The sequence below is a fragment of the Agarivorans sp. QJM3NY_29 genome (genome assembly GCF_050870835.2).
Taxonomy (GTDB): Bacteria; Pseudomonadota; Gammaproteobacteria; order Enterobacterales; family Celerinatantimonadaceae; genus Agarivorans.
Map to the genome: position 1 here is coordinate 3,930,696 of NZ_CP194036.2, position 57,671 is coordinate 3,988,366.

Sequence of the window (57,671 nt, forward strand, 5' to 3'; positions counted from 1 at the left end):
CCCCACGACCACTGGACCGGGGTTTTCGATGAGCTTTTGCACATCTTGATAGCATTCGATCGAGTGCCCTAAGGTACAAACCGACTGAGTAAAACCGCCCACAGGCCCTGCACCTTCAATCAGCTCAAAAGCTAATTTGGGCCCAGTTGCGATCACCAGATAGTCATATTGCAAGTCATCAGCCCCTTCTATCTCCAGCCGATTATGTGCAGCATCTAGTAAAGTCGCTCGCCCCACCACCAAGTCAATCTGTTTATTAGTCAAAGGTTTAAGTAAATCAATACAGATCTGTTCTGGCTTTCGCCATCCCACCGCCACCCATGGATTAGAAGGAACAAAATGAAATGCGGGGTACTCATTTACCACCGTGATCTGATGTGATTTACCCAATCTATTTCTAAGATCGTAAGCCCCCGCTAAACCACCCAATCCGGCACCCAATACCACAATATGCGACATCTAACGAACTCCTGCTATAACAAGCTGAGAATTTAAATTAGTAAAGACTAATTTAGAAAACCCTACAATACGACTATTGTCTATAGCGATACAGAAATGTGACCCACGCCGTTTTACATTATTTCGCAGCTCTCTAGCTGTAATGCAGAGCCAGAAAGCTTGATAGATAATACTAAGCCTTCAATAAACAAGGATAATATAGCGAAGTTAATGATGAGACGAATACCGAGTTCGCCACTTATTTCTCGGGACAATTACACTTGCAACAAACTTCTGGCAACAAAATCCCTGTAACAGACTTAAAAAAGTCATAAATCTTACCTAAGCTGCTTGCAGTCTGCCGCAGAAGGCGGTAACTATTGACTGATAAAAATAATAGTGAATTTTAACGAACATAAGGAAAACTATGCATATTCGTCCCATTCGTGAAGAAGATGCCAGCGCAGTGGCCAAATTGGCTGAACAACTTGGCTACCACCCAACGGCACAAACTGTATTACCGAACATTCATGCCATTTTGGAAAACCCTGCCCATCAATCTTTTGTTTACCTCAATGAACAAGAGCAAGTGATTGGCTGGGTACATGTTTATGTAGCCTTACGTTTAGGCTCACTTCCTTTTGCCGAAATTAGTGGCATGGCTGTCGACTTGAACTACCAAAAACAAGGCATTGGCCGCCACTTAGTGAAACAATGCCGCCATTGGGCAAACAGTCGCGGGGTAGGTGAAATTCGGGTCCGTTGCGATACCACTCGTGAACAGGCCAACCAATTTTATCAACATATCGGCTTTAAACATCGCAAATCACAACACGTGTTTGTGCGCGATCTATAGCTGTCTATCCCATCGGCTTATGATAAAATCTGGCGGATTTCTTCTTTAACTACAGAGACACTTATGACAACGGCAATTATTGGTGCAATGGAACAAGAAGTGGTAGCACTTCGCGAACTAATCAACAACTGTGAGACCTACAGCTTTGCAGGTTGTGAGTTCTATAGTGGAGAGATTAATCAGCATCCCGTTGTGGTCACTCGCTCTGGTATTGGTAAAGTTGCCGCAGCGATCGCCACCACCGTATTATTGCAGCGCTACCAGCCCAGCCAAGTGATTAATACTGGTTCTGCTGGCGGCTTCGATCCCAAGCTAAAAGTGGGTGATGTAGTCATTTCTGAGGAGCTGCGTTACCACGATGTTGACCTCACCGCATTTAACTACGAAATGGGTCAACTACCAGCCAACCCCGCCGCCTATAAGGCCGATAGCAAGTTAATTGAGCTTGCCGAGCAGGCCGCTCAACAACTATCGGGGCATCAAATCGTCCGAGGTTTAATTTGTACTGGTGATATTTTCATGGCCGACCCAGAGCGAGTAGCAAAAGCCCGCGCTGACTTCCCCAATATGATGGCGGTGGAAATGGAAGGAGCGGCAATCGCTCAGGTTTGCCATTTAGCCAAAGTGCCCTTTGTTGTGATCCGTGCTTTATCGGATATTGCTGGTAAAGAATCACCCGCGTCTTTTGATGAATTTTTAGAAACCGCAGCCAAGCACTCTACCGCCCTTGTGCTAGCGATGTTGCAACAGCTGCAACGCTAATGGATGAAAGCTCTTGGCTTTGGTTCAGCCTTAGCATCCCTTTACTCGGCATTGCCTTAGAGCGACTGATCAGCGGCCAGCTGTTCAAGCAACCCTTGTTGGTTGTTGGTCGCTTAGCCGAGCTGTTAGCGCAAAAAGTCAATCGGAGCAGTAATGGAACCAGACAACAGCGTCTAGCTGGCAGCATGGCCTTGTTTACCCTAGTGCTACCTTTAGCCATAGGCTTAGTTCTGTTTAATCAACTGAATCCCTTAACAATGCTGGTTGACCCCTTGTTATTACTGTGTTTATTGCAATGGCAACAACCAATGCACAGCTATCACAAAATCACTTTGCTGATCAATAGGCAGCAGCATCAGCAAGCCCGCAGCTTACTTCGCCCTTGGGTACTGCGCGATTGTGAAGAGCTTTCGGCAGTGGGGGTAGCCAAAGCCAGCGCCGAGATGCTGCTTCTCCGCTTAGCTAGCAATTGGTTTGGGGTGATTTTTTGGTTTATGGTCGGCGGTATCGTTCCAGCCTTAAGCTATCGCTTAGTCTGCGAGTTACATCAAACTTGGAACCCCAAGCTAGTGCAATATCGACAATTTGGTCGCACTGCGAGCATTCTTTATCAAACCTTTAGCTGGCTCCCCTTCCGCATACTCAGTTTAATTTTTTGCTGCTATGGTCATTACGGACGCAACTTCACAGCAGGTAAGCAAGGATTTCGCTGGCCCTACAGCAGCAGCGGTCAATTGCTCGGCGTCGCCGCGTCTAGTCTACAAAGTGAGCTTGGAGGGCCTCGCCTTTATCAACAAAAAAAAGTTGAACAAGCTAGATTTGGCCCTAGTAAACATTATCCCAAAGCCGCTGAATTAGACCGACTAGCCTTAAAACTGAATATGAGTGCTTTGTTATTTTTATTGTTACTCAGCCCAATCTATGTGGCGCGTATTGTCTACTTATAGAGGAATTTGGCTGCTCATTGCAGGACTTTGCTTCAGTTTTAACAGCGTCGCGGTAAGCAAACCACAACGTATTATATCCTTAGCCCCTCACTTGACCGAACTGGTGTATTCCTTAGGTGCTGGCAATCGTCTGATTGCCACCGTAGATTACGCCGACTACCCTAAGGCGGCGAAATCTCTACCGCGAATAGGTAACTACCAATACATTAGTTTAGAGAGCATTTTGGCCTTGCAGCCCGATTTAGTGTTGGTATGGCAACAGGGGAATCAAAAAGGTCTCGCTCAGAAATTAGCGGCACTCAATATTGCTGTCTACGTATCGGCTCCCAAAACACTGCTGCAACTACCACAAGAAATATTACAATTGGGGCGAGCCCTTGGAGAGCCGCAGCAAGGTCTGCGACTCAGTCAACAAAGCCAACAAATTCTGAAGCAACTTCAACAACGCTACCAAACTCGGCCCAAGGTCAGTGTCTTTTATCAACTATGGCACAATCCACTACGCAGTATTTCAGCCAAGAGTTGGATTAACGATGGGATCCGCCTATGCGGCGGTGAGAATATTATGGCCGAAGCGCCAGCACCTTATCCCTTATTATCTGAAGAGTTGGTATTGGCCGCCAATCCACAGGCAATCATTGTGGCTCAGTGGGCATTCAATCACTTCTGGAATAAATGGCCGCAACTACAAGCAGTACAGCAGCAAACCATCTATCATTTAGATCCCGATAAAGCACATCGGCTAACACTACGCACTCTCGAAAGCTTAACTGAGCTATGTGATGTTCTAGAAAAAACTCGAAAAAAAAACCACTCAGATAACTGAGTGGGACGAGAGCATATACGAGTGAAGAAAAATCTTCAGATGAACTAATGAAAGTCTTGTGCCAGCTTTACCTGAACAATAAGTATAAACAAAACTTCAACACAGATAGCCTACAATAAGCATCCTGTTAGCGATTTATTTCACCAATAACTCAACTTTCCCTCAGTATACCAATCATTATCCTGAGCGCTTAACGACCACAACATTATGTTTATAAATCGAAGCGAAAACGCTTGCACCACCTTTTGTCAACTTGCGCCAAATTGGGTCTTAGCTTCAATTTATTATGGATAAATCGCCAGCAAACGCACTGAATCTGGCATTCTGACTGGCATCTAGCTACAATCGGCCTAATCTCTTGTTTGTATGTTGGAAGTAGATTGGCAAGCTTATTACCAAAACGTCATAGACGGCTCTTATTGATTGCGCTGATTGTAGTGCTGGCCGCACTGCTCTTTCCCAGCGACCCTCCCGTCTCAGCAGAACAATCACGCCAACCCATCGATTTATCTGCTCCGGTAGCTCAAATCAGTTTGCCTTCAAATGAGACCTCAGAGCCAGCCAGCAGTGATTTAAACAACTCACAAGATCTTCACGTGAAAGCCAATAGCAGTCAATCGACCACTAACCAAGCGCACTTACAACAAGCGAGCTCAGCGGCTCCACAGGCAAGCCCTTCGTTGCAGTCAAAACCAATCAGCGCCTTAACTCTCAATGCGACTGAAAACGCCTCAAAGGAAAGTCTAAAAGCAAGCGAAGTGCAACAACGGCTCAGCCAATTCGATACCAAACAGCCACTACAACGTGGTGTTCGTTACCGTTTAGACTTAGCAATCGAGAGCAGCCAACTCAAGCCCGAAGAAGAACATTTTTATACCCTAAAACGACAAACTGTAAAATCTGGCGATAGTATGGCGTTGTTATTCTCTCGTGTTGGACTCAGCGCAAAGAGCCTCTATCAAATCGATCAGTTAGGCGGCGAAGCACATCAACTGCGAACCCTGCATCCTGGCGATAAACTAGATTTTTACTTAGATGAAAATGACCAGTTAATAGAATTACGTTATCCACGCTCAAAATACCAAACCTTAATTATTGAGCGTGATGAACAGCAACAATTTCAGGCCAGAGTGGAAACAAAAGCGCTAGAAATTAGAACCAATTTTGCGCGAGGCAACATTACATCAAGTTTTTGGAATGCCGGGATTAGCGCACAACTCAGTCAGGGACAAATCATGGCTTTAGCGGCCATTTTTGGTTGGGACATCGATTTTGCTCTCGACATTCGCAGCAACGACAGCTTTATGGTGTTGTTTGAAGAATACTATGTTGACGGACAGTATGCTGGCAATGGCAATATTATTGCCGCTGAATTTATTAATCAGGGCGAAGTATTTAGAGCGGTTCGCAACGACGATGATGATAACTACTATTCACCAGAAGGGCGCCCCATGCGCAAGGCCTTCTTACGCGCGCCGGTCAATTTTAAATATATCAGCTCCAATTTCAATCCTCGCCGCTTACATCCGGTGACAGGAAAGGTTCGTCCACACAATGGGATCGATTATGCGGCGAAACCGGGTACGCCAGTTCAGGCTGCAGGCGATGGCCGGGTGATAAAATCAGGATACAATCAATACAATGGCAATTATGTGTTTATTCAACATAGCAGTGCCTATGTCACCAAATATTTGCACTTGAAAAAACGTTATGTAAAAACTGGACAACGAATTAAACAAGGGAAAATAATTGGTACGGTAGGCGCTACCGGTCGTGTTACCGGGCCACATTTACATTATGAGTTTTTGGTTCACGGTGTACATAAAAACCCTCGAACGGTGAAACTACCGACGTCTACGCCACTTAAGGGTGATAAGAAAAAACGCTTCTTGCCTACGGCTAAGTCACGGATTGCCCAACTCGATAATACCAAACGTGTATTATTGGCCATGAATTAAGCGATTCACATGAGCGAAATTTATCTTGGTTTAATGTCTGGCACCAGCATGGATGGGGTCGATGCGGTGTTGGTTGACTTCGCAAAACAGCCACCATGTTTATTAGCCCACTACCAGCAGGCCATTCCTAACACTTTATTGACCCAACTGCACCGCTTATGTAGTCCGGCAACGAATGAATTAACAGCAATGGCACAAGCCAGTGTGGTAATGGGGAAACTGTTTGCAAACGCCGCAAACCAAGTGGTAGCACAAGCTCGACTTGAGCCCACCCAAATAAAAGCAATTGGAAGCCATGGGCAAACCATTCGTCACTTTCCTGAACTCGGATTTAGCTTGCAAATCGGAAGCCCCAGTCACATTGCGGTCGCAACGGGTATTGATGTGATTGCCGACTTTCGCAATAAAGATATGGCTTTAGGGGGCCAAGGCGCTCCTCTGGTACCAGCGTTCCATCAAGCCATTTTTAGTGACCCCAGCGAGGCGCGATTTATTTTAAACATCGGTGGTATTGCGAATATCACTAGCCTGATCGCTAACCAAACGCTACTCGGTTACGACACGGGGCCCGGCAATACCTTACTTGACCAGCATTTTCAACGCCACCACCCAAAAGGCTTAGCCTATGACGACCATGGTCATTGGGGGCGTAGTGGCCAGCCAAATCCCGGATTATTGACCTGTTTGCTCAGTGATAACTATTTCTGCCTACCCGCCCCCAAAAGTACAGGGCGAGAGTACTTTCATTTAGCTTGGCTAGATACCCATCTCCAACAAGCCCGATTCGCTAAAATCAAACCTGCAGACGTGCAATGCACCTTGTACCACCTTACCGCTCAAAGCATTGCTCAGTCACTGAACAAGCATGATAAGGGTTGTGTTTATGTCTGTGGCGGCGGCGATAACAACCCATTTTTACTGGAATTACTAGCCAAGGCCCTTCCCAACTTACGACTCAGTCGAACCTCAGAACTGGGGATCCCAGAACAAGCGCTAGAAGCGATGGCATTTGCCTGGCTAGCTCGCTGCTTCATCGAACAACAAGCAGGCAATGCGAGTTCGGTCACCGGAGCAAGCAGAGCAGCAATTTTGGGGGCACTATATCCTGCAAAGTAAGAGACCAATCTTGCGAATTAAGAGCCGAAGTAAAGCGTCAAACGACAGCCTCGAGTAAAAAGTGCCAAACCAGATACTATAAACTTGCCTGAGGGCAACAACTGAATGGCGCGTCATCCCGCCAGTAAAACGACTAGCGAGTTTCGGAGAGTTGCGTCACCGTATTCGAAACATTCTCTGCTCCCTTATAAATTTCATCCATTACCGTTGAAACTTCAGAGATTTTATCCATACCTTCGGCTGAAATAGCCGCAACTTCCTCCATGGCTTTGGTGACACTACTGGTCAATTTCTGGTTTTCTGATACCACTTCGGCAATCTCAGAAGTAGATTGACTGGTTCTGGAAGCTAATGAGCGCACCTCATCCGCAACCACTGCAAATCCGCGCCCCTGTTCACCAGCTCTGGCCGCTTCAATCGCCGCATTCAGGGCCAGTAAGTTGGTTTGCTCGGCGATACTTTTAATCGTTGAAACAATCGCCTCAATACTCTGGGACTTAATATTCAATTCTTGTACTCGCCCAGAAGTTTGCTTGACTTGATCAGCAATACCGCCAGAAAGCCGAACCGAGTCTTGTAAAAGCTCAGAGCCTTGTTTGGCGATTTGTGCGGTTTCGATAGAAGTACTCAATGCAATTTCAGAGGCTTCTGCCACGGCTAAGTTTCTCGCGACTTGCGCAGAAATGTCGGTCGCAAATTTAATGACCCGAGTCACCTTGCCTTCACGGTTAATAATCGGATTATAAGTTGCCTCCAGCCAAACATCCTCGCCATAGCTGGTCTTTCGTAAAAACCGCCCAGACTTAAATTCTCCCTTGGCAAGATCGGCCCAAAAATTTGGGTTTTCCTGGTAAAAAAGCTCATCGCAGAACATCTTATGTTTCTGTCCTTTAATTTGCTCCTGACTGTATTTGACCGTGGCTAAAAAATTATCATTAGCACGCAATATATTTCCCTGAGGATCAAACTCAATGATCGCTAAAGACCGTTCCAAAGCCTGCATAATGTTGTTTTTACTCTCTAACTCTAAATACTCTCGCGTCACATCATTGGCGATTTTCATAACTTTGAAAATCGAGCCATTCTTTTTAACTGGAAAATAGCTTGCCTGAAGCCAAACGGTGTGACCATTTTTAGCCACTCGCTCAAAAGTCCCTTGATGCGCAACTCCCTTGCTCAGCTCGGGCCAAAAACTGCGATACTCATGACTAGCGACATATGCTGACTTACAAAACATCGAATGGTGTTGACCAACTATCTCATCAAGTTGATAGCCCATCGTCTTTAAGAATAAAGGATTGGCATCGAGTATCTTTCCATCTGTCGAAAATTCGATGGTGGCAACACTGGCTTTAATCGAAGACACTATCCCCTCTAGTTCGCTCATCATTTCAATATTTTTGGCTAATTCTGCTTTCAATTTGGTTGCGAACATAGGTTCCCCTTTACGATGGCAATAAGCTTTCTCAACATACTATTGCGGTATGAAATCAATGTGGTACCACTAGAATATAGAACGGTGTTCACCATAGAGCGAATTAAATATCTTGAACATAACACACATTTTTAAATACTGTTATATCGCACCACCTAATCACGTATATTCCGCTGTACTCGATCATAAGAGCCTGTTTCTTTTGATTTTATTGAGTCAACTATAAACTAATGGCATACTGACAAAATGTACAAAAATCTTAAACTCATGTAATTAGCTGTTTTAAAGGATTAAAGTCACAGCAAATGAAGATTGTTCAACATAAAATATCCCTTCAATTATTACTCTGCTTGCTGTTGATTTTCTGTGCGATGAGTGAGGCCGACGATCATATTCCCACCGCACCAAAACCAAACTGGGTGAGCGAGACCGCTCTCCCTGATCCCGAGCTTATTCAAAATAATCAAATTCAAAATGGTGTCTATTACTTATTAGCGGATACTCAGCTCAAGGTTGAAGAGCAACAATCACAGTTCTACTATCACTATGCTGATTACATCGTGAATCAAACAGGGGTCGAAAATAACTCCCAAATCAATATCGACTTTGACCCTAGCTACCAACAATTGCGCTTGCATTCGGTCCAAGTGATTAGAGACCTGCAGCCCATCAATAAACGCAACTCGGCACTTATCAAGCTGCTCCAACGTGAAGAAGAATTGGAAAAACTGGTCTATCAGGGGGAAATGACACTTAATATCATTCTCGATGATATTCGCGTCGGCGATATTATCGAATACAGTTACAGTATCCAGGGCATGAATCCAGCCTACCAAAATATTTTTGCCTATCAACGCTTACTCAATTGGTCGGTTCCTTTGGCTAAATTTTCGTTACGGATCCTATGGAACAAAGCCACACCACTTTACTACCAGTTACAAAATACTGAGCAAGAGGTCATCCAAAATCAAACAGTTCATGGGACAGAATACCTGATCCAAAAAAATTGGATTAAAGCGCTAAAAATTGAGGACAATACACCGATTGGCTTCGATCCCAGAGCAAAGGTCTATTTTAGTGAGCTTCAGTCTTGGGCGGAAGTCGCTCGTTGGAGTGAACCATTCTACCGAGATGCGATGATCGCCGACCAACACATCAAAAACTTAGTCAGCGATATTCAAACACAGCATCACGATCGAGAAGCACAAATTTCAGCCGCATTACGTTTCGTTCAAGATGAAATTCGCTACTTTGCCATCGAGCTCAACCAAAACTCACACATTCCCACCCCTGCTTTCGAAACGCTGCGTAATCGCTACGGCGACTGTAAAGACAAAACCGTATTATTACTCACACTCTTCAAAGAATTAGGATTTAAGGCTTATCCGGCGCTAGTAAATACCGAAGACAAATTGGATAGCATCTTGCCAAACGTTCAGGCCTTTGATCATGTGATTACCTATCTTGAATATAAAGGACGGCGTTATTGGCTCGATCCCACCCGTAATTTTCAACATGGTCACATCGATAATATTTACCAAGCCGATTTTGGCGAGGCCTTGGTGCTATTAAAAGACCACCAGCAATTAACGCAGATGCAAGTCTCTGAGGCCAAGCATGGCATTTTGGTTCACGACCACTTTATCCTTGCCGATGAAGGCCCAAGCCAGTTCTTATCAACAACCCAAGATATCGGTAAAGATGCCGAAAGACAGCGCCAGCGTTTAGCCGAAAATAGTCTCGAGCAAATCCAGCAAGATTATTTAAAGTTTTTTCAGGGGTATTACCCAAAAACATCAGTATCACAAGCCATTCGATATACGGATGACACCGAACTGAATATATTGCGCAGCGACGAGCAATACCAAATTGAAAACTTTTGGCAAAACGACTCCGAACAACAGCGCACTCAAGCCGATTTTTATGCGAATTTAGTGAGTTCCTCGCTTCAGGTTCCCGATGATTTAAGCCGGATTGACCCGCTTTATCTCAGTTATCCGCATCGCGTAGAACAAACCATTGATATCGATTTAACAGACGGCGACTGGAATTTTGATAATGAGAGCTTTGTTGAAGACAATCCATTTTTTCACTTCAGTCATCAGGTTAAATTCGATAAAGCGAAACAACAGCTAAGTTTAATCTATCAATATCAAAGTAAACTGGATCATATATCACCAGAAGATTACTCAGCTTATCGTAAGGCTATCCAAAAAACCCAAGACCACCTCAGCTATAGCATCATTCAAAGTCATTCATCAGCAGCTGATGGTAATCCGACGCTCGCTTGGCTGATGCAGTATCTAACAGCTACCACCGTACTTATGGTATATGGTGCGCTCTATTTACTGGTGATGTTATTATGGCTCATGGATCGTAAGCACACTGCCGACCAGACTGAAGCGCTGTTCTTTCCAGTCTCGATAGTAAAGCTAGCCCTGATGTGGGTACTGAGCTTTGGCTTATACGCCGTATATTGGTTTTATCAGAACTTTCAATATATAAAACAGCAAGAACAAAACGCTTCAATGCCTTGGGCCAGAGCCTGTTTCAGTATTTTTTGGTATTATCCACTATGGCGTAAACTCAAAACTGATAATGAGCAACGTTTTACTCAAAGCCACTTACCCAACAAATGGCTTGCAATATTGCTTGCTTTGATTTATTCAGCAAGTGGATTCATCATTAATACAGACTATTGGCAACTCCTTTCATTATTACTTAGTGTTGCCCTCGTGATTCCTTTAGCAAACTATATTTTATTTATTAATGGCCCAGATTCAGCAGCCATGTTGAGAAACTCAAAGTGGCGTTTCCGCCACTATTTATTGACGATATTAACGGCCCCATTATTTATGTTTCAAGTAAGTTCATCATTTGGAGTCATTCCAAGTGATACCGTTGTGAAAGGTACATGGCTGCTAGACCACGATATAAAAACCATGCAGCGTCAGGGCATTATTAAACCCGGAGATCAAATAGATTACTTTTATAGTGATGCTTTATTCTTTGTGGGAAATGATGGAAATGGCTTCACCCAGCGCCATGTGTTCTCCTATTGGAAGGACGATGAGCAACGAATAAACAAACAGCTAGCATCCTATAGCGAGATCCGACAGATTAAAGTTGATTGGGCAAAAACCGTCAACAAAAACTCGACCGTGACGGTCATTCGAAAAGACGGTAGCGAGTTTATACTTTACGTTTCCAATGTTGACCATAAGGATCAACAGTTTGTTACAGCACTAAAAAAACACTGGCAAGCCAGTCCTTAAATCAATGCTTCGCATAAGGATAGATACCCTTGAGTGCGACTTGAAGTATCCGCCATAAGGCTATCAACGCCAATCAAGCTATTCGAGCCCACCACGACTCAGCAAGACATGAGCCTTTCTCGATGATGGGCCTAGTGCTCGGCCCTTGGCTTTGCCGTCTCAAGCGACCAAGCCAAGTTTTGAACACAAGCGAACTTGATTTACTAATGAAAGAAAGACAACTCTTTTTTCTGCGATTCAGCCAGCTGCGCTAACTCTTCCGATGCTTGTAAAGTCTGACTCACCGCTGCAACATTTTGATTCACGGAGTCAAAAGCTTGTGTCGTAATCTTCGAAATGTCTTCCGTCACCATGAATTGCTGCTGTGAAGATTCGGCCACCAAGCTATTGATGTCCAAAATAGATGTGACCGCTGTCGAAATATCTTCAAAAGATGCTTTGATCTGGTCGGCCAAAGTTACTGAGCCTTCAATCAACTCTACATTCCCAATCATATGCTGATTTGCTTTATCCGATTGAGATTGCAGTTTTTCGATAATCTCTTGAATTTTGACTGTCGATGATTGAGTTTTCGATGCCAAGTTTCTCACTTCATCGGCAACCACCGCAAAACCACGTCCTTGTTCACCAGCGCGAGCAGCTTCAATCGCGGCATTGAGCGCCAGAAGGTTAGTTTGCTCCGAAATACTGGTAATCACTTCAGTGACCGAGCCAATTTCAATAGCAAACTGCCTGAGTTCTTCCACAATAGTGGCAGCCTCTGTTACCGAGTGATGAATTTGATCCGTAAGACGAATATTTTCTTCTAAAACCAACTGCCCACTGGACACATTCGCTTGAGCTTTTTCGGCATCTTGTTCCGCTAAACCCGCCTTACTGCTCACTTCTTGAGAGGTTGATGACAACTCATTAATCGCAGTTGAGATTTGTTCGACTTGTATCAACTCTTGATTGGCATTGTTCTGAGTCTCATTCATAACCACATTCAACTCTTGAGATGCCGAAGAAACACTTTCAGAAATGCTTCGAGAGTTATTAACCAACTCATTCAGTTGTCTGGATAAATTCACCAATGAAAGATAGATCCCTGTCTCTTGACCCGTCACCTTTAGATTTTGACTTAAATGTCCCTTCGACATACTTTCCATTAAAGCTGCAATGTCATCGGGAGCGCCGCCAACCGGCTTAATCACCAGCTTATTCAAGGCCACTAATAAAACTAAAATAGCAATAATCAGACAAAACAAACCGATAACAATAGATGTCCATAACTGCTCATCTGCACTCTCATGAATTTGATCATTACGAATGTAAGTAATAAAGTTCATATTCGCCTGTTCAAGTTTTCCCCAAAAAGCAGTGAAGGCGACCATTTCGCCATTCACTTCGCTTTCGTAAGATAACTTCGGTGACTCTGGGCTAAACTGTTTATATAGAGGGCGCTTGGTAAAGATATTTTTGCCGACAAAATCTGGATAGGCGGATAGCAAAATAGTGCCATCGGCGGTGTATAAAACCATATCTTTACGGTTCGCAATATCTTCAAGTATTGAAGCCAAATATACATTCGCCACCACGGCTGCTGAATCGCTGAGCTTATAAGCAATCGCGACAACCGTATTACCACTTTCTTTCGACTCAAAAGGAGGCGAGACAAAAAAGCTTTCTCCTTGTTTGAACAAGGCCGTGTAAAATGCACGGTTCAAATCCTTCACATTAAAACTAAGCTTTTTACCAGTTTCAAAATACACTTCACCATCTCTGTTAAATACCGCAACACCATCGCCTATCTTGCCCATCGAACGACGTAATGCCTTCAGCTCAGTGACCAATTTTTCAGATAGGCCTGCGTCGGAAAAATCCTTAGGAGCAACTTGAATCGAAGATAACATCTGCTTATAAGCTTTGAGTTTTTCATTCAATTTAGTCTCAACAGTGATCGTTCTTTCACGAAGTAATTCTTCATGTAAATAAATACTTTCTGTTCTGAAAGAATTAAAACTTAGACTCGATAGCAGCACTACGATGATGAGGATAATGGCACTGAGCGTGCCAACAATTTGAAGTTTAAATTTGTTCATATAAGCTCTCTATGTATCACTTCACAAATCAGAAAACAGTCAATATCTCGACCTAACTTGGCCGGGATGAATATATGACTTAGATGGGAGATAGAAATAAAAGATTAATTATTGTAGCACTTCTGCTTACCCTCTCGTTTATCGTTTATATATATATTAGATGATTTTTAAGGGCTTAGAAGCAAAACCTTTAATAAATTTCTCTCAATGAAGGCAGAGGGAAGTCATTTACTTTTCCGGTGTGATTTTTTTGTGAATAAGCAAAATACCTAGAATAAGACAAATGCCATATATTAGACCGCTAGAATATATATTCTAGATTAAAACACTATTCCATATGGCAGCTGCAGAGGATTTAAACTTTGCATAGAGTTGACTACAGTGTTCAATTCCAGAAAGAACAATATTTTACAATACAAAATCGCATTCAATAGACCAGTGCCGTTATTTGAGTCCGATATATTCTCGACTCATTTAAAAATAGCATTTAGTAAATACCGCTCCACCAATTGATAAAAACTAATTGAAGGGAGCTGTCTCGAATAACTGACACCTATCGATGTGAAACCGCTACTAGCCATTTAGAGCTATTTTTATGCGCACCTGAATGCCAGCATATACAAATAATTTTAGCGCATCGCAACGAATACCAAGCCTAATGCAGCGATGGTTCGATTCGAATAAGTCCCCACAGGCGCATCATCGATGCGAATAAACCACCCTCAGATTTACTCGAAGGGTTACTGAGAGTTCTCTGTTCACGCAGCGACAAGAAAACGCTTGGGAATAAGTATTGGTATCTGGCTTCTGCTAAGAATATAAGCCTAGCGGAAAACACTCTTCGACAAGGTATAGCTGTCGATCTGGTTTAAGCATCAGAGCGAGATAAATCTTAGCGCTTGATTGGAGCTTGACGGCCATCTAAGCATTGGCCAGTTGCTTTTTTATATCACCGACATAATGCGTGAGGAATCAAAAGCATTAATCGCTAGCTTTGCTGCTTCATCTAAAATAGCCTGCAACACTCACCTCTTGTTGACCATTGCTCCCCCAGTTGAACTGAACTAAGTGGTCGATTGCCAGACCAGCCTTGAGAGTTGTTTACAATGATTATCCCGATCACAAACAACCCGATACTGCATTCTCGGAGGGAACAGGGTCGTGCGCGGCAAATAGCAGTGCTTACTTATGCCTTCAAGCGGATGAACGATGGCATAAGGTAGATGTCACAGTGTACACTGATGACTTAAGCTAGTTAACTGACTCATCTAAGCCCCATACGTTATTTTTAAACATGTAATTAAATTTTTATAGGCACAACCTGCGGATGTATTTAAATCTAATTGGCTGGTATTTTTAAAGCTTTGCTTAGCGATAATAATATAAAAACAATTCTATATACAAAAGTAGATTTCCGCAACACAAATCAGGCAAAAACCCATTAAAAATAGACACTTATATAATGCCGTTTTCTAAAGTAGAACTGCATGTATTAGTTGTGGTTCATATATATAACCAAACAACTAATACAATATTATCCTTGTACAAGCCAATTTAAACTCACAAATCATCAGGAACAATAATTATTCTATGATTCCTTCCTGTCATAAAGCTAACAAATACAAATCATCAATTAAATAAACGATTCAGTGACCAAGAGAGCACCGTCAAGTCAATAACGAGTCCCTCTCCCACAAACTGTACTTCCCCCTTGAACTATCAAAAGAATAATCGAATTTGCAAAAAGCGAATACCTAGTTTGCATTTCGAGAAATGTATTCTATTTCAATAAGAACTAAGCGATAAGTAATTGAAAAATAAAAATATAATAAAACTGGCATGAAACTGGATTACTCGGTAATCAACAGCACCTAAAACCACCAACGCTAGCGCGATCCAGTCAAGGTATCAAATTTTCACAAAATACTCATGCAATTCACACTCTGTTCAAGCATTCTAACAACAGTATTCACTTCATTAGCCAGCCAGGCAGGCGTTATCTACAGTATCGAAAAACCAGGCATTCAAAGCTCTCAAGTGAGCGGATTAACCCTCACCGAAGATTTTGACCTACTATCGAACAACAGCCTAGCCAAGGGTTACCAAGCCGATTTTGGCTATTACTCGGTAAATAAAGGCACCGCGAAGATCCACAAATTTGGGGTTTATGGGGGGGCATTTGGCGAAGGGAAATACCTATTTATTCCGAATAACAGCGCTGTAAAATTAAGTTTTGACCAAGCCGTCGGGTATTTTGGTTTTTGGTGGAGCGCAGGTGATAGTGGTAATCAATTGCGTATTACCACCAAGTCTGAAAACTTAATGTTTGCCACTCACCAAATTTTAGATGCAGCCGTATTGGAACCCGAGCACTACGGCAGCCCAACGAGAGTGAGCGGAAATAAACGCGAGCCTTATGGCTATGTCAATTTATTTGCAGAAACAGAGGCTGATAAAATAGTCTCAATCGAGTTCTTTGGCCGAAACTTCGAAACCGATAATCACACAACCAGCATCCAGCGCGAGCGCATTACTGGTTTAACATTAGCGGCGGTCAGCGTACCTGAGCCCAAAAGCAGCTGGTTAATCGGCTTGGGGTTGTTACTATTGATGATTCGTCAGACTAGGTGCAGGCAGCGAACTGAACACGCTCGATAGAGCCTTTGGGCTCTGATACCTAAAGGATAATCCGAACAGTGCTGGCGGTTCGGTCACTGCGCATTCTCCATAAACTAATTCTTATTTATAAATGTAAAAACGGTGCTAAACCTTTGCTTAGCACCGTTTGACAAGAACATCGTGTAAATATTAGCGTGAAAACCGCCGACTATTTCACCATATCTTTAATATATTGACCCAATTCAGAGTGGTGCATAATTCGAGAAACCGGAATGATTTCTTTTAACGGTCCCCACGCAAAAACATTGACCGGAGTATGAGTATGCGTGCCCGTACCCCAAACCGTATTTTGGCCCGTCGCATGTTGGCGCGCTAATACGTTACCGCGGTCGTTATAAGGGAAGAACGCGTCGAAGTCATTAATAGCAGGCACATCATTCGCAGATAAGTAGCTATGCATTTTTTTATAGTATGGATTTGGCTTGGTTGCCATCACATGAGCTGCTTGCTCAGAGGTAATCGAAAAATCACTATTTGCGTTCACAATTTCAGCTAAATGATCTGGAGTTTGTTGCGCTTTATCCAATTTGTCGAACTGAGCAAGCATATCTGCATAACTCATTTTCTGATTATACAAACCGTCTAAAATATCAAACTTACCAAAGTTGAAGTTAGGCGCATAATCGCGTTTTTGAAATGCTTCGCCAGTACGTTTTTCTGGTTTTGGTAAGTCATTTGAAGAATAGCTGAAACCGAACGAACCTGTTTCGTGGTCTGCGGTCACAATGATCAAGGTATCTTCACGACCTTTCGCCCACTCATAAACTGAATTGACCGCTTCATCGAATTTGATCATTTCATGTAACATCGTGCCAGCATCGTTACTATGTCCAGCCCAATCAATTTGCCCCCCTTCCACCATAAGGAAAAAGCCGTCCTGATCTTTAGCCAATACCTCCAGAGCTTTGTCTGTCATCTCTTTCAATGTTGGTTGAGTGCGTTTCGGATCATTTTTAGTATGGCTATAAGCAATGCCGTCATTCATCCCCGAATAAGAAAACAAACCTAATAATTTGTCACCTGACGCATTTGCCAACATATTTTTATTAAATGCCAAACTGTAGCCTTGGGTTTGCGCTTCATTCAGCAAATTGCGCTCATCCTTACGCTTAGACTTAAGCTTCACATCGCCCTGAGTCAATAACTCAAGCGCCTTATAAGTCTCCCCTTTATCATTGGTAGATTTAGGGATCCAATGACGAATACCACCAGACAGCATCACATCGGCACCAGTTGCCAACATATCAGACGCAATCTCATTTTCTAAAGAACGATGCGGTTCATGGGCAGCAAAGGCTGCAGGAGTCGCGTGGGTGAGACGGGTGTCAGAAACCAGTCCGGTGGCTTTGCCCATCCGTTTGGCTTTTTCCAGCACCGTTTCTACATGATCGCCATTTGAGTTAATTCCGATCACCTCAGAGGCGGTATATACCCCGGTCGCTAACATCGTTGCAGAACATGCAGAGTCAACAACGATGGCCTCCTCTGGATTAGTTAACGAAGAACCGATCACGCCTTCCTGGGCCAGCTTATACAATGCAGTGGTTTCACCGCGATAGATAGAATGCGGTGCATTGTTCGCGTATAGCTCTAATAACCCGACTTGCTGCGGGCCCATGCCATCACCAATCATTAAAATGACGTTCTTAATTTCTGCCGATAAAACAGAAAAAGAAAACATCGAGGTGGCTGCGGCGAAAACGAGGGGTTTAACGATCTGCTTCATTTCATGTTCCTTATGTATAAATGCGGCGGTAGTTAAACAAGGTTGTTTGACAGTTTTATGACAAAAGGTGATTTGTTTGACGACTCAAACATAATAATCACGCTAAATACGCCCCCTTAATCTCGTATAACGTTGCCGCAGAGCAATCAAGCGCCTTTGCCAAAAATGAAATGAACCACTGGTTAATGAAAAAAGCACATCTTAACTCTCAAGCCGCAGGCGGATTGAATAACCAGAAAAATCACTTAGCCAAGCGCAATGATGAACATCATTTAAGCAAACAAATGCTAACTAAAAGTCGACCATGATTAGGCAATATCTCGCTTAGTTGATATAAATCGAAGGCAATATTCGATCTCGCAATCGACCATTTAGCTTCGAGAAATGTGATGCCCTTGTACTGCTCCAGCTCGCCAAAAATAAAAAACTCATAGCGTCATACGCTATGAGTTTGGTTTTCTTAATCGACCTTAATCGACCTTAACCAACATATCGAAAAATAAAGTCACCACAAATCAGTACTGTGACTTACGCTTTCGCGAACCAGCCAAAGTCGATTTTACCATTCGACCAAAATCTCGGTCATTGGCACGACGCTGGGCGATACTGGCAGCATTAAACTGTTGTTCTCGCATCAGTTTTCGATAGTTACTTAAACGACGCTCAGAAAACTGGCCTTGTTCTATCGCCAAACGTACTTTACAACCAGGCTCACGCTCGTGCTGACAATCTGCAAATTTACATTGGGCGGCCAATTCAACGATATCATTAAAGGTAGCCTTTACGCCCTCTTCGCAATCACTCAACTGCAGTTCACGCATGCCAGGCGTGTCGAGTAATAGGCCGCCTCGCCGCATGATATGCATCGATCGCGCAGTGGTGGTATGCCGCCCCTTACTATCGTTTTCTCGAATGCTAGCCGTAAGACTCGTAGGTTCGCCTAACAAAGTATTAATTAAGGTCGACTTACCCACACCAGACGAGCCCATAAAAGCCACTGTTTGCCCTTCGCCACAGTAACTTTCTAGCTGGCTAACTTGCTGTGCATCCAAGGCATTCACCGCCTCTACAAGCAACATTGGATCCAGTTGTTGCACTTGTTCAATGTAGGATTCCGCTGACTCACATTGATCCACTTTAGTCAGCACCACAACTGGGGCAACCTTTACTTCATGAGCTAAGGCCAAATAGCGCTCAATACGACTGAGCTTAAAATCATAGTTCACTGAGCACACCAAAAACAATGTATCTACGTTCGCCGCAATCAGCTGTAACTCGGCGCGCGAACCGACCGCTTTACGACGAAACAGAGTCGTAGGTTCAAGTTGCCGAACAAACTGGCGTTGCTCGAGTAACAGCCAGTCTCCGACCGCCATTTTTGGCATATTCGGGGTAATCGCCAGCCTTTCCAGCCCCTGTTCAGAAGCAAGTAAATATTCGCTTCGATGTTGTTCAAATATTCGAGCAGGCCGAAATAAGCTGAGCTCGTCGAAATGAAGTTGTTGTTGAAAAAAAGGTTTCCATCCTAGTTGAGATAGAGAAAAAGAAGTGCCCATTGAGCTTACTCCAAACACATAATTTGTGAAATTTTAAGACGTAGTGAAACGCCCCGGAGATACGGGCTTTGACAAGAAATGACTTAAGCTAAATCCTGAGCCCGTTGAGTTTTAATTACAATCATCAGATGTCCTTTATGTGTGTTCAAATTGTCGCCAATCATAACAAAATACCAGTAAATTTACTCTAACAATGATGTTCATCACTCAATTCAAACATACTGCGTGTAACAAGCACCGCTGACTCTTGGGGCGGCAGATCCCTTAGGGCAGGTAAGCTGAATACTCACTTTTGTTCAACATTTAATTCGCAGTTAAAAATATTAAATAGTGCAAAATAGAGATATTTTAAGTAAAAAATATTGCGCTGAAGACTCGCCTGCAAGGCGCATGACGGTTCAGTTATTCGCCAAGTTGGGTTCTTGTTCGCCAGTGGATCTGGCCAATGCTCCGAAAACTTGCGCTTAATTGTGTTAGACTACGCTCCACGGTATCAAATGACTCGCATCCCCTCTCGCATCAACGAGCTCTCATTTTCAAGCCTCCTCGATTACCAATATAGCTCCACTAAGCTTGTGACGTTTATTGTTAGCATCCTGCTGACGCGCTCGCTCAAGCAAAGGAAATATTATGAAAACATCTTCAATAGGCGTAATAGGCACCTCTAAAAAGCAAGACGAACGACGCGTTCCAATCCACCCTGAGCATTTATCTCGACTCCCAGAAGCACTGCGTAAACAGCTAACCTTTGAAACTGGCTACGGAGAACGTTTTGGAATGTCCGATGCAGAACTTACCACGCAAGTAGCAGGGCTTGCCTCACGAGATGAGATACTCGAGACCATGGATACCACCATTATTGCAAAACCCACGCTTGCCGACTTTGAACAACTTCGAGAAGGCGGCACTCTTTGGGGTTACCCGCATTGCACTCAGCAACGAGCTATCACTCAAACCGCAATTAACCGCAAGCAAACCTTGATAGCCTTCGAAGATATGTACGTATGGGGCCCTCAAGGACAAGTCGGACGACATACTTTTTATAAGAATAACGAAATGGCGGGCTACTGCGCGGTGATTCATGCGCTGCAACTGAAAGGCATTGACGGACACTATGGTAATCAACGCAAAGTGATTATCTTCAGCTTTGGTGCGGTAAGTCGTGGTGCCATTTATGCACTTAAAGCACATGGCTTCAGAGATATTACCATTTGTATTCAACGTCCTGATCATGAAGTGCGCGAAGAAGTGCTTGATTGCCATTATGTTACTTTTAGAGAAGGAGCTGAGGGCGAAGCTCGAATGGTTATCATCGAGCACGATGGATCGGAAAGACCACTAGCAGAGCTGATTAGTGAATCAAGCATTATTATTAATGGCACTTATCAAGATACCCATCATCCAGTGCATTTTGTCACCGAGGCAGAAAAATCCTGCTTAAAAGACGGTAGCTTAATCATTGATGTGAGTTGTGACGATGGCATGGGATTTTATTTTGCTAAACCCACAACCTTTCAAGATCCCATATTTAGCGTTGAAAATGTTGATTATTACGCTGTAGACCATACGCCAAGCTATTTGTGGGAAAGCGCCTCTCGGTCTATTTCTGCCGCGCTTATCGTTCATCTCCCTGCGATCGCAGCGGGGCGCGCCAGTTGGCAAAACAGTGACACCATTCGCCGAGCAATCAATATTGATCGCGGAGTGATCCAAAAGGAAGAAATTTTAGCCTTTCAGCATCGCCAGCCAAGCTATCCACACGTCGCCATTACCGAGTGAAATCAAATTCAACAAGCACCAGCGAGAGTCCCCCTGAAAATGCAATACGCGGTGAACTCAAAGCCAGTAATAGCGCAATGGAGGAGCCCTTAGAAATAACAAAACCAAATGGTAAACTGGTCCTGTTATCTGGTCGGTAAGTTTCAAATAGCTTTATGCTGCGTTCCATGGTCTCGCCTTAAGATGAAGGCCTGTAAGCATGCACCTTGTTTAAAGCCATTTGAATTGATACTGCTCGCTCTGATATAGATGCGTAATCAAATAGAGGATGTCGATTAGCTTTATTCACAAAAGCGTTGTTTATAACTCTCATCCAACGCGCTAAACATGAATGAAAATCGCGAGCTTAAAATTAGATATAAAAAAAGCCGATGCGTTAGCATCGGCTTTTCATATTAAAGGTTTGCTCTGAAGCGATTAAAGCTTACCAGAACCTGCGTTTGCTTTCACATACTCAACCACTTCACTTGCTGGCATCGCTGGCGCGTCACCATAAAGAGTTGGTTTCCAACCGACATCTTTAGACAATTGTTTCTTCTTGCTGCTCACTTTATTTGCCTCAGCAATCACATCAATCATCTTGCCATTGAACATAGAGCCAGTATCGAATGCTACTTTGCCTTTCATGTTGCCAATTGCATTAGCGGCTGTACCGTTTGCGATTTCAAATACGTTGGCTTCTGAGTAGATAGCAGACTCTTTACCGGCACCCAAAGCTTGACGCAAAATGTTATGGTGCGGTTTGTTTTTCAAAGAACTTACGTGTCTTGCATAACGTGTATCACCAACACCATCACCAGATGCATCACCTACAAAGTAGTTATTGTATGAGTGAATTTTACCATAACGAACACGTGGCATACGTTGGCCAACATTATTGAAATAGTTGCTGTGTAACGTCACACGTAAGTGACCCGTATCAGCTTTTTTCTTATCACTATTACCAATCAAAAACGCTTTATCATGATCATGGAAGTAGCTATTTGAAATAGTTACAAAATCAGCTTGGTTAGTAATATCGATCAAACCATCATGGTGTTGAACTTTTTGGGTAATCTCATTCTGAGGGAATGGGTAAACCGGTGGGAACATTGAATCCGCACGGTCACCATCAGAGAAGGTACAGTGATCAACCCAAACGCGTTTACCGCCAGCGATAGAGATTAAATCATACTCTGAGTTCCAACGGCCACCTGAACACATTTGTGGGCCGGTTTTCACATCAACGTATTCTGCCTGACAGCCAGGGTAGCTTGAGTCAAGTTTAAAGCTATCGCCTGGATCCCAATCTGGGAAGTAGTCGAAGGCATCTTCAAAGGCTATGTTGCGAATGATGATGTTTTCAGAGCCTTTGCCAATATGTAGCATGCCTTTAACGATTTTGGCATCAGTGCCTAAACCAATAATGCTGGTATTCGATGGGATGTCGATAACGATTTGTTTTTTCTGATTTTTTTGCGAGGCAACACGCGCTTCTTCAAGAGGGCCGGTCAATTTTCTATTTGGACGCTTCTTGATCAGTGGCTTCACGTTCCAAACTGCTGGCGCGTAAGCATTTTTATAATCTTCAAAATTGTAAGGTGCAACTCGGTAATCTTCTTCAGTCAATTCCCGACCTTGATCATCAGATGACAAGTTGATGGTACCTTTGATTTTGAGGATTTTTGCATTGTCGCCAGCAGCTAACAACGCATCGACTAACGCTTTTCGACTGCTCACCGTATAAACATGTGCATCAGTCGCTTTCGCTCCACCTGTAACAGGACCTTCAGCAGCAGCCCAACCGTCATTGGCAGGCATAACCACTCTTGCCATATCCATAGTGGCTGCACTTGAATATCCAGTCATTAAACTGGCCGCCAAACATGACGCAGCTAGAATCGTTCTATTCATTTTATTCTCCGAATAATGTTGAAAATAAACATTTTCGGTTTCCTAACCGATGCCTATTTTCAAATAGAATTTTGATTTTTAGATATATAAAAAACATAAAAAGTTTGTTTCCCCCCTCATATACTCGTTTCATTTTTTTTGAAAAAAATAATTTGGGAACCCTCTATATCTACAAACAAACTAACAAGAAAAACAAAATAAAAATACTGTTTTATTTTTTTAAAATCTCGATTTTAGATTTAGCGCACAAAATATATTAGTTATCGACAATTTGCTTCTTGTAAGGTTCGAGACGCCTTTAATCCAGAATGAAAAGAAAGCCAGATTTGTATTCAAAATTTGTGATCTAGATTCTAAATTTTAACTATCCCCCCCCCCCCGTTAATACGCAGTAGTTAAAAGTATCAATAAACACTCACGACCAATGCGGTTTGCTAATTGTTAGCCTTCTATGGTCTACAAAAATAACCTTATTTGAGTCGATAGTAGGCGCGAGTAAGTCGATGTATAGAGCGATGGGCAAGTCGATAGAATTGATTTGAGACAGAGAGCGACTCGCTTAGCGATCACTCATCTCACACCGAGTAACATCCCCGCAGGAATTAAAAATAACTCGCGCTGAGCGGATGGCTGCGCTAATGGTACCAACTTAACTCATCGCCACCTCCCTAGACCACAGCCAAGCATGACGAGACACATATCAGTGAAGTGTTTCAAATAAAATAAACAATAACATGGTTGAACTTGGCATCACGCCAAATCTGAAATCAACTAATGACAACATTAATTATTAAATGATGTCAAAATATTTGCATTTCATTGGGATTTTTTTATAGCGTACAAATAAAGATGCTTAGGTATTTATAATAATTCTGTGATCTGAATAACACTAGCATTAATTAGAGCCAACTATTTTCACGAACCTTATAATGTGTCACATGCGTATCTGGCTTTAATTCATATTGTTCATCTTCTGGGTAAATTTTTTCAACATCTATATCTTCACTAGCAAATGCTTTAATAGATTCTAGGTCTGACCAATAGCTAATTTGCTATTGTTATCGTTCCTCATCCAGCTTTCCCTCGACGAGCTCAGCAAAAAACTTATGCCAGCCATAAGAAGGCTTTCATCTATACCTGTAAACCTTGCATTTTAGCTGGTTGAGTTTTTCATCTTTATTCTATGAATCACGCCTCTGGGCTTAGAGCTTTGGGACTGGATAGCTTAAGGAGTTTACTCACCAGAACGATGAGCAAATTTGTGTGCAACTCAGGGTCAGGTTTTGCTTTTAGCCACTATCTTGCTTACCCGAGAATAAAGCGGCTTTCTCGCCTCCCTCATAGACAAACCGCCGATATTTGTTAACGACCCGTTTCCTCTGCTTTCCAAAGAGCAATTAAGTCTAATCATTATCCTGCCACCATAAAAAACAGCCTAAGTAAAACTTGAGCTACTGTAAGCAAAAAACAAGACCTGAACCCATTACTCCCTCAAGAGAAAGAGCCTTGGTTGATTGCTACGTCATTAAGCCTCTAGCAGGTTACACCGAAAGCTGTAGAGAAATTTACGCCACTCGGATGCAAATTGAAGAAGTTTTAAAAATGTAACAACTGGGCTGGGAATGAACCCATCTAGAACCCAAGACATAAGGTGGCTTAGAATGTTACTCAGGATTGCCGCTCTCACCCATCTTATACTTCACTGGTCTAGCGTTGAAAGCTGCGGGCAAACACTATCGTTATCTGGCTAATTCAATTGAGCATCGCAACGTTCTCTATACCCCCTATAACTTGCTCAATAAACGACCAAGATACAAGACTCAGATTAAACAACGCTCACTAGCCTAAAGCCTTAGATACGCTAAAGATACGCTAAAGATACTCTACACGAGCCCAGCTAAATACGGGACTGAAAAAGCATGAGTATATTCGAGGAACATCAGGCCCTCCCTCCTTTTATTCCAAGCAGCAATATCTTGGGCTCGTTGAATTGCCTACGTTTTGTTTTCGCTTGTTTTGCGTATTATCTGTGGGACAAATCTTTCACTAAAGCCTGCGACAAATGACCAGAAAAACAATTTGGCTATATCTTCACCTGTTTTGGGGTAAGTCAAAGATATCCATTGGTAAAAATCATTTGCGTTAGAAATATTGAATTTGTTCGGATATTCTGGGAATAATTCACCTTGAATTATATTACCGATAAACATCAGCATAAGAACTAACGCAAATATTCCACCATTTATCGGGATCAGTGTTATAGATACCCAAGAGGTTGATAATGTCTTTAACTCTTGCAATTTTATTTTCGGTAGTCGCTGTTGAATGCTCACAAAGCCGCCTAACAGCCCAGAGGCAAACACTAATGTGACTAGGTATGACCTCTTATCATCATGTAATCCATACAAGCCAATCGCTAATATAAGCAAAATTAACCCAGTGAAAGATACTAACCTCTTTGTTACTGCTTGAAGATGTTCTTGACGTTCTAAATCTTCCATATGTTACTCCTTCAACATGATGAAGACAGACATAAAAAACCAGACATAATGATCCCGGTGAAAGTCTCAATCTTCTGCATTAAACGAGGTTTAGCCGAACTAGAGACACACCATAAGATGCAAGTCTTAATATAAGGGAAGAGGAGCCAATACGTCATGCTTACATCCCCACCATCCATCATTCACTATAATCAATATATCTAGAGAATTTGAGATATTCAGCAGGGTTGGAAGATTTATAAGGGGATCCATGAATAAAGCGGCTTTCTCACTTCCCTCATAGACAAACTGCCGATATTTTTTAACGACCCGTTTCCGCTGTTTTCCAAAGAGCAATCGGGTCTAATCATCCGATATTCTAGTTTAGACAGCCATGCTAACTATCGAATAAGCATCAGTCGATGTTATCAACTCAAATCTGTAGTTGGGGTGGCTGTCTAGTTATCTTCGTCTTCTCTTTTCATTTTTAGTTAAGAGAGCAAGGCGCTAAAGGGTGCAGATATTTATAGTTACTCTGCCCCTTTTATTGCAACTGAAAGTGTCCAATTTGGGTTAACTAAAACAGAATGACTTAAAATGACACGCTTAAGCCGATATTGGCGGTATTGATGTCAACATCCTTAAGTCCCAAGCGCTGTATGCCAACATGCATCGCTGTTCTCTGATTGAAATGATATTGCCAACCAGCCTGCACGGTATAACCAATACCATCCTTATCGGTAGATGGGCCCGATTTAGGGTCCATTTTTACTTCATTGGCATTGATTCCGGCAGAGAGATAAAGCTCATGGTTTTGTGCGAGAGGATAGTATCCTACGGCACTCAGAGAGATAGCTTTGTAGTCAATATCTCGCTCTGAAGTGGTCGTCTTACCAATATCTGGTAAGGCCTGAGAATCCTAGACATTTTCTAGGAGCTCAAACAACAGGTGTTTAAATCCTTAACTTGTAGTTGGAAAGAAGCTTGCTATACCTGCTATATCGGTCTAACAAATTGTGAAATTCCTATGCCAAAAGAGACTATGAGCAGAAATAGACCTTTATATAGATAGTCTTTAGATTTACTTTGAGTAATCCAATCATCTACTATGTAAAAATCTGCAATGGCTTTAACTTGACTCTGTCCCTTAGCCCTAGCATGTACAACCTTTTTGGGAGATCCTCCAAAAGTTGCCACCGTATTCATAACAATTAAATCAGGCTTAGAGTACCTTAGCCAAGGTACTTTAGTGGAAAGCACTTCCGACAGTTTATTAAAGCCTTCATCAGAAGGTCTGAGTACACTATAACTGTTATCCCCAACGCTATTTACATCATAGGAATGAAGGGTTACAACAGCGCTTTTGACATCACCCCATTCAGATGTTGCGTCGGCAATACCTCCAAGAAGACCATCGTTTCCCATTGCCATAACAAGGCTCGCAATTAAGCCAATTAGCGCAGACCAAAACCCACTCTTATTTTCTATTTCAAATCCAGCTACTTCCATTGTGCCTCTCTAGCTGTAATGCCCTGTTAAGGTGTGAGCAACGCAATGCAGAAGCTGCCGCAGACGCCTTAATCACTAAACACAATGCAAAGCAAAAATGCCAAGCGTTGCGAATCACTCTTAAACAGCTTGTTGAACGAAGCCGCTCTGCGGCAGAGTGCATAGCACCTGATATCTCATACTCAATGTGACACGGCCAATCGGTCGTGATGAACCGGAGTATGCAGCATGAACCCTACCCAACAACATCGTTATCATGTTTTATATAAACAACACCTTACCAATTTAACCTTACAAGGGAAACGACCAGCCACCATTGATGCGTACTCGCGTGCGGTACGTCGGATTTCTGCCCACTTTGACCGCTCCCCCGATACCTTAAGCACCGCTGATTTAAAGGCCTATTTTGCTCAACTCATTAGCAGCCATTCTTGGAGCACCGTGAAGCTAGACCGCAATGGCTTGCAATTTTTTTATCGCTACACCCTCGAGAAACAATGGCAGTGGTTAAACATTGTGAAGCCTCCTCAAGTGAAGCGCTTACCCGATATCTTAAGCCCTGCGCAAGTCGGCTTCGTGATTAGCATGACGTCGCAACCCCGCTATCAAGTCTTCTTCTTGGTGTTGTATTCCATGGGGCTGCGCTTGAGCGAGGGCTTACACTTAAGCATTCATGATATTGATAGTCAGGCCATGCAAATCCATGTGCGGGATGCTAAAGGCGGCAAAGACCGCTTCGTGCCCATGCCGCGTCGCACCCTTCAGGTTTTACGTCACCATTGGCAAAGCCATCGCCATGCTCGTCTGCTGTTTCCACGCCAAGGTAAACAGGTGGATGTGCCTATGGATAAAGGCGGCGTACAAAAAGCCTTGAAGCGGGTATTGCGCGATTGCGGTATTCATAAACCTATTAGCCCGCATTCGCTGCGCCATTGTTATGCCACCCATCTGCTTGAACAAGGCTTGGATTTACGCTCCTTGCAACACTTGCTGGGACACGCCAGTTTAAATACCACTGCACGTTATACCCAGTTGACCCAAGTGAAGCAATTAGATGCCGTAAAGGCAGTGAATAAACTCACTGACTCTCTCACACTCATGTGGCCGTAACCATGAGCACCTTTATTGATTTACTTCACCAACATGAGGCCGAGCTTGCACCGCTTTTAAGGGCGGATGCTAAACGGGCAATGTATGCCATGCTGCGTTGTAAAACTGAGCAACAAGGTCACAGCCTTTGGCAGTGTGAACATTGCCCGCATCAAGACCAATTGACGCTGTCTTGCGGCCATAGGCATTGCCCCCAGTGCCAACACCATTGCACCACTGGCTGGTTAACTCGCCAACAACACAAGCTGCTACCCACGACTTACTTTATGGTGACCTTCACCCTGCCTCATGAGCTAAGGGCTTTAGCCCGAGTGCAGCCTAAAGCCTTATACCAAATCATGTTCAAGGTGGTATCAAGCCTGTTAAAGGACTTTGCCAAACGCCAGAACCAGGGGGAATTAGGGTTTACCGCCGTACTGCATACCCATAGCCGCCAGCGTAACCTGCATCCCCACTTACATGTATTGGTGGCCGGTGGGCGCTATCACCGTGCGAAGCAGCAGTGGCATCACTGCAACAAGAAGTACTTGTTTAACGCCTTTGCGCTGGCCAAGGTATGGCGAGGGAGAATGCTAGATGCGCTCAATCAACACCCAAACATCAAGTTGCCCCCGCATATCCCCACCAAATGGGTGGTCGATTGTCGCAACGTAGGTTTTGGGCTGCCCGCGCTACAGTACTTATCTCGCTACTTGTATCGCGGGATCTTATCCGATAACGACATCATCAGTACCAATAACGACCAAGTGAGTTTTAGGTATCTAGATAGCCAAAGCCACACCACCAAAATCCGCACCTTGCCTACCTTAAGGTTCTTAAGGCTTATCTTGGCGCATGTATTGCCCAAGGGATTACAGCGGGTGAGAGATTATGGTTTTTTACGGGGCAACGCCAAACACATATTGCGGCGCATTCAGTTACTCCTGCGAGTGCCGCAACGCGTGAACCTCGCCGCGCTCCAAACCGACAAGCACAGCGCGACCCGGCCATGCCCTTGCTGCCAGCACCCCATGCACTGCACAGGCGTGAGTCGAACGAGCTAGCCGAAAGGCGAACAGGATAAGGAGAATGGCAGGGCTTAACATGAGGATGAATACATAAAAAAAATAACAGCTTAGCATCATGTATGACAGGTAAAGGCTTAACGCCATTCACCCAGTCTTAGCCAAACTCGCCTTGTAAAAAGTAACAAGGCCTTGGCCCCGCCAACATCAATACCGTTATTTACTATAGAAGGGAGCATCGGGCTTGTTCAACACCCGAATAAGGTGGCGGCTACGCGACACCTATTCTTATTTGTTATATAACTGATGCGAAAGCCTTTTCAAGAACTTCTTCTACGCTACCTGCATGACAACTAATTGCTCCAGTAACATAATGAGAGTGTCCATTTTCAACTTCAAATTCATAGGAACTAGCAAAATCCAAATACTCATCCCCAGAGAGCTCAACACCTTTGTTTTCCAAGTACTCATAAACTTTAACCATGAAATTAAACATACATGGATTAACGTTTACGACGTCACCATACCAACCTAAAACAGACTTAATTACGATTTCTTCATCAAAACGGTACTTGCTAGGAATAGTTGAAATTGCTTCTTCTACAAGGTTGGTTGGGACTAGGCATAAATAAAGCAGATCAGTTGTAATTGGAGGAAGTTCTTGAACGGGAATAATACGTAATTCATTCACCAATTCTTCTTGATGGTGGAAAAGGTTTCTAAGCGCTTTTAACGCGATGAACTCCTGTATATCATAAAGGCTGCCCAACTTTGCCTTCCCCAATTTGTCATTGAGACTATGAACTGCATTTAACAGGTTGAATAGTGTGTCCAAACTTGGGTTGACACAATGCGCTTGATACAATCTAAAAACTCTTTCGCTTGCAGGAATTACAGCTTTCATTTTTTCCAAAATTTAATTAGTTACATAACAGCTTATAAGAAGAAAAATTCTTTATTTAAACATTGTATTCTTCTTATCATACAATTGATAAAATAGATTATCACCTTTATTAAACTACATCAGCGGCCTATTTCTAAAAATAACAAAAACATCAACATAAAAGAATTCAGCCTTTGTGGAAAGGAGGAATTGCAAATCACTTGTTTGTATTCGGCTCTTCACCGAATGTAGTGGAAACACTTTCAACAAACATTAATGAGCGAGATAATAAGTAAACGTTCATTAATACCTCGCGACTACTAAATATTTAGACAGCCATACTAACTATCCAATGAGCATCAGTCGATGTCATCAACTCAAATCAACTTTGAAGAGCCAACTTGTTCTTAAACACCTTACATACTGGGGCGTTAATCAAAGCTTTAGTCAATGCGAAGCGATTCATGAGGGCGAAAAACGTAGTGATTCGAGATATGCTAAATACCTACTCAGTCGACAAAAAATCAGACTATAAATTACTTACCCAGCATCAAGCCAGCGTTTAGCTGCTGCCATGCCTTTAATTCGCTGTTGCTTATGCTGGTGTTTGTAACGTTCTAGCGAGTGACCAGCCCCAACCACACTGGCGAAGTGATGCTCTAAACCCGTGCTTAAGGCTAACCAGCTTTCTTCATCGATTTGTAAGCGCTGTAAAATGGGCGCTTGTGCATCATCGATATAACCACGTTTATCTTCTCTGATAACTCGACAGGTAAGTTCCACCAGTTGCAGGTAGTCTTGTAACTCGAAAGGCAAGCCTTTAGGCATGGTTTCTCTGGGGTTACCGACAAAAGGCATTAGCGGCTTGGGTTGCTGACCTTGTTTGGCTTGCTGAATGCGCTGTTTGATACTGGTGTGGTCCGAGGTTTCAGGCGTACTTGCCATATTTGAGCGAACCGGGTTTAAATCCACATAGGCCATACAGGCGGCAAGTGCTGCTTCATCGAGTAAGGCTTGTGATTTAAAACGGCCTTCCCAAAAGCGCCCAGTGCATTGGTCTTCTTTATTGGCGGCTCGAGCAATATGTTCATTTAAATGGCGCATAAACCAGCTTAAATCAAAGAGTCGAGTCCGATACACTTCGGCGGTGGCGTGAATGGCCTGTAGTTGCACCTCACTTAACTTTGGACGTAACTCAGAATTGAGATACATTTGAGTCAGTAAGGTGCCTTGGTGCAAAATATGCCAGCGCTCTAAGACTTCATCCATGGACCAGGCTTCGGCTTTGGCCTTATCGATGTGCAATACCACATGAGTGTGATTACTCATAACAGCATAAGCACAGACATCAATGGCAAAAACCGCAGTAAGTTGCAGCAAATAGTCTTCCACCCACTGGCGACGGTGCTCATAGCTTTTACCACTTTGCTTGTCTTCGCCACATAAAAAAGCCCGCCGAACACAGCGGGAAACACAATGATAGTAAGGCGTATCCGATAAGCTCACTTGCGACTGTCTTGACCGAGGCATGGCAATAACTCCAAAAAAACACTATTGATAGTTTAGATTATTACTGGCATTTGGCTAGTTTGGGTGGATGTCTAATTATCTGGGACTTTTACACCCGCAAAGACCTCTCCGACTTGGCCCTTGTAAGACCGTAAGCAGGGTGGATGTCTAATCTATCTTTGGAAACATGAGCATCAGTGATGAGCTCAAATCGGGTTCCTTCTTCCTCATGGTACCTGCGCTCCAGTTCCAGCTTTTCGAACGTTCGATTCAGAGATACCGGATGCCTCGACTCAAAGTCCAGTGAGCTCATCGGCTTATAGGACTTGGCAACTTTGATGATCTGCTTGCTTTGCGGATCGTATTGCCTGACCACTAAATCGGTGGACAGCACATAGGCTTCACCATCCTTATCGGTCGGATAGCGAATGCCCATTTCGGAGGCGATGCGGATAGCCCTTTCCAGGTTCCACAACGGAAACTGCTCGAAATAATCAAGCGTTGACGGCAATGCTTCAAAGCGAACGCCTGAACGGTATTCACCATCAGACAGGAAGTGGTGGTTTATTCTCGTTTTAACACCACGCAAAAAATGCCTGCGAGTACCCTTCGGACCACTCCACACCTTGATGATGGCCTCATAATTGCCTTTCGCTAGTTCGTTAAGCCAGTCGTGAATAATCTGGCTTGCCTTGGTAACTTTGACTCTCATCGACTTTCTGAAACCGTCCAAGAGCCAGTTTCTAGAAAGCTATTTCTCTCTTTTCCAGTGGCTAAGGCAAAGCCTCTAATCGAGGCACTCAGATAACCGACATGAGCGATTGGGTACGAGTCTTTTGAGAGGCTAAAAGCAACTTGTGGAGAGGGCTTGCACATTGACTAATTCCTGTTCACTAAAAACGGCTTTATACCATCAAAGAACAGAAAACGGCAGTCTATAAAAACACCTAACCGTATGATATAATTAAAGAATATATTATTTAGAAAATTCAATTAATGTCACTAATGAAGGTTTCTGCCACCGCCTTAAAAACACTCTTTTTTGCCACAATTTCTAAGCCTTTGACCTTCCTAACAATCTCATTTTTGATCTGGCTGCATACTATTGAAGTTATTACTAAAATGTCATTGAGGTTTCCGCAATTTTCTCATACTCTCGTTTTGTTCTATGAGAGAAAAAATTTAATGACTGACAAAATTTTAACCATTCAGGAGGTGGCTTCGTACCTCAAACTGAATGAAAAAACAGCTTACAGACTCGCAAGCAAGGGAGAACTTCCGATGTTTAAAGTTGGTGGAAGTTGGCGTTGTACACGGGTCGATTTAGAAGCATGGATTGAAGAGCAGAAAGCTAGCCCTCAAGCTGGCGAGAAGAAACGATAAGGAATGTCTTTGATCCCCAACTATCAACAATTTATGCGTCCCTTCTTAGAAGTTGCCCACGCCGCCAATGGCGAAGTGCGTCTGCGTGATGTGATTAACCAGATAGCAGACAAGTTCGCACTTTCAGAAGAAGAACGGGAAGAAAAGCTCCCCAGTGGTAGACAGCCCATCTTGGACAACCGAGTTGGTTGGGCAAGAACTTACCTAACCAAAGCAGGCCTTCTTGAGGTAACTCGCAGAGCTCACTTTGTGATCACAGAGCGCGGTATTCAAGCCCTTAAAGAGACCGATTCAGAAATCGATAACAGCTACCTGACGCAGTTTGATGAGTTCATCGCTTTCAAAGAGCAAAAGAACAGTGAATCAAACGAAAGCTCAAAGACTCCTGTTAAAACAGAGCATGATACCGATGAAGACGTCACCCCCGATGAAGCATTACGGGCGGCCTACAAAAAGATTAACGACGCGCTTTCTGAAGAGATGCTGGAGCGCACGCGCAAGGTCACTCCCGCCTTCTTTGAAACCCTACTAATTGAGCTGCTCCTAGCCATGGGCTACGGCGGTAGCGGAGAAGGTGCAGCCCATGCATTAGGTAAAACTGGCGACAATGGTGTTGATGGTGTTATTGACCAAGATCCATTAGGAGTTGATCAAATCTATATCCAAGCCAAACGTTATGCCGAGGGCAATAACGTAAGTGCTGGTGACATCCGAGACTTCTTTGGAGCGCTAAATCTTAAAAAAGCGCAGAAAGGTATTTTTATTACTACCTCAGATTTCACCACATCAGCTATCGAGACAGCACAAAACTTAGGTACTCGCATTGTACTTATCAATGGCACTGAATTAGCCAAGCTCATGCTGCGATACAACATCGGCAGTCGAGACGAGCAGGTATTGCACCTGAAGAAAATAGACGAAGAATTTTTTGAGAATTAATAACGAGACCACACATGAATAATGCAGAACAGCAATTTTTAAAAGAACTAGACATTAAACTTTGGTCAGCAGCTGATAAATTGCGTAATAACCTTGATGCCGCCAACTACAAACACGTTGTGCTTGGTATCATCTTCTTAAAGTATGTGTCAGACGCATTTGAAGAGCGCCAACAAGAGTTACGTCACTTGTTCACTCAGGACGATAGCGACGACAATATTTACTTCATGCCTCGTGAAGATTACGACTCTGATGAAGAATACAACGATGCAGTTAATGCGGAATTAGAGCTGCACGAATACTACCAAGAGAAAAACGTTTTCTGGGTGCCAAAACAGTCACGCTGGGAGTTTCTTAAAAGCACCGCAGCAAGATCCATAGGTGATGACATTGAGTTAGAGAATGGAGAAACATTCAAGCTTACCTCTATATCCAAGTTAATCGACAATGCCTTAGAAGCCATCGAAACCTATAAAATCGACGACAAGCTTGCCAACCCCAAGCTAAAAGGGGTTCTGCCTCGCATCAGTCGTTATGAGGTAGACAATCACAACCTGACTGAACTCATTAATAAGTTCTCTGATACCAGCTTCCGCAACCCTGAATACAACGGCGAAAAGCTCGATCTACACAGTAAAGACATTTTGGGTCATGTTTATGAGTACTTTCTAGGGCAATTTGCGTTAGCCGAAGGCAAACAAGGCGGCCAATATTATACGCCCAAAAGTATCGTTACCCTGATCGTTGAAATGCTACAGCCTTATCAAGGCCGAGTTTATGACCCTGCAATGGGCGCGGGTGGCTTCTTTGTTAGTAACGACAAGTTTATTGAAGCTCATGCGGCGGATAAACATTACAACGCTAGCGAACAGCGCAAACATATCTCCGTTTATGGACAAGAGAGCAACCCGACTACTTGGAAGTTGGCCGCCATGAACATGGCTATTCGTGGTATCGATTTTAACTTTGGCAAAAAGAATGCTGATACTTTCCTTGAGCCCTTGCATCAAGATATACGAATGGACTACGTGATGGCTAATCCGCCGTTTAATATCAAAGATTGGTGGCACGCCAAATTAGAGGGCGATATCCGCTGGAAATATGGCACACCGCCGCAAGGCAATGCCAACTATGGCTGGATACAGCATATGCTGTACCAACTAAAAGAAACTGGGTCCATGGGTCTTCTATTAGCTAATGGTTCCATGAGCTCGAATACCAACAACGAAGGTGAAATCCGCAAAGCGTTGATTGAGGATGATAAAGTCGAATGTATGGTTGCTTTACCAGGGCAGCTATTCACCAACACGCAAATTCCAGCCTGTATTTGGTTTTTAACCAAATACAAAAAAGGCGGGAATGGTAAGCGTGATCGTCGGGGTGAAACTCTGTTTATTGATGCGCGTAACCTCGGTTTTATGAAAGACCGCGTACTGCGCGACTTTACCAGCGATGATATTGCTAAAATTGCCAATGTTTTTCACGCTTGGCAATCTGGTACTGACTATCAGGACGAAAAAGGCTTTTGCTTCAGCGCCAAACTTGAAGACATGCAAAAGCATGATTATTTATTAACGCCCGGCCGCTATGTCGGTGCAGCCGATGCAGAGGAAGATAGTGAGCCTTTCCCTGAAAAAATGCAGCGATTAACCGCGCAATTAAAATCTCAGTTTGAAGAATCTGACCGAAGAGAGAAGGCGATTAAGGAAAATCTAGCGGGGATTGGTTATGAGTTCTAATTGGCCATTGCATTCTTTGTCAGATTTTATCAATGTAAAACATGGATTTGCATTTAAAGGTGAGTTTTTCAAGGTTGAACGCACAACTGATTTATTGGTGACTCCTGGCAATTTTGCTATAGGCGGTGGCTTCAAGTCAGATAAATTTAAATTTTACAAAGGTCCTGTGCCAGAAGATTACGTCCTTAGTGAAGGGGAGCTGATCGTTACGATGACGGATCTAAGTAAGCAAGCTGACACGCTAGGGTATTCAGCGTTAGTACCGAAAATAGGCAAATGTCGATTGTTGCATAATCAACGCGTTGGGCTAGTAGAATTCAAAAATGATGAGTTAGATAAAACTTATCTATATTTCTTACTTCGTAGTAAAGAATACCGGCATCATGTTGTTAGTACAGCAACGGGATCAACAGTTAAACATTCTTCGCCTACAAAAATTTTATCTTTTGCGTTCAGAAAGCCACCTAAAGATATTCAAATAGATATTGGTAAGAAGTTAATTGCGTTAGAAGAAAAAATTGAAAACAACACCCAAACCAATCAAACCCTAGAACAAATCGCACAAGCGCTCTTCAAAAGCTGGTTTGTCGATTTTGATCCAGTCAAAGCCAAGATGAATGGCGAGCTACCAGAGGGTATGGATGATGCCACTGCCTCGCTATTCCCAGAAAAGCTCGTTGAGTCTGAGTTGGGTTTGATTCCTGAAGGTTGGGAGGTTGGTGCTCTATCTGACTTGATGGACTTCAATCCAAAGAGAATTCTTAAAAAAGGCACAATTGCACCTTATTTGGATATGAAAAATATGCCAACTTCTGGTCATCTTGCGTTAGATATTTATGACCGTGAAATGGGAAGCGGAACAAAATTCATGAACGGTGACTCACTGTTGGCACGTATCACACCATGTTTAGAAAATGGTAAAAGTGCATATGTTGATTTCCTTGAAGATGAACAAGTTGGCTGGGGTTCTACTGAATATATCGTGATGAGATCGAAGTTAGATAGCTATAAGTATTTCAGTTATTACATGGCTCGATTTGAACCTTTTAGAAAGTTTGCTATTCAAAGTATGACTGGTACAAGTGGGCGTCAAAGAGCACAAGCCAAAACAGTCGAAACAATGCCGTTTGCTCTCCCTCCGATTTCAATCTTGGAAAAGTTTGATGAGTTTGTTGCTCCAAATATGCAGATGATTAAGAGCCACGGTAGTGAGAATCGAACTCTTGCTGCCTTGCGCGATACGCTACTTCCTAAATTGCTTTCCGGCGAAATCAATTTAACGAGTGAGGTTGTTGCATGACAACTTCAACTTCTTATTGGGATAAAATACCCCTCTGGAATAGTGAAAATCCAGAGTACAGTTTTGAGATTACCTCTGACGCATTTAGTGGCCGTATTCCGGTTACACGTTTAGAGCATTGGCGCGACTTTTCCTCTGTGCTGGAAAGCCCGTTTTTTAATCGTGTTGATACTCAATGTATTTTTCGTGGACATCGACGTTTTGATTGGGAAATGACGCCAACGCTCGCGCGGGTTACTCAAAACGGCATTGTTACCGAAGACATTGCCAAACGCCAGCTGGAGATGTTTCGCAAGGCCATACGCGGCAGAATTTCTGACCACTCGTTGCTTGATGATGAAGACGAACGTGAGCACGACGAGCTTTGGTCAATCGGCCAACATCATGGTTTGATGACTCCGCTATTGGATTGGACCTACTCGCCCTATGTTGCGTTATTTTTTGCTTTTGCCAAAGAAGACCAGCAAGACGAAAAAGACAATCCTTATCGTGCCGTTTATATCCTAAATAAAAGCTTTATATCAGATGATGAACTTTGCCCGGATATTCGTGTATTTGAGCCGAAAAAAGACGATCACGGCCGCTTGGTTAGCCAAGCCGGGCTTTTTACCTTTTCGCCTTATGACGCCACGATTGAAAACAAGTTAACCGAAGTGTTAACCGATGAAGACTTTCCAGATGACGAACTAAAAACAGCGGCTGAAGGAGAGCAACCAGGCATTCTCGCTAAATATATCTGCAAGGTGTACATCAAAAACGAAGAGCAGCAAGAGTGCTTGAAGCATCTAAGGCGCATGAATGTTCACCATGCTAGCTTGTTCCCCGATTTAATTGGTGCGGCTGATTATTGCAATATTTTTATGGCAGAGATTGAGCGTGATAAGGCCTTGCAGAAACAGCACGCTGAGCCCGTGCAAGAATTTGCAACTGAAGACACGTCACAACCTGCGCAACCGGCATTACCACAGGGTCAAAATGCTGGCTCTATCCTCGAATTACTGAAGTCCACACCTGAAAGCCAAGAAGTGGAGCCTAACCGTATTCAGTTGATTGCGGATGAGCTGAATAAATACCTTTCAAAATCCATGGTTGTGGATTGGCAAGCCCGCGACACGGTGCAAGCGGAAATGAAAAATGCCACCCGCGTGTTATTGCGTAAGTATGGTTACCCCGTTAATGCGAGAGATACCATCGTCGAGAATATTTTGGAAGTTGTTGGTGGAGGGAGTGACCAATGAACGAAGAACAACTAGAAAACCTCTGCTTAGACTGGTTCCATGAAGGTGGCTGGGATGTTTTGCATGGCCCTGATATTGCGCCAGATAGCGAGAGCCCACTACGAAATGACTACGCGCAAGTGGTATTGGGTGAGCAACTTCGATCGGCATTTAAAACGATCAATAAGCACCTACCAGCGGCACAGATAGATCATTGCTTCGAGCAGTTTAAAGCCATTGTTTTAAAGCCTGAAAGCTTGGATTTAATCACCAATAACCGCGCATTTCATCGGTTGTTATTGGAAGGAGTCCCTGTTGAATACAAAAATGACGATGGTGAACCAATTGCAGATCATGCTTTTATCATTGATTTCGATAACCTAAACAACAACACGTTTTCAGTTGTAAATCAGTTCACGATCACTGGTACTAAACAGCCACGCAGACCTGATATCATTTGTTTTATCAATGGATTGCCTATTGCTGTTCTTGAGCTCAAGAGCCCAAGCGATGAAAATGCCGATATTTGGGATGCCTTTAATCAACTGCAAACCTATAAAGATGAAATTTCTGATCTGTTTGTTTTCAATGAGGCGTTAGTCGTTAGTGATGGTTACACCGCTCGGGTAGGCTCTCTCACTGCCAACCAAGAGCGTTTTATGCCTTGGCGCACCATTAAAACTGAAGATGATAAACCGCTACTGGAGTGGCAACTAGAAACCATGGTGCGGGGCTTCTTTGATCGTGAATTGCTGCTGGATTACATACGATTTTTCGTCTTGTTTGAGACCGACGGCGAGATCATTATTAAAAAGATTGCTGGTTACCACCAGTTTCATGCAGTGCGTGAAGCGGTAAAGGCCACGGTAATTGCGGCACAGCAAATGGATGGCGTAAGTGAAAAACGGGCAACATATGCTGATGAAGTAATACCTGGTAGTAAAAAAGCCGGTGTGGTCTGGCATACTCAAGGTAGTGGCAAAAGTATTTCAATGTGTTGCTATGCCGGTATGTTGCTTCAGCAAAAGGCCATGAATAACCCAACACTGATTGTCGTTACCGACCGCAATGATCTAGATGGCCAGCTCTATGCCACATTTTGCAATGCAGTAGAGCTCTTGAAGCAAACACCTGCTCAAGCATCTGACAGAGATGCATTGAGGCAGTTATTAGCTGAAAGAGAGTCTGGTGGCATCATTTTTACGACAGTTCAAAAGTTTGCGCTGCTTGACGACGAGAAACATCATCCAATTCTCAATGACCGTCACAATATTGTTGTTATCTCGGATGAAGCACACCGTAGCCAGTATGGTCTCAAAGCGACACTAAGTGCGGATGGCCAATATAAGTTTGGTTATGCTAAGCATATGCGCGATGCGCTGCCGTTTGCTTCTTTTATTGGTTTTACTGGCACACCCATTTCACAAGAAGACAAAGACACTCGCGCTGTATTTGGTGGTTATGTGTCCATCTACGACATTCAAGATGCAGTAGATGATGGTGCAACCGTTCCTATTTATTATGAGTCACGCTTGGCAAAGCTTGATTTGAACCACGCTGAAATCGCCGAGTTGTCCGATCAAGTAGATGAAGTGGTCGAGGACGAAGAGGACGTCAGCAACCGTGAGAAAACCAAGGGCGAATGGAGCCGTCTTGAAAAGCTTGTTGGTGCGACTCCTCGCTTAAGCCAGGTTGCAGTGGACCTGATCGAGCACTTTGAGACACGCAATGCCACCATGGATGGAAAAGCCATGATCGTTGCCATGAGCCGTGATATCTGTGCGCACCTCTACAATGAGATTGTTGCACAGCGCCCCGAATGGCATTCGGATGATCCTGAAAAAGGGGCTATTAAGATTGTTATGACAGGGTCAGCTTCGGATAAGCCACTTCTGCAACCCCATATCTATAATAAAAAAACGAAAAAACGCTTAGAGAAGCGCTTTAAGGATCTCAACGACCCACTGAAATTAGTCATTGTAAGGGATATGTGGTTAACAGGGTTTGATGCGCCATGTTGTCACACCATGTACGTAGATAAGCCAATGAAAGGCCATAACTTGATGCAGGCAATTGCTCGGGTTAACCGCGTGTTTAAAAACAAGCCTGGCGGTCTAGTTGTTGATTACATCGGTATAGCTAATGAACTTAAGCAAGCACTAAAAACTTATACGGACTCAAAAGGGAAAGGGGAGCCGACGCTCAATGCAGAAGAAGCTTTTTCAATCCTTTTAGAAAAAATAGATGCTATCCGTGGCATGTTCGGTAAAACGCCAAAATCTGATGGTTTCGACATTTCGGGCTATGAAACAGAAGCGCATAAACTATTGGTGCCTGCCGCCAACTATGTGCTCGGCTTAGAGGATGGTAAAAAGCGTTTCTTAGACTTAGTGTTGGCAGCGACGAAATCTTACTCATTATGCAGTACTTTGGATGAGGCTAAAGAGTTAAGGAAAGAAATTGCCTTTTACTCAGCCATTAAGGCCGCTATCAGCAAGTTTACCAGCGTTGATAAAAAGCGTACTCAGGAAGAAAAGAACTCGGCACTGAAACAGATTCTTGATAACGCAGTGATCGCCGAAGGCGTTGCTGACGTGTTTGCACTTTGTGGCTTGGACAAGCCTAATATTGGCTTGCTATCAGATGAGTTTTTAGAAGACGTGCGACAGATGCCAGAGCGCAATTTAGCTGTTGAGTTACTTGAAAAACTACTTAAGGACGACATTAAAGCGAAAACACGCAATAACGTGGTGCAAGAGAAAAAATTCGCTGAACGCTTGCAAGAAACACTTAGGAAGTACAATAACCGAGCCATTGAAACGGCGCAGGTGATTGAAGAACTGATTCAAATGGCGAAAGAGTTTCAGGAAGAAATGATGCGCGAGGCTGAGCTGGGCTTAAATCCAGATGAAATCGCGTTTTATGATGCTCTAGCCAACAACGAAAGCGCAGTACGTGAGCTTGGCGATGAGATCCTTAAAAAGATTGCCGTCGAAATTACTGACAAACTCAGAAAATCGACCACGGTTGACTGGCAAGTTCGTGACAGTGTTCGTGCTAGATTAAAAATACTCGTGCGCCGCACTTTACAACGCTGGAAATATCCACCTGACAAAGCCGCTGAAGCTGTCGAGCTTGTGTTAAAGCAAGCAGAGTCATTGTCAAACTCTTGGACTAGCTAGCCAGAAGAGAAAAAGCGAACCTACCGGTTCGCTTTTTCAGTCTAAAACTCAGAAGTTAACCAACTTCATTAAGATAACCATCTTCATTAAATCGTTAACCAACTTAATTAATGATCCCCATCAATGATCATCTACTCCTGGTACGCTTCCATCGGCAAGCAGGCACAGAACAAATTCCGGTCGCCATATACATCGTCGATACGATTGACCGTTGGCCAGAACTTGTTTTGCTTCACTGCCGCGCTAGGGAATACCGCCAGCTCGCGGCTGTAGCAGTGTGGCCATTCGGCATCGGTAATGTCATCCAAGGTATGTGGTGCAAATACCAGCGGGTTGTCTTGCAGCGTCCACTCTCCGGTTTCTACCTTGGCTATTTCACCGCGAATGGCTAACATTGCGTCAACAAAACGGTCAATTTCGGCTAGCGATTCTGATTCAGTTGGCTCAACCATCAGCGTACCCGCAACTGGGAAACTCATGGTAGGTGCGTGGAAGCCGTAGTCGTTGAGGCGTTTGGCCACGTCCATTTCGGTGATACCAGTCGCTTCTTTAAGGGGCCGCATATCAATAATACATTCGTGCGCAACCCAGCCATTTTTACCGCTATATAAGATAGGAAAGGCTTGACTTAAACGGCTGGCAAGATAGTTCGCGTTTAAGATGGCAATCTCTGAGGATTGACGTAAGCCTTGGTTGCCCAACATGGCCACGTACATCCAGCTAATCGGCAAAATAGACGCGCTACCGTAAGGAGCTGCCGCAACGGCCGCATTGGCATGACTAACTTTACCATTGCTCACAACCCTGTGGCCTGCCACGAACGGTGCTAAATGCGCTTTCACCCCAATCGGGCCCATACCGGGGCCGCCACCACCATGCGGAATGGCAAAGGTTTTATGTAGATTAAGGTGGCTTACATCTGAGCCAATCGAGCCTGGTGAAGTTAACCCAACTTGGGCGTTCATATTGGCGCCATCCATATATACCTGACCACCGTTGTCATGAATAATGTCACAAATTTCTTTAATCGATTCTTCATAAACGCCATGGGTACTTGGATAGGTGATCATGATGCAAGATAACTGCTCGGCTAGCTCGCTGGCTTTACTACGCAGGTCACCCATATCTACATTACCCAGTTTATCACAGGCAACCACCACCACTTTTAAGCCCGCCATATGGGCCGAGGCTGGATTGGTTCCATGGGCCGAACTGGGGATTAAACAAATATTACGGTGATGATCACCACGGCTGGCGTGATATTTTTGAATCGCTAACAAACCTGCATATTCACCTTGCGCACCCGAGTTTGGTTGCATACAAATTGAATCGTAACCAGTGATGTTAACTAACCAATCTTCTAGTTGGCTAATCATGGCATGGTAGCCCTGCGCCTGTTCACTTGGGCAGAAAGGGTGCATGCTGGAGAATTCTGGCCAAGTCACTGGGATCATCTCGGCAGTTGCGTTGAGTTTCATCGTGCATGAACCCAGCGAAATCATCGAGTGATTAAGCGCCAAATCTTTACTCTCTAACTTGCGAATATAGCGCAATACATCGGTTTCACTGCGGTAACGATTAAAAACCTCGTGATCTAAAATTGGCGTATCGCGTAACAAGGTTTGTGGAATGCAAGTCTCCCCCTTCACAACCACATCTAAACGCGCCGCATCCAAGCCGTGGCCTTCGCCCAACAATACGCTGAATAGATCATTCACATCGGCAGCGGTCGTGGTTTCATCAAGGCTTAAAGCAACTCGGCCCTCCAGATCCATGCGCAAGTTAATGCCCAAGGCTTCACTGCGGGCTTTAATTAACTGTTTATCGGCCACCGGAATACACAGCGTATCAAAATACTGAGCATGCTCAGGGCTGAGACCTTTAGCCTCGAGGCCGTGAGCTAAAATAGCCGTTAAACGATGGATCCGTTGGGCTATGGTGCGCAGGCCATCAGGGCCATGGAACACCGCGTAGAATGAAGCCATATTGGCGAGTAAGACCTGCGCGGTACAAATGTTTGAGTTAGCTTTTTCACGGCGAATGTGTTGCTCTCGGGTTTGCAGCGCCATGCGCAACGCAGGCTTGCCTCGGCGATCTTTAGAAACCCCAATAATTCGTCCGGGAAGCGAGCGTTTATAGGCATCACGGGTGGCAAAAAATGCCGCATGCGGGCCACCGTAACCCATGGGTACGCCAAAGCGTTGAGCACAACCCAGCACCACGTCAGCCCCCATCGCGCCAGGTGATTTAAGCATCACCAAGGCCATAATATCGGCGGCCACTGCAACAATGCCCTTATCAGCGTGAACTTGCCCGATCAGCTCGCTTAAGTCACGCACTCGACCACTGGTGCCTGGATATTGCAGCAGCGCACCAAATATATTGTGTTCCACTACACTTTCGGCGGGACCAACTTCAGTATCGAAACCGAAGAAATCGGCTCGCTCTTGAACTACGTCGATAGTTTGCGGATGCACATCATCGGCAATGAAAAATAAATTAGATTTTTTGTTTTTAGACACCCGCTTCGCTAACGCCATCGCTTCGGCAGCAGCAGTGGCTTCGTCGAGTAATGAAGCACTGGCTAACTCCATCCCTGTGAGGTCGAGGCTTAACTGCTGAAAATTGAGTAACGCTTCTAAACGGCCTTGAGCAATCTCGGGCTGATAAGGCGTATAAGCGGTATACCAACCAGGATTTTCAAATACATTACGCAAAATCACATGCGGCACATGGGTATTGTGATACCCCATCCCGATGTAGCTACGATACAGCTTATTTTGCTTGGCTAAGTCACGCAGGGCACTTAAAGCCTGCTGTTCAGTTTGGCTCTCTCCAATGTTTAGACCTTGGCTAAGGCGAATCTGCGCCGGCACCGTCTGCTCGATCAGTTGTTCAACCGAATTTAGCCCTAGTTGCTGCAACATGGTGGCCACTTCGGCTTGGTCGGGGCCTATGTGGCGGCGAATGAAGTCTTGGTTTTGCTCTAATTCATTTAACGGCAAAGACGGGTTCATTGAAGTATTCCTGTATAACTGAAATAAAGTGTGTTTGCGTTTAGTGGTATTTAAATTCTTTTAGATAAAAAAAGCGCCCCGACTAGCGGAGCGCATCATTTACCTGATTTTATTCATCTTCTTCGATGGTCAAGGCGTAGTCTTCGGCCGACATTAATTCGTCAAGCTCGCTTGAGTCGCTGCATTTCACTTTGAACATCCAACCGTCGCCGTAAGCATCACTGTTCACCAATTCTGGCGAGTCTTCTAAATCTTCGTTAATTGCCACAACTTCACCACTGATTGGCGCGTAAATATCAGAAGCCGCTTTCACCGACTCGGCAACCGCACAATCGTCTCCCGCATCAATATCGTCACCCACGTCGGGCAAATCAACAAAGACCATATCACCCAAAAGTTCTTGAGCATGCTCACTAATACCAATAGTGTAAACACCCTCACCTTCATCACGAACCCACTCATGGGTGCTTGCGTAGCGTAAATCGGCTGGGATAGTAGCCATAATTCTTTTCCTCTAGGTTGCTAATTTAAGGGTTAATTCAAAGTAAAAATCAGTGCTCAGCGAAGCTAAACTTTGGCGCCATTACGTACAAATACAGGTTTTACTACTTTCACTTTAACCTGTTTTTTGCGCATTTCCACTAAGGCTTCATCAACCTCACAATTGGCGATCCGTGCTAAAGCAATACTGACGCCTAAAGTCGGCGAAAATGTACCGCTAGTGATCACCCCAGGGAGCGCTTCGCCAAATTCGTTGACCACCGTCACTTGTTGCCCGGCACGCATTACGCCTTTGCTTTCCATCAACAAACCAACCAGCTTATCGCTGCCTTCGATTCGTTGCGCTTCTAATGCTGCGCGGCCAATAAAATCCCGGTCTTCTGGTTGCCAAGCAATGGTCCAAGCCATATTCGCGGCTAACGGCGAAATGCTCTCGTCCATATCCTGACCATATAGATTCATGCCTGCTTCTAGACGCAAGGTATCGCGCGCACCCAAACCGCAAGGTTTCACGCCTTGTGCTTGCAGCGCCTTCCAAAGAGAAACCGCTTTATCTTGTGGTACCACAATTTCGTAGCCTTGCTCACCGGTATAACCAGTGGTGGCAATAAATAAATCACCGGCTTGCACTCCAAAGAAAGGCTTCATACCTTCTACAGCAAGGTTTTGCTCGTTATCCAATACCGCCGCGGTGAGTTGCTTGGCTTGCGGGCCTTGCACTGCAATCATCGCCAGCTCTGGTCGCTCAATAATACTCACTTGATAGTCGGCCGCTTGTTGATTGATCCAAGCCAGATCTTTTTCACGAGTGGCTGAATTCACCACTAAACGGTAGTCGGTTTCACTGAAATAATAGGTAATGAGGTCGTCAATAACCCCCCCTTCATGGTTCAGCATTCCACCATATAAGGCCTTGCCTTTCACGGTGAGCTTAGCCACGTCATTGGCCAACAGTTTACGTAGAAAGGCTTGTGCTTGTTGACCCTGAATATCAACAATAGTCATGTGTGATACATCAAACATGCCTGCGGTTTGGCGCACCGCATGATGCTCTTCAATTTGCGAGCCGTAGTTGATAGGCATTTCCCAGCCATGAAAATCAACTAATTTTGCACCTGCATCGAGATGCGCTTGGTGAAGAACCGTTTGCTGTGTCATCTGCTATTCTCTTTATCATAAGGTAGAGAAGGAAAAACCCTTCTGCCAATGCAGAACGATTATAGCGACAACGATGCGACTGTAAAATGACAATCCCAAATAGAGCTAATAGATAAGTTGAACAATTCACTTACATAAGCACAACAAGACGCTGACAACAAACCTGTCAAAACGCCAAAAAACAGTATTAATAGCTAGTATTTCTGGGTAAGCATCGAACTTAACGCCAATTTAAACTGAGAAAATCAATTTTCTCCACCATATTTATTTTTCACCCCACCCCGCCATTGATTAGATAAACTAATCCACTTTAAAAAATTGAATAAAAATATTTCAACAATTAACGTTCAAAAAACCAGCAGCGTAGCGCCTGATTGACAAGTAAAGCTTAAAATAAATGAGTTTGCTAAGACTAAGCCGTAAAACGGCAAGATGAAACCAAGCGCAAATGAGCTCAACATGGCGCTGCGCAGGAGACTGTGATTCAACCAAAGAAGCGAGCAGTTACACTAAAAGCCGATAGCAAACAGCCAACTCGTTGAGTCGACTCTTTCAAGCTGAATTTTTTCACAAAAGGTCGCGGTAAACTTTCCAAGGCTTCGCATCAAATGGTCCTGCACAAACAAGACCGTATATCACAAAACAAAAACCAGTTATTCGATGGATAGCTTATTAATCTCATGATAGAGAAAATCAATTAAAGCTCTGGCTGCCCGAGACAAACTGCTACGGTTTGGGTATACCAGCCAACCAGTGCTAACAATCGAATTGGTCTCGGGTAACAAATGAACTAAGAGCCCCTCTTCTACCTCAGGCTTTACCAGATGATTCGGTTGACACACCACGCCTTGGTGTTTAATACAAGCATGAGTCACCAAGGCGATATCATTCACAATCAGTCGCCCCTTCGCTTCAAAAAACTTTCCCTTAGATAAAGGAAATTGTTTTGCCAATTTACCATTTGGCATCCGCTGGATAATAAATTGGTGCTGCTTCAATTCTTCTTCACTGCGCGGATGACCGTACTTTGTTAAGTATTCAGAGCTGGCGTAATAACCCATGGAGATGGTTTGCAACGCACGCGCCATTAAACTCGAATCTTCCAAACGATCACCAATGCGCAGTGCAACATCGATATTATGCTCAATTAAATTTCGCTCATCGGCGCTAGTGATAATCTCCAGATGCACCTTAGGATGAAGCTCCATAAATTCAAAAATAATATTTTCAAATACACTGATACCGGGTAGCGGTAGTAACTGCAAACGCAAATGACCACTCAATTCATAGGACTCGTGCACCATGTCTTCAATCGTTGATTCAAGCTCAATAATGATCGGCTTGGTCCGCTGATAAAACTGCCGTCCATTCTCAGATAACGCAATCGAGCGCTGATGGCGATGAAATAGTTTCACCTTTAATTCAGTTTCAAGATTTTTTAGTCGACGGCTAAGATTAGATTTCGGTAAATCAAGCAACTCTGAGGCTTTGGTTAAATTTCCCGAATCCACAATAAAGTGAAATAACTTAATGTCTTCTGTTTTCATGGCGGTATTTTCTCTCGCGTCTAATAACAATTTCAGCTAGAAGCCCTGTAGCTCTAGATGAGCCTAACACTTAAGTTTCACATTTCAGAACACAAAGTTACAAATAGTCATGTTTTTTGTGAAAGATAAACTCTCTATACTCGGCTTTTATTATATAAAACAGATCTCAAGGAAAAATATGTTCAATCACACTCCTTATCAGATTGTCATGGCGGTATTTATATCCACTTTGATTTCCGGATGCGACTTTTCAGCCCAAGCAGAAACCAAAGCCATAGTGAAACCGCGCCCGGTTAAATTAATCGATATTGACCAATCGATCCCGCCAAAGCAACGCAGTTTTCCAGGCAAAGTCTATGCGAGCCAACAGGCTGAGTTGGCGTTTCGAATTAGCGGCGAGTTAACTCAGCTTAATTTAATTGAAGGGCAAAAGGTTCAGCAAGGCGAAGTGCTCTCGCAATTAGACAAACGTGATGCAAGTAACGCGCTGCTCAATGCTGAAGCAAATTTTGAACTGGCTCAAGCCGACTTTAAACGAAAGAAAGCTTTGTTAACCCGCAAACTGATTTCGCCCGCCGACGTTGACAGTGCGAGTGCCAGTTTAAAATCGGCCGACGCTAACTTACGTAGTAGCCGCGACCAGCTGGCCTATACCACGATATATGCGCCATTTTCTGGTGTAGTTGCCAAGGTACATACCGACAACTATCAAATGGTTCAGCCAAATCAAGCGATTGTGACACTGCAAAACACCGATACTTTCGAGCTAAAAATTCAGCTTCCAGAATCCATGTTACTCAGTTTACAAAACCATGCGGCGCTGGAGCAAATTCAAGCCTATGCACAGTTCGACAACTTACTTGGTGGACAAGCCATTCCTGTCCACTATAAAGAACACAGTAGCCTTGCCTCGCAAGGGACTCAAACCTATGAGACAACCTTTATCCTCAAGGCACCAGAGCAAATGCGTTTGATACCCGGCATGAGTACTTCGGTCGCGATTAACATGCCTGCTGCTTCTGCTGAAAGCAACCCAATTGCTATTTTGCCGCTCACGGCGCTGGTTCGCGATAGCGATACAATTACTCAAGCCGCTGAAGGCCAACCATTAAGCGCATCGGTTTGGGTTTACCAGCCCGATGCGCAATCACTTAAACTGACTCCAGTTTTACTCGGGAAAATTCGCGCCGATGGCATTGAGATCTTATCTGGTCTCAATCAAGGTGACCGAGTGGTTGCCAGCGGAGTCAACGCGCTCACAGGTAAAGAGTTAATCAAACCACTGCATTGGGTTAGAGGAGTTTAACCATGAATGCAGCACTCTATAGTATTAACCATAAAGTAATCAGCTGGATGGTGGTCGTGTTGATGTTGGTCGGAGGGGTGATCTCGTTCACTGGTTTAGGTCAACTCGAGCAACCCGAATTTACCATCAAAACGGCATTAGTGATCACCAATTATCCCGGTGCCAGTGCCGAACAAGTGGAAGAAGAAGTCACGCTGCCACTAGAGGATGCACTACAGCAGATGTCTCAGATCAAACATGTGTCTTCAATTAACAGCGCAGGGCTGTCGCAAATTGAAGTCGAGATGAATGATCATTATGACAAGAATAGCTTACCGCAAGTCTGGGATGAATTACGCCGAAAAATTAGTGATACGCAAGGCAAGATGCCTCCCGGAGTCGGTTCGCCATTAATTATTGACGACTTTTCCGATGTGTATGGTTATTTGCTAAATATAACTGGTGAAGGATACAGCTATCGAGACCTCGATAACTACAGCAACCTGTTACGCCGCGAATTGGTTCTCTCTCCCGGGGTGAAAAAGGTATCGGTAGTCGGTGTCCCACAAGAGCAAGTTGTGGTCGAAATTAGCCAGCAAAAACTGAGTGCATTGGGTCTCGAACCCGACTATATCTACGGTTTATTGCAGACCCAAAATGTAGTGTCTAACGCCGGTGAAATGCTGATTGACAATAACCGAGTCCGGATCCACCCCACCGGTGAATTGGCCGATATCTCTGAAATGAAAAACATTTTGGTGAGCCCACCAAGCAGTGACAACCTGATCTATTTAGGCGACATCGCAAATATTTATCGCGCCACCACCGAGACTCCGAGTCAGCTTTATCATGATAATGGCGAGAAGGCTTTATCCATGGGGATCTCTTACTCCTCAGGAGTAAACGTGGTCGACATCTCAAAGTCAATGAACGCCAAACTAGAATCCCTTAAATCTGAAATGCCGATCGGAATGAAGATTAATGTGATTTATGATCAAGGTAAAATTGTCGATAAGGCCGTTAGCGGATTTATCGTTAACCTTGCGCAATCGGTTGGCATTGTGATCATCGTATTACTCGTCTTTATGGGCCTAAGATCGGGTATTTTGATGGGTGCGGTGCTGGTCATTACCATCCTTGGCACGTTCATTGTGATGAATGTAATGCACATTCAGTTACAAAATATTTCCTTAGGGGCTCTCATTATTGCCTTAGGGATGTTAGTTGATAATGCCATTGTGGTGACCGAAGGGGTCATTATAGGTATTAAAAAAGGCTTAAGCCGTACCGAAGCTGCCGCTGCGATTGTTAAGCAAACCCAATGGCCATTGCTCGGTGCTACCGTTATCGCAATTATGGCTTTTGCGCCAATCGGACTCTCCTCCGATGCCACTGGCGAATTCTGTGCCTCATTGTTCCAGGTATTGCTGATTTCTTTATCGATCAGTTGGGTGATGGCTATCACCATTACCCCCTTCTTTTGTTATCTGTTGTTTAAGGATGGCGATCAAGACAGCGCCGAGCAAGAACCTTATAGCGGCTTAATTTTTAACATTTATCGTCGCATTCTTAATGCTGCTATGCACAATCGAATCATTAGCATACTTCTGGTTCTCGCAATGTTAGGAGCAGCCGTTGTAGGTATGAGTAAAGTGAAGAATGTCTTTTTTCCTGCCTCTACCACTCCCATTTTTATGGTAGATATCTGGATGCCTGAAGGCACCGATATTCTTGGCACCGAAAAATTTGTAAGCGGCATCGAGCAGGACTTAATCAAAGACAAAGACAAAACGAGCGACCAGCGAGGCATTGTGAATATCACCTCGGTGATCGGTCAAGGTGCACAGCGTTATGCCTTAACTTATCAACCAGAGAAAGGCTACGCCGCCTACGCGCAATTGATCGTCGAGATGCAAGATTTACAGAGTCTTTCGGCCTACTTGCCTTGGCTGCAACACAAATTAAGAGAAGACTACCCGGAAGCCAAATACCGGGTTAAATTAATCGAAAATGGTCCTTCTCCAGCAGCTAAAATAGAAGCTCGCTTCTATGGTGATGATCCCGTGGTACTGCGTCAATTAGCGGAGCAGGCGGTGATCATTTTTCAAAATGAGCCCTCAGCCGATAATATTCGAAATACTTGGCGCAACCAGCAGTTGTTAGTTCGCCCGCAAATGGATTTGGCTCGCTCACGTGAAATCGGAATTAGTAAACAAGACCTAGATGCGGCCTTGCTGCGTAACTTCGATAGTCAAAACATTGGAACCTATCGCGATGGCTCACACCTGCTGCCAATTGTGGCGCGCGCTCCTGCAGCCGAGCGAAAAAATGCCAATAGTTTAAACGAGCTACAAGTTTGGAGTTCTAAATACCAAAGTTTTGTGCCGATTACCCAGTTGGTCTCTAGCTTCGACAGCGAATGGGAAGATCCGATTATCATGCGTCGCGACCGAAAACGCTTGATCACGATATTAGCCGACCCCGCCATTGGTAGTGGTCAAACCGCTGATTCATTGTTACGAAAAGTACGCGATAAAGTGGAAGCTATCCCCTTGCCAGACGGCTATAAATTAGAATGGGGAGGCGAATTTGAAACCTCTTCTGAAGCCCAGCAAGGGATCGCAGGTTCCATCCCAATGGGTTACTTGGCGATGTTCTTACTTACGGTGCTGCTATTTAACTCGATTAAGCAACCCTTAATTATTTGGTTAACCGTACCGCTAGCAGTGATTGGTGTGGCCTTTGGTCTATTGGCTCTAGACGCACCTCTCAGCTTCATGGCGATTTTGGGGATGCTCAGTTTAAGTGGGATGATCATCAAAAACAGTATTGTTTTAGTCGACCAAATTAATCTGGAACTCGAAGAAGGCCAAAGCCCCTATGAGGCTGTTTATCACTCGTCAGTAAGTCGGGTTAGGCCAGTGGGAATGGCAGCATTAACCACCATGCTAGGGATGATTCCCTTACTGTCAGATCCCTTCTTTCAATCGATGGCGGTCACCATTGTGTTTGGTTTAGGTTTTGCCACGGTATTAACACTGGTGGTACTCCCTGTGATTTATACCCTGATATATCGCATCAAAGTACCAAAAACCAGTTAATTCATTCGCAGTCATTTGGCCTCAGCCTTCTGAGGCCAAATCGAAGCAACAACCTCTAGCAGGGTGGCGGTATTACTCGAATAAGCCGCGACTTAAGGAACCATGAAATGAGTTTTAAAATAAAATCCTTACTCTTAGGTAGCTTGCTCGGCATAAGTGCCTTTCAAGTATCAGCCGATGATTTACTACAAATTTACCAACTTGCTCAAGAGAAAGATCCGGTGATTTTGCAGAGTAAAGCACAGCGTGACATTGCTTTTGAACAAATCAGCGAAAGCAAGGCCTCACTATTACCTCAAATTGGGTTTAGCGCGGGGGCGACTTATACCGATACCGACAATCAAGCTATCGATAGCATCAGCAATAGTTCAGCCTCGGTTTCTTTGAGCCAATCACTCTATTCACAGAGTAATTGGACCAATTTAAGTATTGCTGAAAAAAATGCTTCGCAGGCCGATGTCAGCTACCAAAGCGAACAACAAAACTTAATCATTCGAGTAAGTAAGGCTTACTTTGCGGTGTTACGTGCCATGGACAATCTCAACTTTGTGGCGGCCACCAAAACCGCGGTAGGGCGACAACTAGAGCAAACCAAGCAACGCTTTAAGGTTGGCTTAACCGCGATTACCGACGTGCATGAAGCACAAGCTGAGTACGACCGGACCCTTGCGGAAGAAATTCAAGCGAATAACGACTTATCCAATAGCTACGAGGCACTGCGCGAATTGACCGGCGTTCAGGCCCGTCAATTAAAGATACTCAATACCGAACGTTTTGAGCCTCGGGAATTGAGCCACAACGTCGATTATTGGCTCTCCACGGCGGGTGAGCATAACTTAACGCTGAATGCCCAACGCATCGCGCAACAGATCGCTAAACAGCAGATCAAACTCGCCCAAACCGGCCATCAACCTAGCTTAAATTTGACCGCGGGGATCGGCTATGAAAAGAATCAATATGGTAACGATAGCTACAACACCCTCAACGGGGGAGACACAAATAGCGGTAATATCGGTTTAGAATTTAGCTGGCCACTATATTCCGGAGGCAGTATTAACTCTCAAGTGAAGCAGGCTCAACTCAGTTATATTGAATCATCGGAAGCCCTAGAGCAGAGCTACCGCTCGGTACAAAGTTCGATCCATTCACTGGTCAATAATGTCACTTCTAGTATCGGTTCTGTAACAGCCTATCAGCAAACAGTTGTGTCTTCAAAAAGTGCCTTAGATGCCACCGAAGCGGGGTTTGAAGTGGGCTCTCGCACCATTGTTGATGTACAAGATGCAACCCGCAATCTGTATTCAGCAATGAATCAACTGGCCAACGCCCGTTACGATTACATCCTAAACATGTTGGAACTAAAACAAACCGCTGGCAACTTAAGCCAAGATGACTTAGCCCTGATTAATGCAGGGTTAATGAAAAGTCTGTAACTATCGATGCCAGTTTTTGCAGCGACTGCTGGCATCGATATAACAGAGCGCTTTCCTTGGTGAAAACTAGGAAAGATCCTCCTTGAAGTTGTGATGTAACTTCACCATCCAGTAGCCTTCCCTACTGGATTTTTTTTGCGTGAAACGCTGTTTCAGGGCGTGCCTCTCATTGGGTAACAATCATCAATAAGACCTCACTTTTGCACGACGAGGTAAATCACCTTCCAGACCTAAGGCGCGGCGCATCGCTTGTTGCTTTAAGGGCTCAGCCTTATCCAACAAATTCATCCCTAGTCCACGCACTAACTTAAGCGGCGCAAGGTTATTACCAAATAGTCGCTTAAAAAACTCCATCGAGGCAATCATTTGCGTGGCTTCGCTCTTCCGCCAGCGTTCAAAGTGACGTAAATTAGCATAATCCGATAGCGATTTGCCTGTCGCCTGCAAGGCCAATATATCCTCCGCCAAAGCGGCTGCATCCATCAAGCCTAAATTCACCCCCTGACCCGCTAAAGGATGAATGGTATGGGCCGCATCGCCAATTAAAGCGAAACCTTGACCCGCAAAGTCTCGCGCATAACGCATTCGCAATGGAAAGGCCGCTATCTCGCCAACCCGTTCACACAACCCCAAACGAGCGTCGAAAGCGATGCTCAATTGTCGATTAAATTCGAGCTCTGGTAGGGCTTGTAGCTCGGCAGCTCGATCCGGCGATACCGACCAAACGATGGAACAATGATCGGCTTCTGCCAAAGGTAAAAAGGCTAAAGGCCCTTCCTGACTAAAGATTTGTCGCGCACAATTTTGATGGGGCATTTCGGTTTTAATCGTCGCAACAATCGCAGTGTGTTGATAATCCCAATAGGTGAGTGGAATATCGAGTTGTTGACGTAACCAGGAATTTGCACCATCGGCAGCCACCAGCAACTTACAACTTAAACTTTGCTCGTTGTCAAAACTAAGCCAAGACTCAGTTTCGCCTCGATGCAACTTTTCAACTGAAGATTCGATGATCGCAACATTACTTTGGCTACACACTTGCTGCCATAAAGCATAACGAATCACCTCATTTTCAACGATATGGCCGATTTGAGGCAGCATCACTTGTTTGGCTTGAAAACGGATCTTAGCAAAACTGTCACGTTCCCACACTTGCATATCGTGATAAGGTGCCAAGCGCTGAGCCACAATTTCATCCCAAGCACCGAGTGATTCAAGCAAGCGTTGCGAGGATAAACTGAGCGCACTGACTCGTAAACTATAGTTAGCTAAATCGGGGGACAGCGCAGGGAAAGGCTCCACAATGGCGATCCGGAGTGGACTGTCGGCCAAGGCTCGCGCCAAAGCCAAACCCACCATACCACCCCCAATAATCGCTATATCTACCGCTTGCATATTGCCCTTCCTAGAATCAAATTAAGTTGCTGCTTGGCCAGTGCGAATCCACCAGCGAAATACCCATGCTGACTAGCCTAAAACAAACCTAAACTTTGCTTGGCTAATACTGCTTTAAGATCCGGTAATAAGCGCATCGCCATCAAACCCAGATTACGCGGGATCACCATACTTTTATCATCACCAGCAAACAGACTCGCCAACGACGAAGTCATCAAAATGGTACGCTCTATATCGGCTTGTCGTGATTGTTGATAAGCATCTAATAACGCATGCCCACCTATGTCTTTGCCCTGCTGCCAGTGTTGTTCAATCAAAGTCGATAAGCAAGCGACATCACGTAGGCCCAGATTAAAGCCCTGCCCTGCAATTGGGTGCAAACTATGCGCCGCATTGCCCAACAATAATAAACGATGGTTAAATAGACGAGGATAATAACGCAGTACTAAAGGATAGGCATAACGCTTTCCTAGGCCGATAAAACGTCCGGCTCGATAGCCAAAAGCTCGCTGTAGCGCGGCTAAAAAATCGGCTTCGGCTAAATTTTGTAAGCGTTGCGCCTCTGCAGCACTAACACTCCACACCACCGACCAACGATGGCCATTCATCGGTAGCAAAGCCAAGGGACCGTCAATGGTGAAACGCTCAAAAGCTCGACCAGCAGGCGCTTGCTCGGCCTCAACGTTGGCAATCACAGCATACTTGGCAAAGTCATGTAGCTGTTGTTGTAAGCCTCCTTGCAAGGCCACCTGCGAATCAGCGCCATCGGCACCAATCAGTAAACGAGCAGTAAGGCTTTGCTGATCGTCCAGAGTAATCCGCACTTGTTGCTGCTGTTGCTCCAATTTCACCAGTTTACTCGGGCAAAATAGACGAACCGAACGCTCGGCTAATAAACGATGAAACTCACGTCCGGCATGCTCCAGTTCGATCACTTGGCCTAGGGCTGACAAGTGATATTCATCGGCATCCAACTTGGTCCAGCCGCAATGGCCACGATCCGAGACGTGAATATGCTCAATGGCGCAGGCATAGGGCGCCAAAGCTGCCCATAAATCTTGTTCTCGTAACCATTGCTCAGAGCCAGCCGATAAGGCTATCGCACGACCATCAAAGCCAGGATGCTGCCCAAAATTCAGCGGCGCCGCTTCGATTAACGCTATTTTCAGCGGTTTATCTTGCTGAGACTGCGACAAGGCTAAAGCCAGACTAGCCCCAGCCATGCCCGCACCCACAATCACAATATCAAACGCTTGCAGAGGCTTATCCATCTATTGAATCGCTCCTAACTCGCGGCCATCAAGGCTTCAATCTCAGCCACCGTTTTCGGCGCAGCAGCCGTTAATACTTCGCAACCCGTGGTGGTAATGACCACATTATCTTCGATACGGATCCCCATGCCTCGATAGGCTTCAGGAACCTCTGCATCAAGCGGAATATAAAGGCCGGGCTCAATGGTGAAGACCATATTCTCAGCCAATGGACGACTACGCTTGCTATCGTGATAATCTCCCACATCGTGTACATCTAAGCCCAGCCAGTGGCCCACACCATGCATGTAATATTCTTTATAAGCTTCTTGTTCAATTAAATCGGTGACGTCACCCTGCATGATCCCAAGTTCTACCATGCCAGCAACCATGATCTGCAATACTTGCTGATTCGCTTCAAACAACGAAACCCCAGGCTTGAGCATCTCGATGGCAGCCAACTCTGCGGCTAAAACAATATTGTATAACTTAGCTTGCTCACGACTAAACTGACCATTCACCGGAAAAGTTCGAGTAATGTCGCCCGCATAACCTTGATACTCGGCCCCGGCATCAATCAACACTAGGTCGCCAGCTTGCAGCTGACTTTCGTTCTCGGTGTAGTGCAAAATACAGGCATTCTCGCCGCTACCAACTATCGTGCCGTAAGCTGGTGAGCGTGCTCCGGCCATTAAAAACTGATGATGAATTTCAGCTTCCAATTGGTATTCCCACATCCCCGGTTGGCAGCTTCGCATCGCGCGGCAATGACCTTCGGCCGATATCGTTCCCGCCTTGCGCATCAATACCAGTTCTTCTGACGACTTAAACAAGCGCATCTCATCCACTATGGGACGCCAATCTTCAATTTGCTTTGGCGCCTGCCAACCTTGGCGTAAACCAAGGCGTAAGCGCTCGATGGCCGCAAATATCTGCTGGTCGTAAGCGGGATAACGCCCCTGAGCCATATAAACCTTACTTAAACCATCCAGCTCAAGATGCAGGTACTCGGTGAGATCTTCAATGGCAAAGGCTTTATCTACAGCCAATGTCAGCAAGGCCTGCTCTTGACCCAAACGACGTCCCTGCCATACTTCTGCAAGCTTATCTTTGCGTCGATTAAATAACACGGTGCGGGTTTCGCCCGCTTGCTTAATCAACAGCAATAGAGCTTTGGGTTCGTTAAAACCAAGAAAATAGAAAAAATCACTATCTTGACGAAAGGGATATTCGGTATCACGACTGCGTACTTGCTCTTCTGCAGCAACAAAAATCGCGACACTATTATCGGACATGGCAGCAAATAACTGCTGACGACGTTGTATAAACACAGCAACTCCTTGGCTTGGGAAATGATTAATGCAAAGTTGGACTTTGTTGGTCGGAAGCACTCGCCGTTAAA

Annotated in this window: 41 protein-coding genes (2 of these 41 cut by a window edge); 20 read left to right on the forward strand and 21 right to left on the reverse strand. The window is 44.3% G+C overall.

Annotated features, from left to right (window positions below):
* Positions 1 to 459: the 5' end (the start) of an NAD(P)/FAD-dependent oxidoreductase gene (locus tag ACRRS0_RS17785; protein WP_432451879.1), read on the reverse strand. The gene continues 819 nt to the left of window position 1, outside the view; the window shows 459 of its 1,278 coding nt (coding positions 1–459); its start codon is at positions 457 to 459; the stop codon falls past the left edge of the window.
* 406 nt (positions 460 to 865) lie between these two features.
* Between ACRRS0_RS17785 and ACRRS0_RS17790 the strand changes: the two genes are divergently transcribed.
* From ACRRS0_RS17790 to ACRRS0_RS17815, 6 genes are all read left to right on the forward strand, one after another.
* Positions 866 to 1,294 (forward strand): GNAT family N-acetyltransferase, encoded by a 429-nt coding sequence (locus ACRRS0_RS17790; RefSeq protein ID WP_432451878.1) that lies wholly within the window; start codon positions 866 to 868, stop codon positions 1,292 to 1,294.
* A gap of 63 nt (positions 1,295 to 1,357) precedes the next feature.
* Positions 1,358 to 2,056, forward strand: a complete 699-nt coding sequence (gene mtnN / locus ACRRS0_RS17795; protein WP_432451877.1) for a 5'-methylthioadenosine/S-adenosylhomocysteine nucleosidase — start codon at positions 1,358 to 1,360, stop codon at positions 2,054 to 2,056.
* On the forward strand, positions 2,056 to 3,003 hold the full coding sequence (locus ACRRS0_RS17800) for a cobalamin biosynthesis protein CobD/CbiB (RefSeq protein WP_432451876.1): 948 nt from the start codon (positions 2,056 to 2,058) through the stop codon (positions 3,001 to 3,003). The genes mtnN and ACRRS0_RS17800 overlap by 1 nt, the downstream gene beginning before the upstream one ends.
* Positions 2,990 to 3,829, forward strand: coding sequence for a cobalamin-binding protein (locus ACRRS0_RS17805; RefSeq protein WP_432451875.1), 840 nt, complete (start codon positions 2,990 to 2,992; stop codon positions 3,827 to 3,829). Before ACRRS0_RS17800 ends, ACRRS0_RS17805 begins: the two co-directional genes overlap by 14 nt.
* Positions 3,830 to 4,209: 380 nt before the next feature.
* Positions 4,210 to 5,787 (forward strand): peptidoglycan DD-metalloendopeptidase family protein, encoded by a 1,578-nt coding sequence (locus ACRRS0_RS17810; protein ID WP_432451874.1) that lies wholly within the window; start codon positions 4,210 to 4,212, stop codon positions 5,785 to 5,787.
* A gap of 9 nt (positions 5,788 to 5,796) precedes the next feature.
* On the forward strand, positions 5,797 to 6,903 hold the full coding sequence (locus ACRRS0_RS17815) for an anhydro-N-acetylmuramic acid kinase (RefSeq protein ID WP_432451873.1): 1,107 nt from the start codon (positions 5,797 to 5,799) through the stop codon (positions 6,901 to 6,903).
* Between the two features lie 133 nt (positions 6,904 to 7,036).
* Here ACRRS0_RS17815 and ACRRS0_RS17820 read toward each other — a convergent pair whose 3' ends face one another.
* Positions 7,037 to 8,338, reverse strand: coding sequence for a methyl-accepting chemotaxis protein (locus ACRRS0_RS17820; RefSeq protein WP_432451872.1), 1,302 nt, complete (start codon positions 8,336 to 8,338; stop codon positions 7,037 to 7,039).
* A gap of 305 nt (positions 8,339 to 8,643) precedes the next feature.
* Between ACRRS0_RS17820 and ACRRS0_RS17825 the strand changes: the two genes are divergently transcribed.
* The gene (locus tag ACRRS0_RS17825; protein ID WP_432451871.1) at positions 8,644 to 11,613 is read left to right on the forward strand and encodes a DUF3857 domain-containing transglutaminase family protein; all 2,970 of its coding nucleotides are present in this window, start codon (positions 8,644 to 8,646) and stop codon (positions 11,611 to 11,613) included.
* A gap of 203 nt (positions 11,614 to 11,816) precedes the next feature.
* On the opposite strand, the gene ACRRS0_RS17830 is transcribed toward ACRRS0_RS17825, so the two are convergent.
* Positions 11,817 to 13,694, reverse strand: a complete 1,878-nt coding sequence (locus ACRRS0_RS17830) for a methyl-accepting chemotaxis protein (protein WP_432451870.1) — start codon at positions 13,692 to 13,694, stop codon at positions 11,817 to 11,819.
* 1,929 nt (positions 13,695 to 15,623) lie between these two features.
* Between ACRRS0_RS17830 and ACRRS0_RS17835 the strand changes: the two genes are divergently transcribed.
* Positions 15,624 to 16,352 carry an Npun_F0296 family exosortase-dependent surface protein gene (locus ACRRS0_RS17835; RefSeq protein WP_432451869.1) on the forward strand — a complete coding sequence of 243 codons (729 nt, stop codon included), beginning with the start codon at positions 15,624 to 15,626 and terminating at the stop codon, positions 16,350 to 16,352.
* A 169-nt stretch (positions 16,353 to 16,521) separates the two neighbouring features.
* On the opposite strand, the gene ACRRS0_RS17840 is transcribed toward ACRRS0_RS17835, so the two are convergent.
* Both ACRRS0_RS17840 and rsgA read right to left on the reverse strand, forming a co-directional pair.
* Positions 16,522 to 18,099, reverse strand: coding sequence for an alkaline phosphatase (locus ACRRS0_RS17840; protein ID WP_432451868.1), 1,578 nt, complete (start codon positions 18,097 to 18,099; stop codon positions 16,522 to 16,524).
* Positions 18,100 to 18,614: 515 nt separating this feature from the next.
* Complete coding sequence (gene rsgA / locus ACRRS0_RS17845; RefSeq protein ID WP_432451867.1) at positions 18,615 to 19,655, reverse strand: ribosome small subunit-dependent GTPase A; 1,041 nt, start codon at positions 19,653 to 19,655, stop codon at positions 18,615 to 18,617.
* Between the two features lie 630 nt (positions 19,656 to 20,285).
* Here rsgA and ACRRS0_RS17850 point away from each other — a divergent pair.
* On the forward strand, positions 20,286 to 21,434 hold the full coding sequence (locus ACRRS0_RS17850; protein ID WP_432451866.1) for a N(5)-(carboxyethyl)ornithine synthase: 1,149 nt from the start codon (positions 20,286 to 20,288) through the stop codon (positions 21,432 to 21,434).
* Here ACRRS0_RS17850 and ACRRS0_RS17855 read toward each other — a convergent pair.
* The 5 genes from ACRRS0_RS17855 to ACRRS0_RS17875 form a co-directional block, all read right to left on the reverse strand.
* Entirely contained in the window at positions 21,424 to 21,603 is a 180-nt protein-coding gene (locus tag ACRRS0_RS17855; RefSeq protein ID WP_432451865.1) for a hypothetical protein, read from the reverse strand. The genes ACRRS0_RS17850 and ACRRS0_RS17855 overlap by 11 nt on opposite strands.
* Before the next feature lie 248 nt (positions 21,604 to 21,851).
* Positions 21,852 to 23,327 (reverse strand): pectate lyase family protein, encoded by a 1,476-nt coding sequence (locus tag ACRRS0_RS17860; RefSeq protein ID WP_432451864.1) that lies wholly within the window; start codon positions 23,325 to 23,327, stop codon positions 21,852 to 21,854.
* A 1,994-nt stretch (positions 23,328 to 25,321) separates the two neighbouring features.
* Positions 25,322 to 25,828, reverse strand: coding sequence for a hypothetical protein (locus ACRRS0_RS17865; RefSeq protein WP_432451863.1), 507 nt, complete (start codon positions 25,826 to 25,828; stop codon positions 25,322 to 25,324).
* A gap of 571 nt (positions 25,829 to 26,399) precedes the next feature.
* Positions 26,400 to 26,705 (reverse strand): outer membrane beta-barrel protein, encoded by a 306-nt coding sequence (locus tag ACRRS0_RS17870; RefSeq protein ID WP_432469378.1) that lies wholly within the window; start codon positions 26,703 to 26,705, stop codon positions 26,400 to 26,402.
* Between the two features lie 98 nt (positions 26,706 to 26,803).
* Positions 26,804 to 27,316 carry a hypothetical protein gene (locus ACRRS0_RS17875; protein ID WP_432451862.1) on the reverse strand — a complete coding sequence of 171 codons (513 nt, stop codon included), beginning with the start codon at positions 27,314 to 27,316 and terminating at the stop codon, positions 26,804 to 26,806.
* 228 nt (positions 27,317 to 27,544) lie between these two features.
* Here ACRRS0_RS17875 and ACRRS0_RS17880 point away from each other — a divergent pair, with 228 nt between their 5' ends.
* Both ACRRS0_RS17880 and ACRRS0_RS17885 read left to right on the forward strand, forming a co-directional pair.
* Positions 27,545 to 28,426, forward strand: coding sequence for a site-specific integrase (locus ACRRS0_RS17880; protein WP_432451861.1), 882 nt, complete (start codon positions 27,545 to 27,547; stop codon positions 28,424 to 28,426).
* Positions 28,427 to 28,428: 2 nt separating this feature from the next.
* Complete coding sequence (locus ACRRS0_RS17885; protein ID WP_432451860.1) at positions 28,429 to 29,469, forward strand: IS91 family transposase; 1,041 nt, start codon at positions 28,429 to 28,431, stop codon at positions 29,467 to 29,469.
* A 256-nt stretch (positions 29,470 to 29,725) separates the two neighbouring features.
* Here ACRRS0_RS17885 and ACRRS0_RS17890 read toward each other — a convergent pair whose 3' ends face one another.
* The 3 genes from ACRRS0_RS17890 to ACRRS0_RS17900 form a co-directional block, all read right to left on the reverse strand.
* Entirely contained in the window at positions 29,726 to 30,334 is a 609-nt protein-coding gene (locus ACRRS0_RS17890; RefSeq protein ID WP_432451859.1) for a hypothetical protein, read from the reverse strand.
* A gap of 519 nt (positions 30,335 to 30,853) precedes the next feature.
* Positions 30,854 to 31,843 (reverse strand): transposase, encoded by a 990-nt coding sequence (locus ACRRS0_RS17895; RefSeq protein WP_432451858.1) that lies wholly within the window; start codon positions 31,841 to 31,843, stop codon positions 30,854 to 30,856.
* 88 nt (positions 31,844 to 31,931) lie between these two features.
* Entirely contained in the window at positions 31,932 to 32,534 is a 603-nt protein-coding gene (locus ACRRS0_RS17900; RefSeq protein ID WP_432451857.1) for a TnsA endonuclease N-terminal domain-containing protein, read from the reverse strand.
* Positions 32,535 to 33,007: 473 nt separating this feature from the next.
* On the opposite strand from ACRRS0_RS17900, the gene ACRRS0_RS17905 reads away from it, so the two are divergent.
* Genes ACRRS0_RS17905 through ACRRS0_RS17930 form a run of 6 tightly spaced genes read left to right on the forward strand, consistent with a single transcriptional unit; the run spans position 33,008 to position 41,582 of the window.
* Positions 33,008 to 33,205 carry a helix-turn-helix domain-containing protein gene (locus ACRRS0_RS17905; protein WP_432456143.1) on the forward strand — a complete coding sequence of 66 codons (198 nt, stop codon included), beginning with the start codon at positions 33,008 to 33,010 and terminating at the stop codon, positions 33,203 to 33,205.
* Between the two features lie 3 nt (positions 33,206 to 33,208).
* Complete coding sequence (locus ACRRS0_RS17910; RefSeq protein ID WP_432451856.1) at positions 33,209 to 34,144, forward strand: restriction endonuclease; 936 nt, start codon at positions 33,209 to 33,211, stop codon at positions 34,142 to 34,144.
* A gap of 14 nt (positions 34,145 to 34,158) precedes the next feature.
* On the forward strand, positions 34,159 to 35,883 hold the full coding sequence (locus tag ACRRS0_RS17915; protein ID WP_432451855.1) for an N-6 DNA methylase: 1,725 nt from the start codon (positions 34,159 to 34,161) through the stop codon (positions 35,881 to 35,883).
* Complete coding sequence (locus ACRRS0_RS17920) at positions 35,873 to 37,183, forward strand: restriction endonuclease subunit S (RefSeq protein WP_432451854.1); 1,311 nt, start codon at positions 35,873 to 35,875, stop codon at positions 37,181 to 37,183. The genes ACRRS0_RS17915 and ACRRS0_RS17920 overlap by 11 nt, the downstream gene beginning before the upstream one ends.
* Positions 37,180 to 38,421 carry an FRG domain-containing protein gene (locus ACRRS0_RS17925; protein ID WP_408674225.1) on the forward strand — a complete coding sequence of 414 codons (1,242 nt, stop codon included), beginning with the start codon at positions 37,180 to 37,182 and terminating at the stop codon, positions 38,419 to 38,421. Before ACRRS0_RS17920 ends, ACRRS0_RS17925 begins: the two co-directional genes overlap by 4 nt.
* Complete coding sequence (locus tag ACRRS0_RS17930) at positions 38,418 to 41,582, forward strand: type I restriction endonuclease subunit R (protein ID WP_432451853.1); 3,165 nt, start codon at positions 38,418 to 38,420, stop codon at positions 41,580 to 41,582. Before ACRRS0_RS17925 ends, ACRRS0_RS17930 begins: the two co-directional genes overlap by 4 nt.
* Positions 41,583 to 41,713: 131 nt before the next feature.
* Here the strand turns inward: ACRRS0_RS17930 and gcvP are convergent, their stop codons facing one another.
* The 4 genes from gcvP to ACRRS0_RS17950 all read right to left on the reverse strand — a co-directional run bounded on the left by gcvP (position 41,714) and on the right by ACRRS0_RS17950 (position 47,805).
* Complete coding sequence (gcvP, locus tag ACRRS0_RS17935) at positions 41,714 to 44,599, reverse strand: aminomethyl-transferring glycine dehydrogenase (RefSeq protein ID WP_432451852.1); 2,886 nt, start codon at positions 44,597 to 44,599, stop codon at positions 41,714 to 41,716.
* Between the two features lie 109 nt (positions 44,600 to 44,708).
* Positions 44,709 to 45,101 (reverse strand): glycine cleavage system protein GcvH, encoded by a 393-nt coding sequence (gene gcvH / locus ACRRS0_RS17940; RefSeq protein ID WP_432451851.1) that lies wholly within the window; start codon positions 45,099 to 45,101, stop codon positions 44,709 to 44,711.
* Positions 45,102 to 45,166: 65 nt separating this feature from the next.
* Positions 45,167 to 46,258 (reverse strand): glycine cleavage system aminomethyltransferase GcvT, encoded by a 1,092-nt coding sequence (gcvT, locus tag ACRRS0_RS17945; RefSeq protein WP_432451850.1) that lies wholly within the window; start codon positions 46,256 to 46,258, stop codon positions 45,167 to 45,169.
* A 653-nt stretch (positions 46,259 to 46,911) separates the two neighbouring features.
* Entirely contained in the window at positions 46,912 to 47,805 is an 894-nt protein-coding gene (locus tag ACRRS0_RS17950) for a LysR family transcriptional regulator (protein ID WP_432451849.1), read from the reverse strand.
* A 178-nt stretch (positions 47,806 to 47,983) separates the two neighbouring features.
* Between ACRRS0_RS17950 and ACRRS0_RS17955 the strand changes: the two genes are divergently transcribed.
* The 3 genes from ACRRS0_RS17955 (at position 47,984) to tolC (ending at position 53,624) form a co-directional block, all read left to right on the forward strand.
* Positions 47,984 to 49,111, forward strand: a complete 1,128-nt coding sequence (locus tag ACRRS0_RS17955; protein WP_432451848.1) for an efflux RND transporter periplasmic adaptor subunit — start codon at positions 47,984 to 47,986, stop codon at positions 49,109 to 49,111.
* A gap of 2 nt (positions 49,112 to 49,113) precedes the next feature.
* Positions 49,114 to 52,191, forward strand: a complete 3,078-nt coding sequence (locus ACRRS0_RS17960; RefSeq protein ID WP_432451847.1) for an efflux RND transporter permease subunit — start codon at positions 49,114 to 49,116, stop codon at positions 52,189 to 52,191.
* A 107-nt stretch (positions 52,192 to 52,298) separates the two neighbouring features.
* Positions 52,299 to 53,624 (forward strand): outer membrane channel protein TolC, encoded by a 1,326-nt coding sequence (gene tolC / locus ACRRS0_RS17965; protein WP_432451846.1) that lies wholly within the window; start codon positions 52,299 to 52,301, stop codon positions 53,622 to 53,624.
* A gap of 183 nt (positions 53,625 to 53,807) precedes the next feature.
* Here the strand turns inward: tolC and ACRRS0_RS17970 are convergent, their stop codons facing one another.
* The 4 genes from ACRRS0_RS17970 to ACRRS0_RS17985 form a co-directional block, all read right to left on the reverse strand.
* The gene (locus tag ACRRS0_RS17970) at positions 53,808 to 55,019 is read right to left on the reverse strand and encodes an FAD-dependent monooxygenase (protein WP_432451845.1); all 1,212 of its coding nucleotides are present in this window, start codon (positions 55,017 to 55,019) and stop codon (positions 53,808 to 53,810) included.
* 77 nt (positions 55,020 to 55,096) lie between these two features.
* Complete coding sequence (ubiH, locus tag ACRRS0_RS17975) at positions 55,097 to 56,290, reverse strand: 2-octaprenyl-6-methoxyphenyl hydroxylase (protein ID WP_432451844.1); 1,194 nt, start codon at positions 56,288 to 56,290, stop codon at positions 55,097 to 55,099.
* Positions 56,291 to 56,304: 14 nt separating this feature from the next.
* Positions 56,305 to 57,600: a Xaa-Pro aminopeptidase gene (gene pepP / locus ACRRS0_RS17980; RefSeq protein WP_432451843.1), complete on the reverse strand. Its 1,296-nt coding sequence runs from the start codon at positions 57,598 to 57,600 to the stop codon at positions 56,305 to 56,307.
* Between the two features lie 25 nt (positions 57,601 to 57,625).
* Positions 57,626 to 57,671, reverse strand: partial view of a UPF0149 family protein gene (locus ACRRS0_RS17985; RefSeq protein WP_432451842.1) — the 3' portion only. Its footprint extends 521 nt past the window's final position; 46 of the gene's 567 nt are visible here — the last part of the coding sequence; the start codon falls outside the window, past its right edge — the gene reads right to left on this strand; its stop codon occupies positions 57,626 to 57,628.

Bases quoted from the DNA above. Each gene is read 5' to 3' on its own strand.
- ACRRS0_RS17910 (WP_432451856.1), top strand. From the start codon at position 33,209: ATGTCTTTGATCCCCAACTATCAACAATTTATGCGTCCCTTCTTAGAA.
- ACRRS0_RS17840 (WP_432451868.1), bottom strand. From the start codon at position 18,099: ATGAAGCAGATCGTTAAACCCCTCGTTTTCGCCGCAGCCACCTCGATG.
- ACRRS0_RS17820 (WP_432451872.1), bottom strand. From the start codon at position 8,338: ATGTTCGCAACCAAATTGAAAGCAGAATTAGCCAAAAATATTGAAATG.
- gcvP (WP_432451852.1), bottom strand. From the start codon at position 44,599: ATGAACCCGTCTTTGCCGTTAAATGAATTAGAGCAAAACCAAGACTTC.
- ACRRS0_RS17815 (WP_432451873.1), top strand. From the start codon at position 5,797: ATGAGCGAAATTTATCTTGGTTTAATGTCTGGCACCAGCATGGATGGG.
- ACRRS0_RS17855 (WP_432451865.1), bottom strand. From the start codon at position 21,603: ATGGAACGCAGCATAAAGCTATTTGAAACTTACCGACCAGATAACAGG.
- ACRRS0_RS17955 (WP_432451848.1), top strand. From the start codon at position 47,984: ATGTTCAATCACACTCCTTATCAGATTGTCATGGCGGTATTTATATCC.
- ACRRS0_RS17950 (WP_432451849.1), bottom strand. From the start codon at position 47,805: ATGAAAACAGAAGACATTAAGTTATTTCACTTTATTGTGGATTCGGGA.
- gcvH (WP_432451851.1), bottom strand. From the start codon at position 45,101: ATGGCTACTATCCCAGCCGATTTACGCTACGCAAGCACCCATGAGTGG.
- ubiH (WP_432451844.1), bottom strand. From the start codon at position 56,290: ATGGATAAGCCTCTGCAAGCGTTTGATATTGTGATTGTGGGTGCGGGC.
- ACRRS0_RS17895 (WP_432451858.1), bottom strand. From the start codon at position 31,843: ATGCCTCGGTCAAGACAGTCGCAAGTGAGCTTATCGGATACGCCTTAC.
- ACRRS0_RS17890 (WP_432451859.1), bottom strand. From the start codon at position 30,334: ATGAAAGCTGTAATTCCTGCAAGCGAAAGAGTTTTTAGATTGTATCAA.
- ACRRS0_RS17960 (WP_432451847.1), top strand. From the start codon at position 49,114: ATGAATGCAGCACTCTATAGTATTAACCATAAAGTAATCAGCTGGATG.
- gcvT (WP_432451850.1), bottom strand. From the start codon at position 46,258: ATGACACAGCAAACGGTTCTTCACCAAGCGCATCTCGATGCAGGTGCA.
- mtnN (WP_432451877.1), top strand. From the start codon at position 1,358: ATGACAACGGCAATTATTGGTGCAATGGAACAAGAAGTGGTAGCACTT.
- ACRRS0_RS17800 (WP_432451876.1), top strand. From the start codon at position 2,056: ATGGATGAAAGCTCTTGGCTTTGGTTCAGCCTTAGCATCCCTTTACTC.
- ACRRS0_RS17970 (WP_432451845.1), bottom strand. From the start codon at position 55,019: ATGCAAGCGGTAGATATAGCGATTATTGGGGGTGGTATGGTGGGTTTG.
- ACRRS0_RS17860 (WP_432451864.1), bottom strand. From the start codon at position 23,327: ATGAATAGAACGATTCTAGCTGCGTCATGTTTGGCGGCCAGTTTAATG.
- ACRRS0_RS17930 (WP_432451853.1), top strand. From the start codon at position 38,418: ATGAACGAAGAACAACTAGAAAACCTCTGCTTAGACTGGTTCCATGAA.
- ACRRS0_RS17830 (WP_432451870.1), bottom strand. From the start codon at position 13,694: ATGAACAAATTTAAACTTCAAATTGTTGGCACGCTCAGTGCCATTATC.
- ACRRS0_RS17885 (WP_432451860.1), top strand. From the start codon at position 28,429: ATGAGCACCTTTATTGATTTACTTCACCAACATGAGGCCGAGCTTGCA.
- ACRRS0_RS17865 (WP_432451863.1), bottom strand. From the start codon at position 25,828: ATGGAAGATTTAGAACGTCAAGAACATCTTCAAGCAGTAACAAAGAGG.
- ACRRS0_RS17825 (WP_432451871.1), top strand. From the start codon at position 8,644: ATGAAGATTGTTCAACATAAAATATCCCTTCAATTATTACTCTGCTTG.
- rsgA (WP_432451867.1), bottom strand. From the start codon at position 19,655: ATGGGCACTTCTTTTTCTCTATCTCAACTAGGATGGAAACCTTTTTTT.
- ACRRS0_RS17900 (WP_432451857.1), bottom strand. From the start codon at position 32,534: ATGAGAGTCAAAGTTACCAAGGCAAGCCAGATTATTCACGACTGGCTT.
- ACRRS0_RS17790 (WP_432451878.1), top strand. From the start codon at position 866: ATGCATATTCGTCCCATTCGTGAAGAAGATGCCAGCGCAGTGGCCAAA.
- ACRRS0_RS17915 (WP_432451855.1), top strand. From the start codon at position 34,159: ATGAATAATGCAGAACAGCAATTTTTAAAAGAACTAGACATTAAACTT.
- ACRRS0_RS17925 (WP_408674225.1), top strand. From the start codon at position 37,180: ATGACAACTTCAACTTCTTATTGGGATAAAATACCCCTCTGGAATAGT.
- ACRRS0_RS17880 (WP_432451861.1), top strand. From the start codon at position 27,545: ATGAACCCTACCCAACAACATCGTTATCATGTTTTATATAAACAACAC.
- ACRRS0_RS17920 (WP_432451854.1), top strand. From the start codon at position 35,873: ATGAGTTCTAATTGGCCATTGCATTCTTTGTCAGATTTTATCAATGTA.
- ACRRS0_RS17905 (WP_432456143.1), top strand. From the start codon at position 33,008: ATGACTGACAAAATTTTAACCATTCAGGAGGTGGCTTCGTACCTCAAA.
- ACRRS0_RS17835 (WP_432451869.1), top strand. From the start codon at position 15,624: ATGCAATTCACACTCTGTTCAAGCATTCTAACAACAGTATTCACTTCA.
- tolC (WP_432451846.1), top strand. From the start codon at position 52,299: ATGAGTTTTAAAATAAAATCCTTACTCTTAGGTAGCTTGCTCGGCATA.
- ACRRS0_RS17850 (WP_432451866.1), top strand. From the start codon at position 20,286: ATGAAAACATCTTCAATAGGCGTAATAGGCACCTCTAAAAAGCAAGAC.
- ACRRS0_RS17875 (WP_432451862.1), bottom strand. From the start codon at position 27,316: ATGGAAGTAGCTGGATTTGAAATAGAAAATAAGAGTGGGTTTTGGTCT.